Annotated in this window: 57 protein-coding genes and 4 pseudogenes (1 of these 61 only partly in view); 25 read left to right on the forward strand and 36 right to left on the reverse strand. The window is 67.6% G+C overall.

The features are described 5' to 3' along the window. Positions 1-813 precede the first annotated feature (813 nt). The 7 genes and pseudogenes from ASF43_RS09815 to ASF43_RS09825 all read left to right on the forward strand — a co-directional run bounded on the left by ASF43_RS09815 (position 814) and on the right by ASF43_RS09825 (position 3,540). On the forward strand, positions 814-1,104 hold the full coding sequence (locus ASF43_RS09815) for a hypothetical protein (protein WP_056179756.1): 291 nt from the start codon (positions 814-816) through the stop codon (positions 1,102-1,104). A gap of 48 nt (positions 1,105-1,152) precedes the next feature. After that, complete coding sequence (locus ASF43_RS30595) at positions 1,153-1,455, forward strand: hypothetical protein (protein WP_156373250.1); 303 nt, start codon at positions 1,153-1,155, stop codon at positions 1,453-1,455. Between the two features lie 87 nt (positions 1,456-1,542). Next, positions 1,543-2,100 carry a hypothetical protein gene (locus tag ASF43_RS30600; RefSeq protein WP_156373251.1) on the forward strand — a complete coding sequence of 186 codons (558 nt, stop codon included), beginning with the start codon at positions 1,543-1,545 and terminating at the stop codon, positions 2,098-2,100. Positions 2,101-2,158: 58 nt separating this feature from the next. Further along, a complete protein-coding gene (locus tag ASF43_RS30605; RefSeq protein WP_162241794.1) occupies positions 2,159-2,356 on the forward strand; it encodes a hypothetical protein in 198 nt (65 codons plus the stop codon). Then, positions 2,349-2,678: a hypothetical protein gene (locus ASF43_RS30610; RefSeq protein ID WP_156373253.1), complete on the forward strand. Its 330-nt coding sequence runs from the start codon at positions 2,349-2,351 to the stop codon at positions 2,676-2,678. Before ASF43_RS30605 ends, ASF43_RS30610 begins: the two co-directional genes overlap by 8 nt. A 36-nt stretch (positions 2,679-2,714) precedes the next feature. Continuing rightward, a pseudogene (locus ASF43_RS09820) lies at positions 2,715-2,843 on the forward strand (transposase); the annotation flags it as partial. A 52-nt stretch (positions 2,844-2,895) separates the two neighbouring features. Further along, positions 2,896-3,540: a hypothetical protein gene (locus ASF43_RS09825; RefSeq protein WP_056179759.1), complete on the forward strand. Its 645-nt coding sequence runs from the start codon at positions 2,896-2,898 to the stop codon at positions 3,538-3,540. Positions 3,541-3,574: 34 nt separating this feature from the next. Here the strand turns inward: ASF43_RS09825 and ASF43_RS09830 are convergent, their stop codons facing one another. Continuing rightward, positions 3,575-4,183 carry a LysE/ArgO family amino acid transporter gene (locus ASF43_RS09830; RefSeq protein WP_056179761.1) on the reverse strand — a complete coding sequence of 203 codons (609 nt, stop codon included), beginning with the start codon at positions 4,181-4,183 and terminating at the stop codon, positions 3,575-3,577. Positions 4,184-4,267: 84 nt separating this feature from the next. On the opposite strand from ASF43_RS09830, the gene ASF43_RS09835 reads away from it, so the two are divergent. Beyond that, positions 4,268-5,158: a LysR family transcriptional regulator ArgP gene (locus ASF43_RS09835; protein ID WP_056180142.1), complete on the forward strand. Its 891-nt coding sequence runs from the start codon at positions 4,268-4,270 to the stop codon at positions 5,156-5,158. A 101-nt stretch (positions 5,159-5,259) separates the two neighbouring features. Here the strand turns inward: ASF43_RS09835 and ASF43_RS09840 are convergent, their stop codons facing one another. Then, positions 5,260-6,600, reverse strand: a complete 1,341-nt coding sequence (locus ASF43_RS09840) for a pitrilysin family protein (RefSeq protein ID WP_056179764.1) — start codon at positions 6,598-6,600, stop codon at positions 5,260-5,262. 32 nt (positions 6,601-6,632) lie between these two features. Further along, a complete protein-coding gene (locus ASF43_RS09845; RefSeq protein ID WP_056179766.1) occupies positions 6,633-8,048 on the reverse strand; it encodes a pitrilysin family protein in 1,416 nt (471 codons plus the stop codon). Between the two features lie 29 nt (positions 8,049-8,077). Between ASF43_RS09845 and ftsY the strand changes: the two genes are divergently transcribed. Together ftsY and ASF43_RS09855 are read left to right on the forward strand one after the other, a co-directional pair. Further along, complete coding sequence (ftsY, locus tag ASF43_RS09850; RefSeq protein WP_056179769.1) at positions 8,078-9,259, forward strand: signal recognition particle-docking protein FtsY; 1,182 nt, start codon at positions 8,078-8,080, stop codon at positions 9,257-9,259. 204 nt (positions 9,260-9,463) lie between these two features. Further along, a complete protein-coding gene (locus tag ASF43_RS09855) occupies positions 9,464-10,360 on the forward strand; it encodes an amino acid ABC transporter substrate-binding protein (RefSeq protein ID WP_056179771.1) in 897 nt (298 codons plus the stop codon). Positions 10,361-10,432: 72 nt separating this feature from the next. On the opposite strand, the gene ASF43_RS09860 is transcribed toward ASF43_RS09855, so the two are convergent. From ASF43_RS09860 to ASF43_RS09890, 7 genes are all read right to left on the reverse strand, one after another. Then, a complete protein-coding gene (locus tag ASF43_RS09860; RefSeq protein WP_056179774.1) occupies positions 10,433-10,873 on the reverse strand; it encodes a hypothetical protein in 441 nt (146 codons plus the stop codon). Positions 10,874-10,890: 17 nt separating this feature from the next. Next, positions 10,891-12,615 carry a peptidase M20 gene (locus ASF43_RS09865; protein WP_235578203.1) on the reverse strand — a complete coding sequence of 575 codons (1,725 nt, stop codon included), beginning with the start codon at positions 12,613-12,615 and terminating at the stop codon, positions 10,891-10,893. A 278-nt stretch (positions 12,616-12,893) separates the two neighbouring features. Beyond that, positions 12,894-14,237, reverse strand: coding sequence for a sigma-54 dependent transcriptional regulator (locus ASF43_RS09870; protein WP_056179777.1), 1,344 nt, complete (start codon positions 14,235-14,237; stop codon positions 12,894-12,896). Then, complete coding sequence (locus tag ASF43_RS09875; protein ID WP_056179780.1) at positions 14,234-16,087, reverse strand: ATP-binding protein; 1,854 nt, start codon at positions 16,085-16,087, stop codon at positions 14,234-14,236. Before ASF43_RS09875 ends, ASF43_RS09870 begins: the two co-directional genes overlap by 4 nt. Positions 16,088-16,115: 28 nt before the next feature. Further along, a complete protein-coding gene (locus ASF43_RS09880; protein WP_056180148.1) occupies positions 16,116-17,000 on the reverse strand; it encodes a transporter substrate-binding domain-containing protein in 885 nt (294 codons plus the stop codon). Positions 17,001-17,193: 193 nt separating this feature from the next. Next, positions 17,194-17,961, reverse strand: coding sequence for a hypothetical protein (locus ASF43_RS09885; RefSeq protein ID WP_156373254.1), 768 nt, complete (start codon positions 17,959-17,961; stop codon positions 17,194-17,196). A 42-nt stretch (positions 17,962-18,003) separates the two neighbouring features. Further along, positions 18,004-18,888 (reverse strand): transporter substrate-binding domain-containing protein, encoded by an 885-nt coding sequence (locus ASF43_RS09890; protein ID WP_056179784.1) that lies wholly within the window; start codon positions 18,886-18,888, stop codon positions 18,004-18,006. 126 nt (positions 18,889-19,014) lie between these two features. On the opposite strand from ASF43_RS09890, the gene ASF43_RS09895 reads away from it, so the two are divergent. The 4 genes from ASF43_RS09895 to ASF43_RS09910 all read left to right on the forward strand — a co-directional run bounded on the left by ASF43_RS09895 (position 19,015) and on the right by ASF43_RS09910 (position 22,916). After that, positions 19,015-20,226 (forward strand): D-amino acid dehydrogenase, encoded by a 1,212-nt coding sequence (locus ASF43_RS09895; RefSeq protein ID WP_082497755.1) that lies wholly within the window; start codon positions 19,015-19,017, stop codon positions 20,224-20,226. A 65-nt stretch (positions 20,227-20,291) separates the two neighbouring features. Next, positions 20,292-21,290 carry a tripartite tricarboxylate transporter substrate binding protein gene (locus ASF43_RS09900; protein WP_082497756.1) on the forward strand — a complete coding sequence of 333 codons (999 nt, stop codon included), beginning with the start codon at positions 20,292-20,294 and terminating at the stop codon, positions 21,288-21,290. Continuing rightward, positions 21,248-21,997 (forward strand): autoinducer binding domain-containing protein, encoded by a 750-nt coding sequence (locus ASF43_RS09905; protein WP_255358106.1) that lies wholly within the window; start codon positions 21,248-21,250, stop codon positions 21,995-21,997. The genes ASF43_RS09900 and ASF43_RS09905 overlap by 43 nt, the downstream gene beginning before the upstream one ends. A 166-nt stretch (positions 21,998-22,163) precedes the next feature. After that, positions 22,164-22,916, forward strand: a complete 753-nt coding sequence (locus ASF43_RS09910; RefSeq protein ID WP_056179797.1) for a LuxR family transcriptional regulator — start codon at positions 22,164-22,166, stop codon at positions 22,914-22,916. 126 nt (positions 22,917-23,042) lie between these two features. Here the strand turns inward: ASF43_RS09910 and ASF43_RS09915 are convergent, their stop codons facing one another. The 6 genes and pseudogenes from ASF43_RS09915 to ASF43_RS09940 all read right to left on the reverse strand — a co-directional run bounded on the left by ASF43_RS09915 (position 23,043) and on the right by ASF43_RS09940 (position 27,893). Further along, positions 23,043-23,570: a DUF6216 family protein gene (locus ASF43_RS09915; protein ID WP_235578204.1), complete on the reverse strand. Its 528-nt coding sequence runs from the start codon at positions 23,568-23,570 to the stop codon at positions 23,043-23,045. 65 nt (positions 23,571-23,635) lie between these two features. Continuing rightward, a pseudogene (locus ASF43_RS31660) lies at positions 23,636-24,076 on the reverse strand (EamA family transporter); the annotation flags it as partial. 59 nt (positions 24,077-24,135) lie between these two features. Continuing rightward, on the reverse strand, positions 24,136-24,759 hold the full coding sequence (locus ASF43_RS09925; protein ID WP_056179803.1) for a 2OG-Fe(II) oxygenase: 624 nt from the start codon (positions 24,757-24,759) through the stop codon (positions 24,136-24,138). Between the two features lie 74 nt (positions 24,760-24,833). After that, a complete protein-coding gene (locus tag ASF43_RS09930) occupies positions 24,834-25,943 on the reverse strand; it encodes a hypothetical protein (RefSeq protein ID WP_056179806.1) in 1,110 nt (369 codons plus the stop codon). A gap of 2 nt (positions 25,944-25,945) precedes the next feature. Next, a complete protein-coding gene (locus ASF43_RS09935) occupies positions 25,946-27,136 on the reverse strand; it encodes a hypothetical protein (protein WP_056179811.1) in 1,191 nt (396 codons plus the stop codon). Positions 27,137-27,143: 7 nt separating this feature from the next. Continuing rightward, complete coding sequence (locus ASF43_RS09940; RefSeq protein ID WP_056179813.1) at positions 27,144-27,893, reverse strand: SDR family oxidoreductase; 750 nt, start codon at positions 27,891-27,893, stop codon at positions 27,144-27,146. On the opposite strand from ASF43_RS09940, the gene ASF43_RS32225 reads away from it, so the two are divergent. Continuing rightward, positions 27,892-28,692: a GntR family transcriptional regulator gene (locus tag ASF43_RS32225; protein ID WP_162241796.1), complete on the forward strand. Its 801-nt coding sequence runs from the start codon at positions 27,892-27,894 to the stop codon at positions 28,690-28,692. The genes ASF43_RS09940 and ASF43_RS32225 overlap by 2 nt on opposite strands. Before the next feature lie 146 nt (positions 28,693-28,838). On the opposite strand, the pseudogene ASF43_RS32230 reads toward ASF43_RS32225, so the two are convergent. Then, positions 28,839-29,234: pseudogene (locus tag ASF43_RS32230) on the reverse strand (hypothetical protein); the annotation flags it as partial. Here ASF43_RS32230 and ASF43_RS09950 point away from each other — a divergent pair. After that, positions 29,201-29,875 carry an alpha/beta hydrolase gene (locus ASF43_RS09950; protein ID WP_056180151.1) on the forward strand — a complete coding sequence of 225 codons (675 nt, stop codon included), beginning with the start codon at positions 29,201-29,203 and terminating at the stop codon, positions 29,873-29,875. The pseudogene ASF43_RS32230 and the gene ASF43_RS09950 overlap by 34 nt on opposite strands. Here ASF43_RS09950 and selD read toward each other — a convergent pair whose 3' ends face one another. Next, entirely contained in the window at positions 29,876-30,940 is a 1,065-nt protein-coding gene (gene selD, locus ASF43_RS09955; RefSeq protein ID WP_056179820.1) for a selenide, water dikinase SelD, read from the reverse strand. Between the two features lie 224 nt (positions 30,941-31,164). Between selD and rpoH the strand changes: the two genes are divergently transcribed. The 3 genes from rpoH (at position 31,165) to ASF43_RS09970 (ending at position 34,739) form a co-directional block, all read left to right on the forward strand. Next, entirely contained in the window at positions 31,165-32,106 is a 942-nt protein-coding gene (gene rpoH, locus ASF43_RS09960) for an RNA polymerase sigma factor RpoH (protein ID WP_056179824.1), read from the forward strand. A 100-nt stretch (positions 32,107-32,206) separates the two neighbouring features. Next, on the forward strand, positions 32,207-33,196 hold the full coding sequence (locus ASF43_RS09965) for a tripartite tricarboxylate transporter substrate binding protein (RefSeq protein WP_056179827.1): 990 nt from the start codon (positions 32,207-32,209) through the stop codon (positions 33,194-33,196). Between the two features lie 43 nt (positions 33,197-33,239). Further along, entirely contained in the window at positions 33,240-34,739 is a 1,500-nt protein-coding gene (locus ASF43_RS09970; protein WP_056179830.1) for a hypothetical protein, read from the forward strand. A gap of 10 nt (positions 34,740-34,749) precedes the next feature. On the opposite strand, the gene ASF43_RS09975 is transcribed toward ASF43_RS09970, so the two are convergent. From ASF43_RS09975 to ASF43_RS09995, 5 genes are all read right to left on the reverse strand, one after another. Next, a complete protein-coding gene (locus ASF43_RS09975; protein ID WP_156373257.1) occupies positions 34,750-35,340 on the reverse strand; it encodes an SCO family protein in 591 nt (196 codons plus the stop codon). Positions 35,341-35,343: 3 nt separating this feature from the next. Then, the gene (gene cyoE, locus ASF43_RS09980) at positions 35,344-36,252 is read right to left on the reverse strand and encodes a heme o synthase (protein WP_056179833.1); all 909 of its coding nucleotides are present in this window, start codon (positions 36,250-36,252) and stop codon (positions 35,344-35,346) included. Then, positions 36,249-37,409 (reverse strand): heme A synthase, encoded by a 1,161-nt coding sequence (locus ASF43_RS09985; RefSeq protein ID WP_056179835.1) that lies wholly within the window; start codon positions 37,407-37,409, stop codon positions 36,249-36,251. Before ASF43_RS09985 ends, cyoE begins: the two co-directional genes overlap by 4 nt. Positions 37,410-37,495: 86 nt before the next feature. After that, positions 37,496-38,224 carry a hypothetical protein gene (locus ASF43_RS09990; protein ID WP_082497761.1) on the reverse strand — a complete coding sequence of 243 codons (729 nt, stop codon included), beginning with the start codon at positions 38,222-38,224 and terminating at the stop codon, positions 37,496-37,498. Then, the gene (locus tag ASF43_RS09995; RefSeq protein WP_082497762.1) at positions 38,163-38,885 is read right to left on the reverse strand and encodes an SURF1 family protein; all 723 of its coding nucleotides are present in this window, start codon (positions 38,883-38,885) and stop codon (positions 38,163-38,165) included. The genes ASF43_RS09990 and ASF43_RS09995 overlap by 62 nt, the downstream gene beginning before the upstream one ends. Positions 38,886-38,914: 29 nt before the next feature. Between ASF43_RS09995 and ASF43_RS10000 the strand changes: the two genes are divergently transcribed. Then, entirely contained in the window at positions 38,915-39,148 is a 234-nt protein-coding gene (locus ASF43_RS10000; RefSeq protein ID WP_056179844.1) for a twin transmembrane helix small protein, read from the forward strand. 43 nt (positions 39,149-39,191) lie between these two features. Here the strand turns inward: ASF43_RS10000 and ASF43_RS10005 are convergent, their stop codons facing one another. The 8 genes from ASF43_RS10005 to ASF43_RS10035 form a co-directional block, all read right to left on the reverse strand. Then, entirely contained in the window at positions 39,192-40,073 is an 882-nt protein-coding gene (locus ASF43_RS10005) for a cytochrome c oxidase subunit 3 (protein WP_056179845.1), read from the reverse strand. A gap of 38 nt (positions 40,074-40,111) precedes the next feature. Then, a complete protein-coding gene (locus ASF43_RS10010; protein WP_056179848.1) occupies positions 40,112-40,306 on the reverse strand; it encodes a DUF2970 domain-containing protein in 195 nt (64 codons plus the stop codon). Beyond that, positions 40,306-40,908, reverse strand: coding sequence for a cytochrome c oxidase assembly protein (locus tag ASF43_RS10015; protein ID WP_056179851.1), 603 nt, complete (start codon positions 40,906-40,908; stop codon positions 40,306-40,308). Before ASF43_RS10015 ends, ASF43_RS10010 begins: the two co-directional genes overlap by 1 nt. 13 nt (positions 40,909-40,921) lie before the next feature. After that, the gene (locus ASF43_RS31665; RefSeq protein ID WP_369803253.1) at positions 40,922-41,041 is read right to left on the reverse strand and encodes a cytochrome oxidase small assembly protein; all 120 of its coding nucleotides are present in this window, start codon (positions 41,039-41,041) and stop codon (positions 40,922-40,924) included. A 5-nt stretch (positions 41,042-41,046) separates the two neighbouring features. Then, a complete protein-coding gene (gene ctaD / locus ASF43_RS10020) occupies positions 41,047-42,672 on the reverse strand; it encodes a cytochrome c oxidase subunit I (RefSeq protein WP_056179854.1) in 1,626 nt (541 codons plus the stop codon). A gap of 33 nt (positions 42,673-42,705) precedes the next feature. After that, a complete protein-coding gene (gene coxB, locus ASF43_RS10025; protein WP_056179857.1) occupies positions 42,706-43,893 on the reverse strand; it encodes a cytochrome c oxidase subunit II in 1,188 nt (395 codons plus the stop codon). A 36-nt stretch (positions 43,894-43,929) separates the two neighbouring features. Further along, positions 43,930-44,406 (reverse strand): DUF2244 domain-containing protein, encoded by a 477-nt coding sequence (locus tag ASF43_RS10030; RefSeq protein WP_056180159.1) that lies wholly within the window; start codon positions 44,404-44,406, stop codon positions 43,930-43,932. 166 nt (positions 44,407-44,572) lie between these two features. Next, entirely contained in the window at positions 44,573-45,478 is a 906-nt protein-coding gene (locus tag ASF43_RS10035) for a trans-aconitate 2-methyltransferase (RefSeq protein WP_056179859.1), read from the reverse strand. A gap of 26 nt (positions 45,479-45,504) precedes the next feature. Between ASF43_RS10035 and ASF43_RS10040 the strand changes: the two genes are divergently transcribed. Both ASF43_RS10040 and ASF43_RS10045 read left to right on the forward strand, forming a co-directional pair. Then, the gene (locus ASF43_RS10040) at positions 45,505-46,194 is read left to right on the forward strand and encodes a ComF family protein (protein ID WP_056179862.1); all 690 of its coding nucleotides are present in this window, start codon (positions 45,505-45,507) and stop codon (positions 46,192-46,194) included. 15 nt (positions 46,195-46,209) lie between these two features. Further along, positions 46,210-46,680, forward strand: a complete 471-nt coding sequence (locus tag ASF43_RS10045; protein WP_056179864.1) for a tRNA (cytidine(34)-2'-O)-methyltransferase — start codon at positions 46,210-46,212, stop codon at positions 46,678-46,680. On the opposite strand, the gene ASF43_RS10050 is transcribed toward ASF43_RS10045, so the two are convergent. Further along, positions 46,677-47,129, reverse strand: a complete 453-nt coding sequence (locus ASF43_RS10050; protein WP_056179866.1) for a MaoC family dehydratase — start codon at positions 47,127-47,129, stop codon at positions 46,677-46,679. The genes ASF43_RS10045 and ASF43_RS10050 overlap by 4 nt on opposite strands. Before the next feature lie 23 nt (positions 47,130-47,152). After that, positions 47,153-47,773 carry a ParA family protein gene (locus tag ASF43_RS10055; protein WP_056179869.1) on the reverse strand — a complete coding sequence of 207 codons (621 nt, stop codon included), beginning with the start codon at positions 47,771-47,773 and terminating at the stop codon, positions 47,153-47,155. A 47-nt stretch (positions 47,774-47,820) separates the two neighbouring features. Here ASF43_RS10055 and ASF43_RS10060 point away from each other — a divergent pair, with 47 nt between their 5' ends. Further along, complete coding sequence (locus ASF43_RS10060) at positions 47,821-48,444, forward strand: NAD(P)H-dependent oxidoreductase (RefSeq protein ID WP_082497773.1); 624 nt, start codon at positions 47,821-47,823, stop codon at positions 48,442-48,444. A gap of 3 nt (positions 48,445-48,447) precedes the next feature. After that, positions 48,448-50,262 (forward strand): glutathione-regulated potassium-efflux system protein KefC, encoded by a 1,815-nt coding sequence (gene kefC / locus ASF43_RS10065; RefSeq protein WP_056179875.1) that lies wholly within the window; start codon positions 48,448-48,450, stop codon positions 50,260-50,262. Positions 50,263-50,265: 3 nt separating this feature from the next. Here the strand turns inward: kefC and ASF43_RS10070 are convergent. Next, positions 50,266-51,021 (reverse strand): annotated as a pseudogene (locus ASF43_RS10070) (sulfite exporter TauE/SafE family protein). A gap of 180 nt (positions 51,022-51,201) precedes the next feature. Between ASF43_RS10070 and ASF43_RS10075 the strand changes: the two are divergent. After that, positions 51,202-51,783 carry a surface-adhesin E family protein gene (locus ASF43_RS10075; RefSeq protein ID WP_056179879.1) on the forward strand — a complete coding sequence of 194 codons (582 nt, stop codon included), beginning with the start codon at positions 51,202-51,204 and terminating at the stop codon, positions 51,781-51,783. Positions 51,784-51,786: 3 nt separating this feature from the next. Here ASF43_RS10075 and ASF43_RS10080 read toward each other — a convergent pair whose 3' ends face one another. After that, positions 51,787-53,106, reverse strand: a complete 1,320-nt coding sequence (locus ASF43_RS10080; protein ID WP_056179882.1) for an amidohydrolase — start codon at positions 53,104-53,106, stop codon at positions 51,787-51,789. Positions 53,107-53,116: 10 nt separating this feature from the next. After that, positions 53,117-53,718: the end of a 3-oxoadipyl-CoA thiolase gene (gene pcaF, locus ASF43_RS10085; protein WP_056179885.1), read on the reverse strand. 604 nt of this gene lie beyond the right edge of the window; 602 of the gene's 1,206 nt are visible here — the last part of the coding sequence; the start codon falls outside the window, past its right edge; its stop codon occupies positions 53,117-53,119.

Consider the following 53,718-nt stretch of genomic DNA (forward strand, 5'->3'; position numbering starts at 1 on the left):
TTGGCTTGCAGCAAGGCCTGGATCGACATCCGATCAGCTGCTGTGACGTGCGAGTAGTGAGTTCCCATTTGGGCGGCACCTTACAGGTTGCGCCGTGTCGCACTTCAAACTTGAGGCCACCTAGCTGCGAGCCGCAGGCCGTGGCATGCTCGCACCGTCATCTGCCATGCAGGTCGACAGATGTAACGGGCGCCGCTTTCGCCGGAATTTTTAATGACCATGCAAAGCCACAAGAAGAGAAGAAAGGTGATGTCTTTCAAATACTTACGCGCCTGCGCGCCACTTTGTTATGGCGCACGCGCCGTGATGGGGAGCAGTTCGTTGCGCTCCATAACACGTTAGCCATCAGATCCAATGATTGAGCAGACCGAAGCGATGCAAGTCCTGGTTGACGCATGCCCGTCATTTCAGGGGTTGTGGCGTGCTCACACTGACGACTACGGGACTGATCTCCCGTACGTGGCAGCGGGCGAGTTCGCGCGCCATTTGCTCAACCTCTACCAATCGGGAGACTCAGCGGCCCTCGTAGCGGCAGGCGCTGCCATTGACCGCCTACACAATGAAGGCACATCAGCCGCTCAGGAGTTCGCAACCGTTGGTGTGCTCGAAGCTATCCAAAACGTTTGGGGCCACTCCGCGACAAACCCCGATGCGTTTCTTCCTTACCTCGGTCCATCCTCGAGGCACTGGTGGCAAAGCCTCAACAAATTCTGGTCTGGCGAAACAACTCATGTGGGCGCCGATGGCTAACTGGTCAACCAAGGCGGACGCCTTCGGCGCCGCTTGTTTTCAGCGTTATGCAAGAGGATCGCGATGATTGAGCAGTTCATTGCCATGACTCATCGAGTTATTGAAGAGGAGGGCTTCGAGGACTATTTGCCCACGCTGTTGCGGCCTCAACGCAAGGACGTTCGGGTTCTTGACGGCATTCCGGAGGGAGACGACATTGAAAGCCAAGCAAAGGATTGGGCCGAGTGCTCTGTCGATGAAGATGAAGATGAAGATTTCATATTGGCCTTTAAGGCAGACGCCAGCCACTTCAAGGTGGTCGCTCGGGTGAACGGCATCAATTCGGAGACGGTTTGCGATGTCAATATTGCATAACAGGCCGCTGCATCCGACCGCCTGCGGCGCCGGCTGAGCGGCGGCGTTATGCGTCCTGAGATCGAACGTCTGTTGCAGCTCGGTCCGCTGCCTGCTGAATCCGAGGCCTCGATCGAGCACTTGCGTCAGCTTGAGGAAGCGCTCCACTCCGTCGCCAAGCCGGTGTCAGATGAAGAGGCCCGCGCGCTGGTCAAACTCTTTGGGCCGGACAACTGCTTCGGCTTAGCGTGGTCTTTTCTCCATTTGATTGAGTCCGCATCAGGCTGGCCATTGGTGGATTGCTTGGCGAGCTCGGACAACGACTGGGTGGCGTCCCTGAGAGATCGCGCAATTCGTGGAGGAGTGTTGTGATCCTTTGTACTGGATGCGTCGCAACGCATAACCTTTCGCTGCAGCGGACGGCTTCGCCGCCCGCTGAGCTCGCACCTTAGCCATCAGATGCAAACGCTTCCTTTCGCGACCGAGTGGCGCGCTAGCTTCGGCGATGCATTGCCCGCAGGCTTCCTCTGTCGAGCGGCATTGGCAGATCGGTGGCTTCGTGTTCATATCCTTCCAGAATCGAAGCGATATGCGGAGACGGATGCCGAGCGTGTTGAACTTCTCCATCGCCAGAATGTCGCCGCGAGCTACGTCCTAGGCGATGACGCCGATTGTCAATTGCTCGTCACTCGCTTCGGCGAGAACCAAGCGTGGTCATTTGAAGCATTGCCGCTGAGTGGCAGAACGCCGGTGCATGTCTTGTCTGCAGGAGATGAGGGTGACGAGCTTCAGTTCTTCGGTCTGCCAGTTAAGTGGCACAAGGCCGCCTTCAACGATCTTCTCCTTGCCGTCGCAGACGATAGAACTGGACCTGTACTGTTCGCAGATGTTCAACGAAGCCGCATCTATGCTCCCTACGACGGAGGCGCTGACCTGTTTTTCCCCAACCCCGAAGCGGCGAAGTTGGCCCGAGCGCACTTTCAGGGTTGGCTATCGGGCAGGGAGGATGGGCTGTGAAGCTGATGGCTAACTGGTCGTTCGTGTGGGACGGCTTCGCCGCCCCACAACTTCAACGTTGAGCAGCATGAAGACGAGTCCACAGTTCATCGTCTATTTGGTCGGAGTCGCGTTGCTTGGCTTTTTCTACGAGCCTGTTAAATCAGCGCTTGGCGGCCAGTGGTTATTTGTCGGCTGCGTTCTTGCCTACCTCGTCGCACTTCGACTGCTCGGAACACTGATCGCCAAACGGAAGCATGGGCGCGCGCATGAGTGAAGCCGTCTTGTCATTGCTCATTCGGCGGTCGCTCCACCTTGGTGTTGCGGACACCGCGATGCTGAACTGGCACGATGCTCAACCATTTGCTGCAGCGGACGTTGAACTCATGAAAGTGTTCGGCTATCCCGCAGGCGCGCCTCTTGACGACGAGGGTTTGGTCGGATTCACGGAGGTGCCACTCCAGGCAAACGCGCAGACTCGTGTCGATCACTTTTCCCCTTTGCTGCTGAAGAGCCGACTGTCGTCATGGGAAGCTATTTCGACTCACGAGGGGAATATGTCCCAAATGACCTGCCCCCTTCCAGCCGTACCAGCGTAATGGCAGCGAAGTCCGTCAACTTGGAGAATGACGGACATGAGAAAGAGCAGATTTACGGAGGAGCAGATCATCGGTTTCATCAAGCAGGCCGAAGCCGGTGTGCCGATCAAGGATCTATGCCGCAAAGGCGGCTTCAGCGACGCGACCTTCTACAAATGGCGCGCCAATCGTGTTCACGCCTGGCCCCTTCATTGAGCGAACATCGCAAGAGCAACCCATGTCGAACGCGAACCCGACCGCCAACATGGTGCAGCCCTCCTGGCATCGGTGTTGGTCGGCTCTCGGTGCGCAAGGCGACGGCCTTGCGCTCATGCAAAAGCTGCTCGACGCCTATGCGGAGCCCCAGCGCAAGTACCACACGGTCCAGCATCTGTCCGAATGCCTGACGCTGATGGGCCAGCACCTTCACCTGGCGATCGAGCCCGGCGAGGTGGAGATGGCGCTGTGGTTTCACGATGCCATCTACCACGTGCAGGCCCGCGACAACGAGTTGAGGAGTGCCGAGTGGGCCGCGGCGCAATTGCGTGCGGCCGGGGTCGTCGAGCAGCGCATCGCGCACATCACGCAGCACATCCTGGCGACCCGGCACTCGGCCTTGCCGCAAGGCCCCGACCAGATGCTGCTGGTCGACATCGACCTGTCCATCCTGGGCGCGCCACGGCCGCGCTTCGACGCGTACGAGCGGCAGGTCCGCGAGGAATACGCCTGGGTGCCCGAGGCGCTGTTTCGCCGCAAACGGCAGCAGGTCCTCGCCGAGTTCCTGGCGCGCAGCCCCATCTACAACACGCCTGCGCTGCGCGCGGCGCGGGAAGACCAGGCCCGAGACAACCTGGCGCATTCGCTCCAGCAGCTGAAGTTCTGACGGTTCCCAGCAGGCCGGTTGCGTTGCGCCGCCATCACCCCAGAGCCGCCGCCACCAGCCCGGCGGCCAACACCAGCATCGTCACCCCCAAGGCCGCATCCAGCCACTGCCAGGCCCTGGGCCTGGCAAATACCGGCGCCAGCCACCGCGCACCGAACCCCAGCGCCGTGAACCACCCTGCACTGGCGACCGCCGCGCCCGCCACGAACGCGGCGCGGGCCAGCGGGGCATGCTGCGCGCCCACCGTGCCGACCAGCAGGACGGTGTCCAGGTACACATGCGGGTTCAGCAGCGTGAACGCGACCGCCTGCGCCATCACGGCCGCCCGGCCCGGGGGTGCGGACATCGCAGCCTGCAATGTGGACGGGCGCCGGCTGCGCCACAGCGCGCGCAGGCCGTAGCCGGCCAGGAACACGGCACCCACCGCGGCCAGGGCGCGGGCCAGCATCGGCTGCGCGCCGAGCACGCCGGCCAGGCCATAGACGCCGGCGGCCACCAGCACCGCGTCGGCCAGCGCGCACCACAGCACGACCGGCAGCACATGCGCGCGCTGCAGGCCCTGGCGCAGCACGAAGGCGTTTTGGGCGCCGATGGCGACGATCAAGGTGAGGCTGAGCGCGAAGCCCTGGAGAAATGCAGACATGGCGCCAGCATGCCGATCGCCTGGCTGCGCGGCCAGCGCAAACTTCTAAACTCGATGCAGTTCTGCTTCATCGGGAGATTGACCATGCTCGACTACGCCGCCCTGTCTGCGCTGGCCGCCGTGGTGCGCGAGGGCAGCTTCGAGCGCGCGGCGCAGGCGCTGCATGTGACGCCGTCGGCGGTGTCGCAGCGCGTGCGGCTGCTGGAGGAGCGCGTGGGCTGCGCGCTGGTCGTGCGTGGGCAGCCATGCACGGCCACTGAGGTGGGCCAGGGGCTGTGCCGCCACCTGGCCCAGGTGCGGCTCATGGAGCATGACCTGCAGGGCGTGCTGCCCGTGGCGGCAGGGCCGTCGGCCGAGCGCGCGCGGCTGCCCGTGGCCGTGAATGCGGACAGCCTGGCGAGCTGGTTCGCGCCCGCGGTGGCGCAGCATGCCGCACAGGCGCCCGTGCTGCTGGACGTGACCGTGGACGACCAGGACCACACGGCCGAGCGGCTGCGCAGCGGCGCCGTGCTGGCCGCCGTGACGGCGCTGGCCAAGCCGGCGCCGGGCTGCAACAGCCAGGCGCTGGGGGCGCTGCGCTATGTGGCCGCGGCCAGCCCGGCGTTCATGGCACGGTACTTCGCCGATGGCGTGAGTGCGCGCACGCTGGCGCATGCGCCCAGCCTGCTGTTCGACCGCAAGGACCAGCTGCAGGCGCGCTGGGTGCGCCGCCAGTGTCGGCGCGCCGTGGCGCTGCCCTGCCATGTGCTGCCGTCGTCGCAGGGCTTCGTGGAGGCGGGCCTGGCCGGCATGGGCTGGGGCATGCAGCCGCTGCTGCTGGTGCAGCCGCTGCTGGCGAGTGGGCGGTTGGTGGAGCTGGTGCCGGGCGCGGGGCTGGATGTGCCGCTGTATTGGCAGCATGCGCGGGCGGCTTCGTCGTTGCTGGATGGGCTGGGGCGGGCGGTGGTGGCGGCTGCGCGGGGGGCGCTTGCATGACGTCCGCTCAGCTGGTTCAGGCCGCAGCCCCTCACCCCAACCCTCTCCCCAGAGGGGCGAGGGAGTAAGTCAGCCGCTCTCCGGAGCAGCGAGGGAGCCCGTCAACCGCCGCTGGCGCCCACCACCACCGTCACCATGCGCTCGGGCTGCAGCTTGCGGGCGAACGCGGCGCGCACCTGGTCGACGGTGACGGCTTGCACGCGCTGGGTCCAGGTGTCCAGGTAGTCCAGCGGCAGGTTGTTCCAGGCGATGTTGGCCACGTTGTCGAGCAGCTTGCGGTTGCTGTCGATGCGCAGCGCAAAGCCGCCGACCAGGTTGTCCTTGGCGGCCTTGAGCTCGTCGGCGGTGGGGCCTTCGGCGACGAAGCGCGCCAGGGTCTCGCGCGCAACCGAGATGGCCTGCTGCGCCTGGCTGGCCTTGGTCTGCAGGCCGACCGTGAACGCGCCGGCGTGCAGGCCCGGCGCGAAGTAGCTGTAGACGCTGTAGGTCAGGCCGCGCTTTTCGCGCACTTCGTTGGTCAGGCGCGAGACGAAGCCGCCGCCGCCCAGGATGTAGTTGCCCACCGTCAGCGCGAAGAAGTCGGGGTCGTCGCGCTTGTAGCCGGGCTGGCCGATCAGCACCTGGGCCTGGGCGGCCTCGAACGGCACGATGCGCTCGGTGGCCTGCGTGAGCGCGGGCACTTCGGGCACGGTGGGCAGCGGCGCGCAGGCGGTCTGCGGCAGGCGCGCCAGCAGGGTCTGCACCAGCGCGTCGGCCTGCGCGCGCGTGACGGCGCCGACCACGCTGACCTTGGCGCGGCAGGGCAGGATGGCGCCCGTGTACAGCGCGCGCATGTCGGCGACCGAGATGGCCGACAGGGTCTGCTCGGTCATCTCCTGGCCATAGGGGTGGCCGCTGTAGACGGCCTGCGCGAAAGTGCGGCCGGCAATGGTGGCGGGCCGCGTGTTGGCCTCCTTGAGCGATGCGGCGATGCGCTCGCGGTCGCGCTGCCAGACAGGCTCGGCAAAGGCCGGCTCGCCGAGCTGGCGGGCTGCGAACTGCGCGGCCTTGGGCAAGAGGTCGGGGTAGGTCAGCGAGCGCAGCGAGAAGCTCATGCGGTCGCTGCCGGCGCTGGCGCCGAAGGATGCGCCGAGGTCGGCCCAGGCTTCGGAGACGGCGTTCTCGTCCAGGGCTGGATCCGATCCCCTGGCCAAGACACCCTTGCCGCTCTGCCCCGCCGTCACGGCGGCCAGCCCGGCCTGGGCTGCCGGGTCGCGCCGGCTGCCGGCGTCGAAGTCGATCTGCACGTCGACCATGGGGATGGCCGGGCTCTCGACCAGGTAGACCTGGGCGCCGCTGGGCTGCGTCCAGCGCTGCAGGGGGATGGCGGCGGCGGCCAGGCCGCTGGCGCACAGCACGGTGGCGGCGAGCAACACGCGCGCCGAAGGCATCAAGGGATTCATGGCGATGGGGTCTCGTGCGGGGTCGTACGGGTTCAGTGGCGCAGGCCGGCCGGTGCGGCCTTCTTGCGCTGCGGGTCCACGGGCTGCGGGCGCAGCACGCCGACCGTCAACTGGTCGTCGCCGAAGTAGCGCGCGGCCACCGCCTGCACCTGGGCCGCGCTCACGTTGCGCAGGCGCGCGATGAGCTGGTCCGACAGGTCCAGCGGGAAGCCGTCGACCCACTGGCTGCCCAGCTCGCGCGCCTGGTTGAACACCGAGTCGAGCTTGTAGACCTCGCTGGCCACCCACTGCGTCTTCACGCGGTTGAGCTCGGCCTCGCTGACGCCTTCACGCGCGACCTTGGCCACCTGCTCGCGCAGCGCGGCCTCCAGCTGGTCGGTGGTCTTGCCGGGGGCCGGCACGCCATCGAGCATGAACAGCTGCGGGCCGCGACCCATGAGGCCGTTGCTGGCGCCTGCGCTGTCGGCCACGCGGTCGACGCCCTGCGTCAGCGCGCGCTCCAGCCGCGCGCCGGGGTAGCCGTCCAGCACGGCCGACAGCACGGTGAGCGCCAGCGCGTCGTCGCTGTTGTCGAGTTGCTCCAGCTTGGGCACCTTGAAGGCCATCGCCAGGTAGGACTGCTCGGCCGGGGCCTTGAAGTCCATGCGCCGGATGCCGGCCTGGGCCGGCTCGGTGCGCGGCTTGCGCACGGGCACGGGGCGCGCAGCGATGGCACCGTAGGTGCGCTCGGCCAGCCGCCGCACCTGGGCCACGTCCACGTCGCCCGCGATGACGACGGCGGCGTTGGCCGGCACATACCAGCGCTGGTAGAACGCGCGCACGTCCTGCGGCGTCATGGCGTCCAGGTCGCTCATCCAGCCGACGATGGGCCGGCGGTAGGGCGAGGCCACGAAGGTGATGGCGCTCATCGCCTCGTACAACTGCGCGCGCGGCGCGTCGTCGGTGCGCAGGCGGCGCTCTTCCTTCACCACCTCCAGCTCGCGCTTGAACTCGTCGTCGGGCCACTGGTTGTGGGCGAAGCGGTCGGACTCGAGCCGCATCACGTCCTCCAGCTTGTCGGCCGGAATCTGCTGGTAGTAGCCCGTGTAGTCGCGGCCCGTGAACGCGTTCTCGCGCCCACCGAGCGCGGCCACGCGGCGCGAGAACTCGCCGGGCTTCACCTTGGCCGAGCCCTTGAACATCATGTGCTCGACCACATGCGCGACGCCGCTCGTGCCGTCGACCTCGTCCATGCTGCCCACGCGCAGCCAGACCATGTGGGCCACCGTGGGCGCGCGCCGGTCGGGCTTCACGATCAGCGTCATGCCGTTGGCCAGCTGGAACTGCTGGGCCTGGTTCGCAGCCTTGGCAGCGCCCGGGGCATCGGTGGCCAGGGGCTGGGGCGCAGGCTGCGCGTGCAGCCCGGCCACGAGCATGGCCGTGCCACACAAGGAAAGAAGTCGTTTCATAGAATGATCCGATTCTAAGAACGCCCCAAATGTTCAGTTTTTTCAAGAAAAAGCCAACAACTCCCGCTGAAGCCGTGCCCGCGGACACACCGGTCGACATCCCGCTGGCGGATGAACCACCGGCGCCGGCCGAGCGCGGCGGTGCGTTCGGCTGGCTGCGCAAGCCCTTCGGCGGCAAGCCCGAAGTGGACCCGGCGTTCGCCCCCACCGAGCCGTTCGAATGGCGGCCCGAAGACCTGGCCCAGGTCGAGGCCGAGCCTGAGCCCGAGCCGCTGCTTCCCGACCTGGTGATCGCGCCCGAGTCGCCCGCCGTGCGCAAGGGCTGGATGGACCGGCTCAAGCTGGGCCTGCGCAAGACCGGCTCGTCGATCACCACCGTGTTCACGGGCACGAAGATCGACGAGGCGCTGTACGAGCAGCTCGAAGAAGCCCTGCTCATGGCCGACACCGGCGTGAAGGCCACCACCCAGCTGCTGAACGACCTGCGCCGCCGCGTGAAGGAGGCGCGCGCGACCGACCCCGCGGCCGTCAAGGGCCTGCTGGTCGAGGCCATCGCCGACCTGCTGCGCCCGCTGGAGAAGGCCCTGGTCGTCGGCGAACGGCAGCCCACCGTGATCATGGTGACGGGCGTCAACGGCGCCGGCAAGACGACCTCCATCGGCAAGCTCACGCGGCACCTGGCCTCGCACAAGGCCTCGGTGCTGCTGGCCGCGGCCGACACTTTCCGCGCCGCGGCGCGCGAGCAGCTGGCCGTCTGGGCCGACCGCAACTACGTGGAGATCGTGAGCCAGGAAGGCGGCGACCCGGCGGCCGTGGCCTTCGACGCCGTGAACGCGGGCCGCGCGCGGCGCAAGGACGTGGTGCTGGTGGACACCGCGGGCCGGCTCCCCACGCAGCTGCACCTGATGGAAGAGCTCAAGAAGATCCGCCGCGTGGTGGCCAAGGCCGATGCCACGGCCCCGCACGAGGTGCTGCTCGTGATCGACGGCAACACCGGCCAGAACGCGCTGGCCCAGGTCAAGGCCTTCGACGACGCCATCGAGCTCACCGGCCTCATCGTCACCAAGCTGGACGGCACGGCCAAGGGCGGTGTGCTGGCCGCCATCGCGCAGGAGCGGCCGATCCCGGTCTACTTCATCGGCGTGGGCGAGAAGCTGGAGGACCTGGAAACCTTCGACGCGCGCGAGTTCGCGCAGGCGCTGCTGAGCTGAGCACCCCACGGATTTCCGTCCGTTCCAGGCGCATGCGAACGGGAATCCGCCAGCCGCCGCCGGCTGTGCAGGAACGATTCCCCGGTGGCGCACTCCAAGAGCTGCGTGGCATGCAACCTGCTGTTACGTGTGCGTCTGCGGTCGGGATCCCCCCGCGCCGCGGGTGCGGGGTCTTCCCACGAGCTATCCGATAGGAGTTATTGAATGAACAAGCACATCCTCGCCATCGTCTGCGCCGCAGTGGCGGCCGGCAGCGCCTATGCGCAGAGCAACGACACGCTGGCGAAGATCAAGTCGAGTGGTGCCATCAGCCTGGGCGTGCGCGACTCGTCCGGCCTGTCGTACACCCTGGGCAACGGCAAGTACGTGGGCTTTCACACCGAGATGGGCGAACGCATCATCGCGGACCTGGGCAAGGCCGCGGGCAAGGAACTGAAGATCACCTACTCGCCCGTGACCTCGCAGAACCGCATCCCGCTCGTGCAGAACGGCACGGTCGACCTGGAATGCGGCTCCACCACGAACAACTCGGCACGTGCGCGCGACGTGGCCTTCGCCGTCACGACCTACGTGGAGGAAGTGCGCATCCTGACCAAGAGCAACTCGGGCATCCAGGGTGTGAAGGACCTGAACGGCAAGACCGTGGCCGTGACGACCGGCACGACCTCCGTGCAGACGCTGCGCAAGAGCGAGCGCGGCACCGACATCGATTTCAAGACGGTGATGGGCAAGGACCACGCCGACAGCTTCCTGCTGCTCGAATCGGGCCGCGCCGACGCCTTCGTGATGGACGGCTCCATCCTCGCGGCCAATGCCTCGAAGTCGCGCAATGCATCGGACTACAAGATGGTCGGCGAGGTGCTGTCGGTTGAGCCCATCGCCTGCATGCTGCGCAAGGGTGACGACGCCTTCAAGAAGGCCGTGGACGACAGCATCAAGCGCCAGATCGCCGATGGCTCGCTGGCCAAGCTCTACGACAAGTGGTTCATGCAGCCCACGCCGCCGACCAACACCAAGGTCGGCCTGCCGCTGTCCGAGGCCACCAAGGCCGCCTGGGCGAACCCGAACGACAAGCCGATGGAAGAGTACGCGGTCAAGTGATCGCGCAGCGTTGAAAGGCACAAGGCCGTCCCTCGGGACGGCCTTTCTTCTTGCGTGTGCCGCCTGGCGGCTTTACTGCGCCGTCACCTTGTAGCGGATGGCAGCCGGGGCGCCGCCGGCGAGATCGCCCTCCTTCACGCCCCGGAATGCGTTCTCGGCATCGGCACCGGCCTTGGCTGCCGCGGTGACCTGGGCCACCATGGACTGCAGCGCCGTGGCGTCGGCCGCAGTCAGCAGCACCTCATAGCGCGCATCGCTGGCCAGGCTGTTGACCGAATTGCCGCCGTTCAGGCCCCGAAGCTGGTAGGCACCTGCCGGCAGCCCCGCGGTCTTCATCTGCACGATGGCACGGCCCGCGGCATGGACCGCACTGGTCCGGCCATAGGCGCCGTTGCTGTGGCCGCCAGGAGCCTGGAACTCGACCAGCACGCGACCGGTCTGCTGCGCGGCCACCGGCGCGGATGCCAGGCTGAACGCTGCGAGGCACAGCAGGGAAGCAATGGTTTTCTTCATGGAATGGACTCCTTCGATTACTTGACTTCGGCCGTGCGCTTGCCGATGGCTGGCGCGGCAGGTGCCACCACGGTGCCGTCGGCGGCGGTGAAGCCGGACGCGATCAGCGCGGCGCTCATGACACGCTGCATGCGCAGCACTTCCTTGGCCGATTCGCCAGGGATGCCCCATTCCCAGAACGCGTGGCCGCCGCCGCCGGTGGCAGACGTGCCGATGTTCAGGTTGATGGTGGGCACGCCGATGGCGGCCGGCACGTTGTCGTTCAGGCTGCTCGCGGCGGTGGACACCTCCTTGAGCTGGTCGACGCCGACGGTTTCGGCGGACTGCCAGGCGGCCTGGATCGACACGTCGGACAGGTCGGTGCGCTCATGCGGTGGGCGGTCGCCGAACCAGGTCAGCTGCAGCTGGACGGCCTGCGCCGAGTTGTCGGCCACGCTGAAGCGCGCGTTCTCCTCGGTCACGCCGGCCTGGAACAGGGGCTCGATGCGCGCGCGGATCTCGTTGAGCGGCGCGATGCGCGGCGAGCGCATGTCGACCTGGATGGTGCAGCTGGGCACGACGTTGCTGCCGGCCACGGGGTCTTCGCAGCTGGCCACGCCCACGGTGTAGGTGGTCTTCAGGGCCGTCTTGTCGGTGTCCCAGGGCGTCTTGATGTCCGCGATCTTGGCGATCGACGCTGCAGCCGCTTCCACCGCGTTCGGCGTGTTGGGGCCAGGGGCCGTGGGCGCCGTGTACTTCATCTCGAAGCGGTAGCTGCCGATGAAGTTGATGGTGCCGCTGCCGCCGTCGATGCCGAAGTTCGTCACGAAATTCAGCGGGTTGGTGCCCGTGCCCAGGTTCTGGTCGTAGCCGTAGAGCTGCTTCATGCCGGCCAGGTTGCCCTTGCCCTCTTCGCCCGCCGTGCCGCAGAACCACATGTCGTAGACCGGCTTGACGTTGTACTTCTTCATGGCCTTGGCGATGTTCAGCACGCCCGAGACGTTGCCCATGGCGTCGCCATAGCCGGGCACGTAGATGCGCACGGCGCCGCCGGCCATGGCGGCCTCGGCGTTGGCGTAGTACTGGCGTGCCTTGATGTAGTTGGCGTCCTGCACCACGCGGCCGGTGCCGTCGAACGCCAGCTCGTCGGCAATGGCGGCAAGTTGGGCCGGTGTCTCCACGATCGGCTGGGCGATGGGCTGCAGCTTGACCGGCTCGTACAGGTAGGTCAGCTTCTCGGGGTTCACCGTGTCGATGTGGCCCTCGACCAGCACCTTGGGATATTGGCCGCGGTAGGACTGGGCGCCCGGCGAGCTGGAGTACGTGCCCTTGATCTCGGCGCAGATGTTGTAGACGGGCAGGCCATCGACCAGTTGCACGTCCGACCCGGCCAGCGTGCCGTCGTCGCGCGTCTTGATCTCGCTGGGCAGGAAGCCCCATTCCTGGACCATGCGGCGCTTGATCTCGAGCGCGCGGTTGTATTCCTCACGCGACGGCGATGCGATGCGCACCAGCTCCATGTGCTGGTTGAACCGTGCCTGCGTGTCCGTGGGCGTCTTCCACTCCGCCACGATGGCCTGGATGGTGGCGTCGGTGGCCAGCTTCTGCGCAGCGGACTGCACGGCCGGCGAGATGGTGGGCACGTTGGGGTTGGTCTGGGGCGGTGGCGCCACTGGCGTGTCGTCGTCGCTGCTGCCGCCGCAACCTGCGATGACAAGGGCCACCGAACAAGCGACCGCACTCAAGTTGAATCTGTTCGTCATGAAGACCTTCCGGATGAAGTCCGTGATGCATGGGAAATGCCGGCACGGGCCACATGTGCGCGCCCTGCCGGCAACTGAAGTCGTTCGCGTGACTGCGCGATGACAGAGGCACTCAGCAATGCATGTGCCACACGCAGGTCGCTTACAACTCAAGCGAAAAAGTCATGCAATTCAAGGCCCTTGGGTCAACGCACGTGTTGCATTCGCCAAAGCGTGCCTTTCGCCACAAACGGAAATCCGTTCGCGCCGCAACGGCTTCCCGTCGCGGCCCGCGCGGGTCACGACAGCCCGTGCTTGCGGATCTTGTCGGCCAGCGTGGTTTTGGGGATGCGCAGAGCGCGCGCGCTGTGGGCCACGTTGCCCTGGTTGCGGCTGAGCTCGGCGGCGATCAGGTCGCGCTCGTAGCCGTCGACCAGCTCGGTCAGCGAGGCCTGCGGCGCGTCGGGCGCCTGCGCCTGCGGCTCCACCGGGCCGAGCACGCTGTTGGCGATGCCCAGCACCATGCAGTCGCAGACGTTGCGCAGCTCGCGCACGTTGCCCGGCCAGTCGTGCGCCATGAGCCGCTGCATCTGCTCCTTGCTTACGCCGGGGTGCGGCCGGCTGTAGCGGCTGGCGCCCAGCAGCATGAAGTGCTCGGTCAGGAGCGGGATGTCCTCGCGCCGCTCGCGCAGCGCGGGCAGCTCGATGGCCACCACGTTGAGCCGGTAGTACAGGTCGGGCCGGAAGCTGCCCTCCTTGGCGCGCTGCAGCAGGTTGTCCTTGGTGGCGGCGACCACGCGCACGTCGACCAGCGTGCCTTCGTTGGAGCCCAGGCGCTCGATGCGCCGCTCCTGCAGCACGCGCAGCAGCTTGATCTGCATGCCCGAGGGCATGGACTCGACCTCGTCCAGGAACAGCGTGCCCTGGTGCGCATGCTCGATCTTGCCGATGCGCTTCTTCTGCGCGCCCGTGAACGCGCCGGACTCGTGGCCGAAGAGTTCGCTGTCCAGCAGCGCGTCCGGCATGCCGCCGCAGTTCAGCGCCACGAAGGGCGCGGCGCGGCGCGTGGAATGCGTGTGCAGCGCCTGGGCCACGACCTCCTTGCCGGTGCCGGTCTCGCCATGCACGAGCACGTCGATGGGTGAGTCGGCGATCTCGGCCACGAGCTTGCGCACGCGCTGCATCTGGGGTGAGTTGCCGATGAGCTTGCTCTCCAGCCCCGCGCGGCTGGCTAGCGACTTGCGCAGCGCCACCACCTCCAGCGTGAGCGCGCGTTTCTCCAGCGCACGGCGCACGACCTCGACCAGCACCTCGGGCGAGAACGGCTTGGGGATGAAGTCGTAGGCGCCGCTGCGCATGGCCTCCACTGCGAGCACCACGTCGCCGTGGCCGGTGATCATGATCACGGGCAGGTCGGCATCGAGCTGGTGGCAGTAGCGGATCAGCGCCAGGCCGTCCGCGCCCGGCAGCCGCATGTCGGTGACGACCACGCCGGCGAAGCCGGGCTGCACGCGCGCCATGGCCTGCTCGGCCGAGTCCACGGCGCTGACGGCCACGCCGGCCAGCTGCAGGGCCTGCACGCAACCGAGCTGCACATGGGGATCGTCTTCGACGATGAGGACGGAGATCTGGAGATCGTTCATGCGGGGGTGCGCTCCGGGGCTTCGGCCGGCAGCGCCAGCCGGAAGCTGGTGCCGCCTCCGACGCGGTCTGCGGCCTGGATGTCGCCGCCGAACCCGCGCACGATGTCGCGCGAGATGACGAGCCCCAGGCCCAGGCCGGCGCCGGGCGCCTTGGTGGTGAAGAAAGGTTCGAACAGTTGCGCGCGCGCTGCCGTGGACAGGCCGCTGCCGTTGTCCTCGACGCAGATCCAGGTCCAGCGCGGGCCGCCCTCGTCCTTGAAGAAGGAGCCGGCGCGCAGCGTGAGGCAGGGCGCCGGCGTGGACACCATGGCGTCCAGCGCGTTGCCGATCAGGTTGATGAGCACCTGCTCGAGCCGGTTCGCGTCGCACCAGGCCCAGACCTCCGCCGGCGCGCAGCCGTTGACCACCTGCACCTTCTGCTGGCGCACGCGCAGGCCATACAGGAACAGCGCGTTGCTGAAAGTCTGGCCGACGTCGACCGCCGCGTGCGTGGCCTCGGACTTGCGCGCGAAGGCCTTGAGCGGCTGGATGATCTTGCCCATCTGGTCGGTCAGCCGCGCGATGATCGTGAGGTTGCCGGCCAGCGGGTCCATCTGGCCGCGGCGCAGGAACTCCTCGGCATTGCCCGACAGCGTGCGCAGCGCGCCCAGCGGCTGCGTGAGCTCGTGCGTAATGCCGGCGGCCAGCTGGCCGATCACGGCCATCTTGGCGGCCTGCACGAGTTCGCTCTGCGTGGCGCGCAAGGTCTGCTCGGCCTGCTCGCGCTCGCCGACCTCGCGCATGAGGCGCAGGTTCGCGGCGGTCAGGTCCTGCGTGCGCGCGCGCACCTTGGATTCGAGCTCGGCGTTGGCGGCCTCCAGCAGCCGCCGCGATTCGGCGCGCTGGCGCTGGATGCGCCGGCCCTGCGCCAGGAACAGCGCCAGCAGCACCAGGAAGGACGCCGCCACGGCAGACATGGTGGCGCCCAGCAGCGCGCCGGAGCGCACGTCCTTCAGGTCCAGGAACAGCATCACGCGCCAGTCCATGCCGTCCAGCGGGCGCGTGAGGATCAGCTGGTTGCCGATGCGCTGGCTGTCTTCCTGCGCGAGCTCGGGCACCAGCGGGAACTGCGGGATCTGCATGTCGTTGTACAGGCGGGTCAGCTGCAGGTCCACGCGCCGGTCCACCGAGAGCGGCGCCAGCGAGGTGTAGCGCCATTCGCTGCGCGAGGAGTCGATCACGATGCGGTTGGCATCGGCCAGCAGGGCCGGCGCGCCCACCATCTCCCAGGTCTGGGCGATCGGGTCCAGGCTGATCTTGATGGCCGCCACGCCGACCACGTTGGCGCCGTCGCGGATCGGGTGCGAGACGAAGTAGCCCGGGATGCTGCCGTCCACGCCGATCGCGAAATGCCGGCCCACGCGGCCGGACAGCGCCTCCAGGAAGTAGGGCCGGAACGACACGTCGTTGCCCAGCAGGCTGTCGTCCGGGTGGCTCTCGTTGCTGGACGCCACGACCACGCCGCGGTCGTTCAGCGTGAAGGCCGCCAGGCTGCCCACGTGCGCGTTCAGCCGGCGCAGGTAGAAGTTCGCCGCGGCCACGCGCGCCGGGCTGTCGGGCTCGCGCAGCAGCGACAGGATCTCGCGGTTGAGCTGGATCGTGGCCGGCACGTGCTCGGAGCGCTTGATCATGCCCTCCACGGCCGAGGCGAACAGGTCCAGCCGGTGGTTGGCGTCGGCCTGCAAGGCGGCCTGGCCGCGGCGTTCGCCCTCGTCGTAGGCGTAGACCGCGCAGCCCAGCACCAGCGCCAGCGCGGCCAGGGTGGCCAGCACGCGGCGGTACAGGCGAAGGCGCGGTGTGCGGTCGGCCATCACGCGCGCGCTGCGGGCGGCATGCGCATCAGTCCACGGGCCGGTCGTTCGGCGCGCGGTACAGCTCGCGCAGCGCCTCGGAGGCCGGCCAGTTCAGGTTCAGCCCGCGCGGCGGGATGGGCCGCTCGAACCATTTGCTGTAGATGCGCAGTGCCTCGCCGGAGCGCATGATCTCGCGCAGCGCGTCGTCCACGATGCGTTTGAACTGCCGGTCGCCGCTGCGCATCATGCAGCCGTAGACCTCGGAGGACATGGGCGTGCCGACCACCACCCAGCGCTCGGGCTCCTGCGCCTTGGCGCGCTCGCCGTACAGCAGGGCGTCGTCCATCATGAAAGCGTCGACGCGGCCGCTTTCGAGCAGCGCGAACGACTCGCCGTGGTCCTTGGCGACCACGATGGTGAACTTGCGGTCGATGCCCTCGTTGAAGGTGCGCAACAGGCGTTCGGACGTGGTGGCCCCGGTCACCGCCACGCGCTTGCCGCGCAGGTCGGGGAAGTCGTGGATGCCGGCGTCGCGCGCGGCCATCAGCCGCGTGCCGATCTTGAAGATGGAGACCGAGAACGCGACCTGGCGCGCCCGCTCGGCGTTGTGCGTGGTCGAGGCGCATTCGATGTCGACGGCGCCGTTCTGCACCAGGGCCAGCCGGTTCTGCGGCGTGACGGGCACGAGCTTGATGGTCAGCGCCGGCAGCTGCAGGTCGCGCTTGACCGCGTCGAGCACGCGCAGCATGAGCTCGTGCGAATAGCCGACCACCTGGCGCCGGCTGTCGTAGTAGGAGAACGGCACCGAGGACTCGCGGTGGCCCAGGTTGATGGTGCCGGTGTCGGCGATGCGCTTGAGCGTGTCGATGGGCTGGGCGCCGGCCGCAGCGGCCCAGCAGAGCAAGGTGGTGGCGATCAGGGAACGCAGCATGGCAAGGCGCCGCAACGAGGAAACGGCCGGTGCAAAGGCGCTGGTGACAGCACGCACCGTGCCAGCCGCCCGCTGCGCCATGGCCGGTGGCCGCGCCTGTGGCGGCGCGGCCCGCGCACGGCTGCGTGGCGCGTGCGGGAGACGGTTTTCCGCGCCGCGGCGCCTGGGCCAGCCGGAAATCCGTGTCACGCCGTCACGGCCGGGCCGCCGCTGCGGCATCGGGCTGCGTGTCGCAGCTGCCCGTGAACAGCAGCTTGCCGTTGTCGCGCACCAGGCGCACGGTGCGCTTGCCGCGGTCCAGGCGCCACTGGGCGCCGGCGCCGAAGACGACTTCGTGGTTCACCAGGAAGCCCGAGCTGAGCCACTGCCCGTTGACGGCGACCGCGTTCTCGGAAGGGCTGTAGCGCACCTGCACGCGGCGCGCGGGCTTGCCGGAGTCGGGCCGCATGTCGCAGTACAGGCTGGCACTGTCGGCCGGGCCGCCGTTGCGCACCAGCTCCTGCGCGATATGCGCGGCGCGGCCCGGGGCGGCGCTGGCTGCGCACGTGAAGTCGGCCACGAAGGCCGTGCCGTCCATCACGTGCACGTCGCCGAACGTGAGCTGCGTCACGTCGAGCCGGCCGCTGCGGCGCGGCGGCTGCACGAAGGGGGTGTTCTCTTCCAGACGGCCCGAGGGCATGAAGGACGACAGGATGGCGATGCGCCGCGGCGTGCGGCAGTCCACCACGTAGTTGGCATAGCCCACCATGGGGCTGGGCTTGCGCGCGTGGACCAGGAAGTAGGTGCCGGCCACGTGGTCGCGACCCACCACGTCCAGCGAGATCGCGTCCACGCCCACGAGCATCTCGTCGATGCGCTGCACGAGGTGGAAGGGTTGCTGGGGCGTGGCCGGCTGGGCGATGGCCACGCCCGGCAAACCGGTGCAAAGAAAAGGGATGGAGCAGAGGAAACGGGGGAGCATGGGTATTGCGCCGCACGCCGCCCCCGGGTTGCAGGGGGCGCGCTACATGGCCGGCTTGTCGCTGAACGCCGTGAGATTGTCGCGCAGCTGCTGGCTCATGGGCAGATTCAGGTTGATGCCCTTGGGCGGGATGGGCGAGACGAACCACTTGGTGTAGAGCCGCTCGAACGCGCCGGACTTCATCGCGTCGGTGATCACGCCGTCCACCAGCGCCTTGAAGGCCGGGTCGTTCTTGCGCAGCATGCAGGCATAGGGCTCGACCTGCAGCGCATCGGCCACGACCTCCAGGCTGGCCGGGTCCTTGGAGTTGGCCATCAGGCCGAACAGCAGGATGTCGTCCATGGCGAACGCGACGGCGCGGTCGCTCTGCACCAGCAGCAGCGAGTCGTCATGGTCCTTGCCGAGCACCAGGTTCATGGCCAGGTTGTTGTCCTGGCTGTACTTGCGGATGACCTGGGCGTTGGTCGTGCCGGTGGTGCTGGCCACGGGCTTGCCGGCCAGGTCGGCGTAGTTCTTGATGTTGGAGGACTTCTTCACGAGCAGCCGCGTGCCGGTGTAGAAGTGGTTGATGGCGAAGTCCACGTCCTTGCCGCGCGCGGTGTTGTTGGTGGTGGAGCCGCACTCCAGGTCGATGGTGCCGTTCTGCAGCAGCGGAATGCGGTTCTGCGAGGTCACGGCCATGGTGCCGACCTCCAGGCCGGGCTTGCCCACCTTCTTCTTGACGGCCTCGACGATGGCGTCGGTCAGGTCCACCGCGAAACCCACCGCCTTGGTCGAGCCGGCCAGGTAGCTGAACGGCACGGACGATTCCCGGTAGGCCACGGTGATCTTGTTGCTGTCGGCGACTTTCTTCAGCGTGTCGGCCTGGGCGGCGGACAACAGCGCGCAGCCGAGCGCCAGGGTGGTCAGGCGGGCGAGAGGGTGCATGGGAGCCTTTCGTAGGGATGGGGCAGGATCAGTGTAGGCACGGGTCCGCGCTTTCCATGCAAGGGATATGCCGGAGGCCATGGCATGCGGCTTGCACGTAGGCTGCGCAGCGAACGGGGGTCCAGCATGGAGGTGTGTGTGATGGGTGCGGGCATCGTCGGGCTGGCGAGCGCCTATGCGTTGCGCCAGGCCGGCCATGCGGTCACCGTGGTCGACCGCGGGCCGGCCGGCAACGGCGCCAGCGGCGGCAATGGCGCGCAACTGAGCTACTCGTACGTGCAGCCGCTGGCCGACCCCAGCATCTGGCGCCAGCTGCCCCAGCTGCTCATGTCGACCGATTCGCCGCTCAAGCTGCGCCCGCGGCTGGACCCGGCCCAGTGGCGCTGGGGCCTGGCCTTCCTGGCGGCCTGCAACGCGAGCACCTCGCGCGCCAGCACGGCGGCCCTGCTCGACCTGGCCGCACGCAGCCGCGAGGCGTTCGACGCCATGCTGCTGCGCGAGCGGCTGGACTGCGATTTCTCGGCCACGGGCAAGCTCGTGCTCTACCCGACGGCAGAAGCCTTCGCCGCTGCGCGCCGCCAGCTGGCGCTGCAGCGCGCCCTTGGCAGCGCGGTGCAACACGCCGTGTCGGCTGCCGAGTGCGTGGCGATCGAGCCGGCGCTGGCGCACTACCAGGGCCGGATCGCCGGCGCGATCCACACGCCCAGCGAATGCGCGGCCGATTGCCGCAAGACCTGCGACGGCCTGCACCAGGTGCTGCGCGCGCAGGGCGTGCGTTTCGAGCTCGGCACCGAGGTGCGCGGCTTCGTGCAGCGCGCGGACGCCGTCGTGGCGCTGGTGACCGCGCGCGGCGACCTGCCGGCCGACGCCTTCGTGCTGGCCTTGGGCCCCCAGACGCCGCGCCTGGCGCGCCAGCTGGGGCTGCGGCTGCCGATCTACCCGCTCAAGGGCTACAGCGTGACGCTGCCCGTGGGCCAGGCCGCCGCGCCGCGCGTGAGCGTGACCGACAGCGCGCGCAAGACGGTGTTCGCGCGGCTCGGCGACCGGCTGCGCGTGGCCGGCATGGCCGAGCTGGTGGGCGAGGACCTGCGCATCGCACCCGAGCGCATCGCGACGCTGCTGGCCTCCACCGAGGCCTTGTTCCCAGGCTGCGCCGCCGTGCCGGACCCGCGGCCCTGGGCCGGGCTGCGGCCGGCCACGCCGACCGGCCTGCCCATCGTCGGGCGCCAGCCGGGCGGGCCGTCCAACCTGTGGGTCAACAGCGGCCATGGGGCGCTGGGCTTCACGCTGGCCTTCGGCACGGCGGTGCAGTTGTGCGAGGACCTCGGCAAAGGGTAAGACCCCAGCCGCCGGGCGCGGGCGGCACGTAAGCTGGGCCTCCCCAAAGAAGGAGACCTGCCGCCATGCCGATGACCCGTTCGATGTTCGCTGGCGCCCCACGGCGCCAACTGTTGCTGGCCACTGGCCTGGCGCTGGCCACCGGCCTGGCCCCGGCGCTGGCGCAGACCGCGCCCTGGCCCAGCAAGCCCGTGCGCATCGTCGTCACCTTCCCGCCCGGCGGCGCACCGGACACGCTGGCGCGCGTGCTGGCCGACAAGTGGAGCGCGCTGGGGCAGCCGGTCACGGTGGACAACAAGCCGGGCGCAGGCGGCAACATTGGCGCCGACATCGTGGCCAAGAGCGCGCCCGACGGCGCCACGCTCGTGCTGGGCACGGTGGGCACGCACGCCATCAACCCGGCGCTGTACGCCAAGATGCCCTACGACAACCTCAAGGACTTCACGCCGATCAGCTTCCTGGCCTCCACGCCCAACCTGCTGGTGCTGAACAAGGACGTGCCGGCCAACAACGTGAAGGAGCTGGTCGCGCTGGCCAAGAAGACGCCGCTGGCCTTCGGCTCGTCGGGCAGCGGCACCTCGATCCACCTGTCGGGCGAGCTGTTCAACACGCTGGCCGACGTGAAGATGCAGCACATCCCCTACAAGGGCCGGGCCCAGGCGATCCCCGACCTGATGGGCGGGCGCATCGCGATGATCTTCGACAACATGCCCTCGGCGCTGCCGCTCGTGAAGTCGGGCGAGCTCAAGGCGCTGGGCGTGACGAGCGCGCAGCGTTCGCCGGCCGCCCCCGACATCCCGACCCTGGCCGAGGCGGGCCTGCCCGGCTTCGAGGCGACCTCGTGGTTCGCGCTGCTGGGCCCGGCCGGCCTGCCGCGCGAGGTGCAGCAGCGCATCAACCAGGAAGTGGCGCGCGTGCTGGCCCTGCCCGATGTGAAGGAGAAGCTGGCCACCTTGGGCCTGGAGCCCAACCCCGGCACGCCGGAGGCGCTGATGGCGCTGATGCAGAAGGAGACGGACAAGTGGGCCAAGGTGGTCAAGGCGTCGGGGGCGAAGCTGGACTAGAGCCAGGTCGAGCAAGGCGAATCTCGGCCATTCAGGCGGCCCAACGGCCGTCGCGAATTTTTGAACTGATCGATGACGCGGCGCGTCAAATGGGCTTCGATCACTGCGCCGTCGTCATGTGTGACGCGTGGCCGGTGACCCGATCGAAGCCCCGGCAATTCAGCAGCCAACCCCTACCGTGGCAATTGCGGTATGCGCAGGCAGGCTATATCCACATCGACCCGACCGTTCGGCACGGCCTGCGCAGTGAAGCCCCTGTCGTCTGGTCCGACAAGCTGTTTGCGCAGGTGCTGCAACTACGCCGCGAGGCACAGGAAGCCGGCCTGCGCCATGGCTGGACGCAATCCAGCCTGGACTTCGTCGGTGTCGGCAGCATCGTGAGCCTGACGCGGTCGGCCGACCCTCTGACCGCGAGCGAGCTCCAGCACAAACGCGCGAGCCTGCGCTTCGTGGTCGAAGTGGCGCACATGGCGCTCGGCACCACGCAACCCCAGCCCACGACCAGGCCGCCCATCGCGCTGACGGACCGAGAGAAAGACGTACTGCGCTGGACGGCCGACGGCAAAACAGCCGACGACATCGCCGCAAGGTTCAAGGTCTCGGCCAACACGATCAACTTTCACCTGAAAAATTGCGCCGCCAAGTTGCAGACGAGCAACAAGACATCCATGGTCGTGCGCGCCCTGCTCCTGCATCTGCTCGACTGACCCTCTGCACGCCACAGCCGTGCCGGCCTGTTGTTTCTGGTAGTTCCGCCGCGGTCATGGCCGCGGTGCAATACCTGCTCACCAACCGCGTCGCCGGTCGGATCTCCGCTCACTCGAACCATCTCGCGCCGCTGAATCCAGCCCGGGTGCGCTCTTCCCCGATTCCATGGACCCCGCGCTCACGCAAATCAGCGCCAGCAATGTGCACGCGCCCCGCACCCAACTTGCCATCGAGACCCTGGCCGCAGCTGCGGCAGAACTCGGTTTCGATGGCTTTGCGGCCGTGGCCTGGATCCCCTGCCCCGCATCGAAGCCCATACCCTGCGTGATGAGCAATCTGCATGACGATTGGCTCGCACGCTACAGCGGCGAACGCGACGCCGCCACCGATCCTGCGGTGATCTGGTGCAAGACCCACGGCGCGCCGTTGGTGTGGTCTGAGGAAATTTCAAGCCACCGCCCGATGCTCAAGCACGGGCATCCATTGCAAGGGCCAAGCCATGGATGGTCCGTGGCCGTGCGGGACGCACTGGGCGTGCCTGGCATGTTCAGCCTTGTGCGAGCGAGCAGGCCGGTTGGCGCGGATGAACTGGCCAACAAGCAGCTGGCCATGCAGGTGCTGGCCCTCCGCGGCCACCGCATGCTGCTGAGCGACTGGCGCGCGCGTTGGAACACCACGGCCGGTGAGGCACTGACCAGTCGCGAAGTGGAAGTGCTGCGCTGGGCCGCGGACGGCAAGACGGCCCTGGACACGGCGGCGATCCTGGAGATCGGGCTGTCCACCGTGCGGTTCCACATCAGCAACGCCGTGCGCAAGCTCAAGACCGACAACATCGCCGCTGCCGTGTTTCGGGCTTTGGTGCTGGGGTTGCTGCATGGGCTGCCAAACTTGCCCGCGGAAGCGGACGGCAAGCCGTGACCCTAAGCCACGCGCGGCGCCAGGCGACGTCATGGCTTCGCGACGGACACGATCAGGGAGCGACGGCCTCGCCCGTGACTGCACTTGCGGCCTGCGCAGCACGTGCCTCGCTTCACAACTAGCGGACTACTGGCGCTGACTGGCGGCGTCCTGCGCCATCGCCTTGTGCAGTTCCCTGGCTGCGGCCGCACCGCGTGCCCACAACAAGAGTCCCGCGCCCCACACCACCAGCGGAATGCAAAGCAGACCGGCCACCACTTGCTGACCGACCAGCACGGCCTTCAGTTGTGCCTGGCTACGATCCGCTTGCAACAGATCGCAAAGAACCTTGATGTCGTACGCCGGATAGCCGGTGCGCTGCACCACTGCCGCGCGGTCCTCGCAAGTCGCCGACGACAGCTGGTGGGTTCGCCCATGGGTGTGCCACCAGTCGGATTGCCGCGCCGTTTGCCCGTCCAACGCATACCAGGTGTCCGTCGCGATCACCCGCAGCAGCGGTGGCTGCAGCACCAGCATGTTGACAACATGCACGGCACCCAGCCCGAGCAGCATGCCCGCCAGAATCGCAGCGCCGATCCAACGCGCGCGCGGCCTGCCCCGCAGTGCCGGCCCGCGCAAGTCGACATGGCGCCCGGCGCGGCCCACCAGGTCCATGTCCAGATCGTGCCGCGTCGCCCATTGCACGATGCGCTCGGCCGCAGCTCGGGTAGGGCCACCGCCACGAAACCGGCGATCGACGCCACCCAGAAGAGGGCGGGCGGCCTGTCTTTGGTGAGGATGGTGCCGAAGATGGCGGTGGACAGGGGCAACGCAGCGAGAACCACCCCCCCATGACCCACCGGTACATGTTTCATGCCGACTGCGGTGAGGATGGGAAAACCGTAGACCACACCGAGCGACATGAGCAACAGGCGCTTGACCTGGGAGGCATTGGGCAGGGCCGAACGCATCCAGATCAGCACAGGGACGGCTGCCAGCCCGGCCAGCATCGACCGGAACAGGCCAATCTGAATGGCGCTGAGATGGCTCGCCAGCAACTTGGCGCACGGCAGGGTAAGTGCGAAGGCCGCGACGGAAATGACGCCGAGGACGTATGCCTCCAGTTCGACCGAGGAGGCTGTTCGCTGAGACGAATGTGTCACGTAGCTCGTTTGGGTCATGGCTTGCTTCTTCAAGAGGTGGTATCGACAGGCATCTGCACTCCAGCGCGGGGAAGGGCTCAGATCTGCTTGTGGTCGGTGTTTGCCCGGGACAGCGGCGACTTGCTGAGGAAGAACACCAGGGAGGTGCGGTTGCCGCCTCGAACGGTGCGCACACCGTGCGGGATCTCGCAACGATTGACCAGGAAGTCCGCGTAACCGGTGCGGACCTCTTCTTCTTTTCCGTTGAACTCGACGAAGAACTCGCCGCCTTCGAAGTCCTCGCCGAACTGGAGTACACAGGAGTACCGGTAGTCGAGGTTGCTGTAGGTGTCGATATGCTTGCCGATGAAACTGCCGTTGCGCAGGACATTGACTTGGCAGCGTCGGATGTAGAAGTCGCCCCCCATCATGGCCGATAGCAGCGCGCGGCAACGTCCCGAGTTGAGGCGGTCGACCACATCCTTACCCAGAGGGGCGTTGCGGTAGACCGGTGTCTGTTCTTTCTTGTCCTCCATGAAGCGCCCCACATCGAGGTTATTCTGTTCGCCGACATCGCCCACCCGGATCAGTTCCTTGGGCACCTTTTCGCAGGCTCGATGCAGAAACTGCAGGTCTTCCGAACTGAAGAGCTGGCGTCCGTCGACAAGGGCAAACGCCTTGTTCTCGATGTCGTTCTTGGCGCTAAGGAAAATGTCTTTCATGGTGTGTGACAGTCAAGTTGAAACAGTGGAGGAGAAACGGAATGGCGTGGAATCACCGCGGCAGAGGTGGTCCCTTAGCACGCGCAAGCTCGCGAGAAAGCCCCACACCTCGCAGCTCGGTCCGAAACGGCCCGGCTCCCCCTCGCAGGTGCGCCGTAGATCGGCGATGGTGTGATACGGAGCCAGAGGAAGCCGATGGTGGTAGTCGTGGTTGGGCAGATCCTGCGGATAGACGTAGAGCCTGACCGGGAGATCGAACACCACCAGCGAGAGCCACCAGTGCAACCAGCCCGCAAAGCCGCCCCGAGGCAGCGGTCGGCCCTGGAACCTCCCCAGGTGAGCCTTCCATAAGCGACCGGGGTGCCAGCATCGTTCAGCCTTGGAGAGAACCACAGGTGTTCGGTGATGAGCTGCAACCACAGGGAATGCCTCAACAGCACCAAAACGGGCAGCCAGAACAGGATCAGCAGGCGATCCAACCAGTCGAACTGCGCCGCCAGCGCGGTGGTCCCCACCAGAAACGCCACGCGGTACGCCTTCTCAGGCCATGCAGGCTGCACCACACTGGCGAGCCAGGCGTCCCTCAACTGGTGCCACACGAAGGCGGGCGCAAACGGGCGGAACCAAACCCGCCACCAGAAGGAACGCTCAGCCATTCCTGGCCGCAATCCGTTCTCTTCAATGAACAGCTGGTCGGGATCGTCCGGGGAACACAGGACTCGCATGTGGTGGTGGGTGCTGACGTGGCTGTTGCTATAGGCGTCCCATCCTTGATACAGGAAAGGTGTGCTGAAAGCCGCAGTAGCGGCACGGCGCGCCCAGCGCCGGTCGGGCATGGCGGCGCCATGGGTCATGTAGTGGAACGACGCTTGAAGAGTGCGTCCGCGATTGACCACGACCAACCAGCAAAACACCACGCCGGCCACCGCCAGCGCCAATGATCCGCTCGCCAATGCCCGATCACCTATCCAGAGTGCCGCCACGATGAGTTGCCAGCTGCCAACCAGGTGCCACAGCGTTCGGGAGGCGGAGAGCGGGCGCATCGCCTGGTCCAGCTCATGCGCCGCCAGCAACCGGCCCTTGCCGGTGACCCAGGTCCAGAACACCTGCCAGGGCAGCTGGTCATACTCCTGACGGACGTTGTATCGCAGCCCGTGGGCCGTGTAGAGCACTGCCGCGGTCATGTTCAATACACCCGCTTGAGATAGAGCACGGGGATGCGCTGATACAGCCAGTAGAAGGGCATCATGCGGTTGTGATCGCCCCCGACGACCAGTGCATTGCGGTAGGTAGCGTGAAAAAGCTGGCCCATGGCCGCGTATTCGGCGCACTGGCGTAGCAACACATCGGCCAACTGGTCGCGGGTTCTCCCCACATGCCAGGCGTGGTAGAGCGGCATGCGCGTGTCCAGAATGCTGGAGAGGTCGACACGGGTCGGCATCAAGGCCGCGAAGTCGTCCCCGCGCAGCGACTGGTAGGCCGACCCGACCAATGCATTCCAGGCGGCCTCACCACCCGCCAGCTCGGCAATGAACACCGAGGCGGCCGGGCGCCCGAGGGCACGCAGAATGCGTTCCTGGCTGCGCGCGAGCTTCTGTCGGAAGGATTCGCGGGTCTCCTTCACACGTCCGACGGTGGCATCGTCAAGACCTTCGAAATCACCCGCCGCGATCACGATCCGGGACCGAATGCCGTGACGGGACAGTAGATCCTGCAGATGCGGCAGCACGCCCACCACACGCCCAGCCACCAGGCCCACGCCATCGCGCAGCTCGTCGAAGGTGTAGCGGAATCCACCCGTCACCGTTTCGTAGCCATAGTCTGGACACACCGGGGATATCAGCGTGATCTGCTCGCCGGCAAGGCCCTTGAGCAGCAATTCCGCCACGACTGCGATGTAATCGTCGTCCGGAAGGTAGAAGGACAGGTCATTGAGCAGACGCTCGAAATCGCGCACCAAGCTGAGCGGCATGCCGCGAAGCGACGGGTAGCGCACTAGCAGCTTAGGAGTGATCGAGGTGTCGCCACGGACACTGCAGGTCAGCAGGGTTAGCAGGGAAGGTCGGGCGAAATTGATGTAAGGCTTGTCGAACAGCACCTGCGGCTTGCCCTGGGCTTCGGCGAATTGCCAGTCGAAGTCGCCTTCGAAATGGGTTTTGATCGAACGATAGAACGACAGGTATTTGGGCTGCCCCGCTGGTGCCGTGCCGCCATGGCGGCGAAACAGATCGACGATGCGAGGCATGGCGGCCTGCAAGCCGAGGTGCTCAACCAGCACGCTGGGCGGCTCGAAGCCGAATGCAATGGGCGCCAGGACCGACTTGCTGATCAGTCTGTCCGTCAGCTTGCCATGGCGCGCAAAAGTGCTCAGCGTCATGGCGAACTCAGCGAAACGACATGGCCTGACCGGCAGGCACTAGCTCAATGGCATTGACGTTGGCATGCGTGGGTTGTTCCAGCGCCCAGCAGATCGCCTCGGCAACGTCGTCAGCCCCAAGGGTGGGCACCGCGTTCCCAGCCGGAGCCGTTGCAGGGCCAGAAACGCCAGTGCGCACCGATTGGAATTCCGTCTCCACGCGTCCTGGCGCCACGTTGGTCACCCGGACGCCTTGGGACGCCAACTCAGGCCTCAGACTGGCACCGAAATGCGCCACGAAGGCTTTGGTGGCGGCATAGACATGGCCGCTGACATACGGGTGGTGCGCACCGATGGACGTCACGTTTACGATGTGTCCACGGGCGCTGGCCTTGAGCGATGGCAGCAGGACCGAAGTGTTGTGGAGCACACCCATGCAGTTGGTCATGACCATGGTGCGCATGGCGCTTTCCGCAAGCGTGTCGAAGTTATCGGTGCCCAGCATCAGCCCTGCGTTGTTGATCAGGGTGTCCACCGGTGTGAAAGCCGGTGGCAGGTCTTGGTAGACCTGCTGAACCTGATCAATGTCCTGCACGTCACAGGCTGCCACGTGTAGGGCGCCCTCCGGCAATCCTTCCAGCAGCCTTTTCAGTCTTTCCAGGCGGCGGCCCAGCGCCACCACCCGGTGACCCCGAGCCACCAGTTTGGCCACACAGGCCCGTCCGATTCCGGACGTAGCGCCGGTCACCCAGACAATGCGCGATGCGCTTACCGACATGTTTTTTTCTTCCTCAGATAGCAGATTCCGTGCGACTGCGACTGCATCAACCGCCATACCTGGGCCGACGAATCTCAGTGCGGGCCGGATAATAGGAGCGCAGCAGGCGCACGAACTGAACAGTGACGAGATCCGTTTCCGAACTGTTGTGGCGCCCGAGCAGAACAGTTGGCAGAGGGAAAGTGTGATCAGCATCGACAAGGACAGCCGCGATGCGTTGTCCGATCAGATATGCGATGGGCTGCTCAAGCTCATCGGTTCGCGGCTTCAGGCGCGCGACCAATTGCCGTCCGTGCGTCAGCTGGCCTTGCAGTCTGGCGTGAGTGTCTGGACGGTCAACGAGGCCTACCATCGGCTGGTTGCACGAGGGGTGATCACGTCTCGGCCGGGGCTAGGTTACTTCGTCGCTCCAACGACATCGGTGCAGCGCGAATCCAATGTCGCGGGAACCCCGTACCCCAAGGTGCGACCGGTCAACTCGGTCAGTTTCGTGCGCAACTCTATGGACCCGGCAACCCACGCTGTGCCAGTGGGCACCGGCTTTTTCCCCAGGGCATGGATGGAACACGCGATCCCCAGTGCGGTGATGGGCAAGGTGCTCAAAGACCCCGTGATGTCAATGCCCGCTCCTGCACAGGGTCTGCTGGAACTGCGAAAGCAGCTCAGCACCAAGCTGGCACAGGCGGGCAGCGTAGGGTTGCCCACGGCGTCGAAGGTCAGCGTGTTGGTGATGTTCAGCTTGCCCGTGCCGGCGTCGGCCACCACCGTCTGCGGCACGTACTTGTTGGCCGCGTTGTAGCTGGTGGTGGAAAGCACCGTGTTGCTGGCGCTGGTCTTCTGGCTGACCGAGGTCTGCAGGTAGAAGGCCGGGAAGCCGGCGGCCGTGTAGGCGGTGTAGCCGTAGGTGGTGACGGGTTGCACGCCGGCGGCGTCTGCCGGGCTGGTGATCGCCAGGGGCAGGCCCTGGGCGGTGTAGGTGTAGCTGGTGACCTTGGCGCGCGCATCGGTGGACGTGGCGACCTTGTTGAAGGCGTTCTCGTAGGTGAAGCTTTGCGTCAGCGTGGCCAGACCGCAGCCGGGTTTGGCCACCTGGCGGATGGTCTTAACGTTGTGCGTGCAGCGCTGCTGGGCGGCGCAGGGCGCGTCGTCGTAGTCGTATTCGACCGAGTTGCCCTCGGGCAGCACCGTCTTAGTCAGGCGCGTCTGGCCGTCGTAGGTATTGGTCAGGCGAGGTCGAACCGAACGAGGCGGAGTGAAGCTAGATTGAAGCGAAGGCCTAACATCGGTGCTTTTTGCACCAGGCCACCATGACCGCCCTGCTCGACACCATCCAGATCGAATCCGCCCCCTCGCCCACCGCCGCCGTCATCTGGCTGCACGGCCTGGGCGCCAGCGGCGACGACTTCGCCGCCATCGTGCCCGAGCTGGACCTGACGGGCTGCCAGCCGATCCGCTTCGTGTTCCCGCATGCGCCGGTGATGCCGGTCACCATCAACAACGGCTATGCGATGCCGGCCTGGTACGACATCTTCGCGCCCGACCTGGTGCGGCGCGAGGATGCGACCGGCATCGCCGCGTCGGCCCGGGCCATCACCGCGCTGATCGACGCCCAGGTGGCGCAGGGCATCGCGCCGGCCAACATCGTGCTGGCCGGCTTCTCGCAGGGCTGCGCGATGACGCTGCACACGGGGCTGCGCCATCCGCAGCGGCTGGCCGGGCTGATGGCGCTGTCGGGCTACCTGCCGCTGGCCGGCACGCTGGCGACCGAACGGCACCCGGCGAACTTCGCCACGCCGATCTTCATGGCGCACGGCACGGCCGACCCGGTGGTCGTGCTGGCGCGCGCCGAGGCCTCCTGCCAGGCGCTGCTGGCGCTGAACTACCCCGTCCAGTGGCATACCTACCCGATGCCGCACAGCGTGCATCCGCAGGAGATCGCGGACATCTCGCGCTTCCTGCAGCAGGTGCTGCCGGCGGCCTGATCAGGCGCGGACGGTCAGGCGCGGGCCGGCTGCCCAGGGCTGGACTTCGCCGATGTCGGCGGCTGCGTCGAAGCCCTGGGCGCGGAACAGCGCCAGCACCTCGGCCACGGCCTCGGGCGCGCAGGCCACCAGCAGGCCGCCGCTGGTCTGCGGGTCGCTGAGCAGGGCCTGCTCGGCTGGCGGCAGGTCGCTGGCCACCTCGGCGCCGTAGCCCTGCCAGTTGCGGCCGGACGCACCGGTCACGCAGCCCTGGGCGATCCAGTCGCGCACACCGGGCAGCACAGGCACCCGCGACCAGTCCAGCGCCACCTGGCAGCCGGCGCCGCGCGCCATCTCCAGGGCGTGGCCGGCCAGGCCGAAGCCGGTCACGTCGGTGAGCGCATGCACACCGGGCAGGGCCGCCAGGGCCGGGCCGGGGGTGTTGAGCCGGGTGGTGGTGGCGATCATCCGGGCGTAGCCGGCGGCGTCGAGCTGTTCCTTCTTGAACGCGGCTGACAGCACGCCCACGCCCAGCGGCTTGCCCAGCACCAGGCGGTCGCCGGGCCGGGCGTCGGCGTTGCGCCGCACGCGGTCCGGGTGCACCAGGCCCAGCGCGACCAGGCCGTAGATGGGTTCGACCGAGTCGATGGTGTGGCCGCCGGCGATCGGGATGCCGGCCGCCTGGCAGACCGACTGCCCGCCCTCCAGGATGCGGCCGATGGTGGCCGTGGACAACACGTTCACCGGCATGCCGACGATGGCCAGCGCCAGGATGGGCGTGCCGCCCATGGCGTAGACGTCGGAGATGGCGTTGGTGGCGGCGATGCGGCCGAAGTCGTACGGGTCGTCGACGATGGGCATGAAGAAGTCGGTCGTCGCGATCAACGCCTGCTGGTCGTTGAGGCGGTAGACGGCCGCGTCGTCGGCCGTCTCGATGCCGACCAGCAGCTGCGGCGGCACGGGCAGGCCGCCCTGGCGCTGCAGGATTTCGGTCAGCACGCCCGGCGCGATCTTGCAGCCGCAGCCACCGCCGTGCGACAGGGAGGTGAGGCGCGGCTCGGCAGCGGGCTTCTCATAGACGTTCATGGTGGGGCGCAGGCGGGTGGATCGGGCTTGCATTTTGGGCCAGTGCCACGATGTGCTTGTCAGGGAAACCTTTTGCCCGCTTCGTACTCGAATTCCTGGTCAGATCGGTGCAGTTCCTGCCGCATATTCCGGGTAAACCCTGGGGTCTTTGTGGTGACTGCGCCGGTCTTAGCACTCTCCTATCGAGAGTGCTAGTATGACGCCTCAGAAGGAAGGAATCTGGTATGACTATTCAAACTGGAACCATGTCCACCGCACTCGCCGCAACGAATCCGTGGTCCCTGGTTCCCTCGCTGGGCAACCTGGACGCGTACATCTCGGCGGCCAACCGCATGCCCATGCTCACGCTTGAACAGGAGCAGGAGTACGCGCGCAAGCTGCGCGATGACAACGACGTCGAGTCCGCCGGGAAGCTGGTGCTGTCGCACCTGCGGCTGGTCGTCTCCGTCGCGCGCCAATACCTGGGTTACGGCCTGCCGCATGGCGACCTGATCCAGGAAGGCAACGTGGGCCTGATGAAGGCCGTCAAGCGTTTCGACCCCGACCAGGGCGTGCGTCTGGTCAGCTACGCCCTGCACTGGATCAAGGCGGAGATGCATGAGTACATCTTGAAGAACTGGCGCATGGTCAAGGTGGCGACCACCAAGGCGCAGCGCAAGCTGTTTTTCAACCTGCGCTCGATGAAGCAGGGCTTCAAGTCCGATGCCGCCGCGGCCGATGGCGCGACGCACCGCGACACGCTCAGCAAGGGCGAGATCGACTCCATGGCCGAGCAGCTCAATGTGAAGCGCGAGGACGTGATCGAGATGGAAGCGCGCCTGTCGGGCGGCGACGTGATGCTGGACCCGGGCCCGTCCGACGACGGGGAGGACAGCTACGGCCCGATCGCCTACCTGGCCGACGCCAAGCAGGAACCGACCGCGCTGCTCGAAGCGCGCCAGCGCGACAGCCTGGCCAGCGATGGCATCAGCACGGCCCTGGCCGAGCTGGACCCGCGCAGCCGGCGCATCGTGGAAGAGCGCTGGCTGAAGGTGAACGACGACGGCTCGGGCGGCATGACGCTGCACGAACTGGCGGCGGACTACGGCGTCAGCGCCGAACGCATCCGCCAGATCGAGTCGGCCGCCATGAAGAAGATGAAAAAGGCGCTGGCATACTACGCCTGACGCTCCGGCCCTCTTCTTCCTCCTGACCACGCCAGCGCCCGACAGCGCTGGCGTTGTCACGTGTGGGGCCGCTTCCCTCCATTCGACCGAAAGCGACCCCATGCCCCAGTTCCTGCCGCGCCGCGTCTGCCTGGCGGCCACCTTGGCCACCGCCGCACTGCTGTCCCTGCCCGCGGCCCTGGCCCAGGCGCCCAGCTGGCCCACCAGGCCCGTCAGGATCCTCGTTGGCTTCCCGGGCGGCTCCTCACCCGACCTGGTGGCCAGGGCCCTGGCCGAGCCGCTGTCCCAGGCGCTCGGCCAGCCCGTGGTCGTGGAGACCAAGCTCGGCGCGGGCGGCAACATCGCCGCCGACCAGGTGGCCAAGAGCACGGACGGACACACCCTCGGCGTGATGATCAACGGCAACCTGACCATTGCCAAGCTGCTCAACCCCAAGACGCCTTACGACCCGGCCCGCGACCTCGTGCCGGTGAGCCTGGTCGGCACGGCGCCGCTGGTGCTGGCCGCGCGTGCGGACCTGCCGGGCAATTCCATCGCCGAATTCTTCGCGGCGGCGCGCGCAGGCGGCGACCAGTGGAACTACGGCACGCCGGGCGTCGGCACGGTGGGCCACATCGGCATGGAGCTGCTCAAGGCCCGCAGCGGCATTGCGCCCGTGCATGTGCCGTACCCGGGCAACCCGCAGGTGATCACGGCGATGGTGGGCGGCCAGCTGAACCTGTCGCTGCTGCCACCCGCGCTGGCCATGGCCCAGGTGCGTGCCGGAAAGCTCAAGGCCATCGGCGTGACCTCGGCCGGACGCAGCCCGCTGGTGCCTGAGCTGCCCAGCCTGGCCGAGGGCGGCATTCCAGGTTTCCAGCTGGAGATCTGGACCGCGGTCGCGGCGCCGGCATCCATGCCTGCGGCCACCGTGGCGCGTCTGTCGGCACTGGTCAGCGAGATCGTGCGCACGCCAGACATGCGCGCGCGCCTGTTCCAGCAAGGCTGGCAGGTGGCCGGCACCTCGTCGGAAGGCCTGGCCAACCGCATGAAGTCCGATACTGCGTTGCTCGGCGGCGTGATCCTGATGCAGGGCATCAAGGCCGACTGAACAACCGGCCCGCTCGGCCGAGCCCCCAGCAACAGGAGCACCGATGCCGCGTACCAAGCGCCCTGCCAAGAGCACCCGCCACAAGCTGCTGAAGGCTGCGGCCTGGGGCCTGCCCATCCTGGCGCTGGCCGGCATGGGCGCCGCCTGGCTGGCCTACCGCAGCCTGGACCGCATGCCGGGCGAATTGCTGCGCCATGCGGAGCAGCGCCTGTATGGCCACACCAAGCTCGAGACCGTGGGCCTGCCGCTGATCGCGATGCTGCGCGCGCGGGTCGAGCGCGAGGTACCGCCGGGCCTGCCGGCGCTGGGCAAGGGCGTGCAGGTGCGCCCGCTGCCGCCCGTGCGTTACAAGGACGGCAACCCGCTGGAAAGCGAGCTGCTGGACGTGCCCTCGGTGGCCCCGACCGTGCAGGTGTCCACGTTCGAGGAACTGCAAAAGGCCATGCAGGCGGCGCGCCCTGGCGATGTCGTCGAGCTGCAGCCCGGCCGCTACGCGATGCGCGGCCGGCTGTCCACCGCCAACGCGGGCCGCGCCGACAACCCGATCACCGTGCGCGCCGCAATGCCGGGCACGGCCGAGATCCTGTCCACGACGGTGGAGGGCTTCTTCGTCAACCAGCCGTACTGGATCTTCGAGAACCTGACGATCCGCGGCGTGTGCGACAACGACGGCAATTGCGAGCACGCCTTCCACGTGGTCGGCGCGGCCAAGGGCACCGTCATCCGCAACAACCGCATCAGCGACTTCAATGCGCACCTGAAGGTCAACGGCGACGGCGGCCGCTTCCCGGACGACGGCCTGCTGCAGTTCAACACGCTGGACAACAGCCGCCCGCGCCGCACGGGCCAGCCCGTGACCCCGTTCGACCTGGTGGCCGCGTCGCGCTGGGTGGTTGCCGACAATCTGGTCGCCAACTTCGTCAAGGCCGGCAGCAACGGCATCTCGTACGGTGTCTTCATGAAAGGCGGTGGCAGCCAGGGCCGCATCGAGCGCAACCTGGTGATCTGCAGCCTGACCGATATCTCCGCGCGGGGCGACCGCCCGGGCACGGGCGCGCGCGTCGGCATCTCGCTGGGCGGCGGCACGACCGGCGGGCCCTACTGCCGCACGCCGCAGTGCATGACCGAGCACTACCAGGGCATCGTCGCCAACAACGTGGTGGCCCACTGCAACGACGCGGGCATCGACGTGAACCGCTCCGAGCAGAGCGTGGTGGCGCACAACACGCTGATCAACACGGGCTGGATCGACGTGCGCAACAGCCCGGCCTCGGCCGTCGTCTACGGCAACTGGCTCGAGGGCCGCGTGCGCACGCGCGGCGGCGGCTGGGTCGAGGACGCCGGCAATGAGACGCGCGCCCTGGCCGGCTTCACGGCGGCGCCCGATGCGCTGGCGCTGGGCTGGACGAGCCAGCCACCCACCATCGCGCCAGCGCGTGCGGTGACCAGGGATTTCTGCGGGCGCCCGCGCGGTGCCGCATCGCCGCCTGGCGCCATCGGCACCGAAGGCGTGCCCTGCGCGCAGGGCGCGCGCGCACGCTGAACGCGCGGCCTCAGCCGGCCTGCTTGAGCAGCTGGCGCACGTCCGCCGTCAGCGCCTCGGCACCGGAGCCGTAGCGCGCGTACAGCCGCAGCCGGCCCTGCGTGTCGTAGACGTAGCTACCGGCCGAATGGTCCATGGTGTAGCTGGTCGGGGTCTTGCCTTCGACCTTCTTGTAGTAGACCTTGAAGTCCTTGGCCAGCGCGGCCAGGCCCTCGGGCGAGGTGCGCAGCGCCAGGAAGCTGGGGTCGAAATTGGCCATGTAGGCCTTGAGCACCTCGGGCGTATCGCGCTCCGGGTCGACCGTGACGAACAGGCCCTGCAGCTTGTCGCCGTCCGCGCCCAGCGCTTCCTTGACCTGGGCCAGCTCGGCCATCGAGGTCGGGCAGACGTCCGGGCATTGCGCAAAGCCGAAGAAGACGACGACCACTTTGCCCTTGAAGTCCTTCAGACTGCGCGCCTGGCCGTTGTGGTCGGTCAGCTGGAAGTCCTTGGCGTAGTCGGCCCCGGTGATGTCGACGGCGGCGAAGCTGGGCTTGGTGTCGGTACAGGCCGCCAGCCAGGCGCCAGCGCCCAGGAGCAGCAGGGTGCGTCGTTGCAGCATGGTCTAGAAGAGGTAGTGGTCCACGAGCAGCGCGGCGAACAGCGCGCTCAGGTGGACCAGGGAGAACCGGAAGGTCTTGCGCGCCAGCGCGTCGGAGTACGACCGCCACAGCGCGAAGGCGTAGCCGCAAAAGCCCAGGCTCAGCACCATGGCCGCAACCAGGTAGAGCCATGAGCTCATGCCGTAGACGAAGGGCAGCAAGCAGGCCGCGAACAGGATCAGCGTGTAGAGCAACACCTGCAGCCGCGTGAATTCGTTGCCATGGGTGACGGGCAGCATCGGCAGGCCGGACTTGCGGTAGTCCTCCACGCGGTACAGCGCCAGCGCCCAGAAATGCGGCGGCGTCCACAGGAAGATGATCAGGAACAGAATCAACGCCTCGGGCCCGACGTCGCCCGTCATGGCCGCCCAGCCCAGCACCGGTGGCATGGCACCGGAGGCACCGCCGATCACGATGTTCTGCGGCGTCAGCGGCTTGAGGATCACGGTGTAGACCACGGCATAGCCGACAAAGGTGGCGAAAGTCAGCCACATCGTCAGCGTGTTGACCGTGAAGTACAGCAGCGCGGAGCCGACGGCACACAGCACCACGGAGAACAGCAGTGTCTGGCCGTCGCCGAGTTCGTTCTTGGCCGTGGGGCGCCAGGCCGTGCGCTTCATGCGCGCGTCGATGCCCTTCTCGACCAGGCAATTGAACGCAGCGGCGGCCCCGGCCACGAGCCAGATGCCCAGGCTGGCCAGCGCCATGCGTTGCAGCTCGGCCCCGTTGGGCAGGCCCGGCACCGCCAGCACCATGCCGATCACCGCACAGAACACGATGAGCTGCACGACCCGCGGCTTGGTCAACGAATAGAACTGGCGCAGTTTCGACATCGAGGGCGATGCAAGGGGGGTGGAATCGACGGCGCTCATCGGAAAGCCCTGGCCGCTGGCAAGGCGCGCGGCGCAGCCTGCGAGGTGGAAGCGCGCGTGGCGCAGAGCAGCCAGGTCAGCACCACGACCAGGCCCGCTGCGCCACCGGTGTGGGACACGGCGGCGGCCAGCGGCCAGTCGAGCACGACGTTGGACAGGCCGGTGCCGAACTGCCAGGCTGCCAACGCCGCGAGCCAGCGCGCGGGCCGGTGCAGGCCGGGCACGCGCCACAGCCGCCAAGCCAGCAGCGCCAGCGCGGCCAGCACCGCGTAGGCCGCGAGGCGGTGGGTGTAATGGATGGCGGTCAGGGCGGAGAACTGGATGTGGCTGCCGTCGGACAGGCGGCCCAGCGGGCGCCAGATCTGGAACGCCTGCGAGAAGTCCATGTCCGGCCACCAGCTGCGCTGGCACATCGGGAAATCGGTGCAGGCCAGCACGGCGTAATTGGTGCTGACCCAGCCGCCCAGTGCGATCTGCAGCAGCGTGAGCGCAGCCGTCGCCGCCATCAGGTTGCGCACGCCGGACGGCAGCTCGGTGACGATCAGCGTGCCCCCCGCCCGGCCGTCGCGCACGACCTGGGCACACAGCAGAGCGAGCAGCCCCAGGCCACCGAGCAGGTGCAGCACGACGATCACAGGGAAGAGCTTCAGGGTCACGGTCCAGGCGCCGAAGGCACCTTGCAGGCAGACCCAGGCCAATGTCAGCGTCGGCCACCACGGGTTGTTGGCCGCGTCCCGCGGGCCGCGCCGCCGCGCCGCCCAGGCGACGGCGGTCATGGTCAGGATCAGCACGCCGACGGCGGTGGCCAGGTAGCGGTGGACCATCTCGATCCAGGCCTTGGTGTGGGTCACGGGGCCGGTCGGCATCGCGGTCTGGGCCGCAGAGATTTCGGCGCGCGCGCCGATCGGGCTCGCATTGCCGTAGCAGCCCGGCCAGTCAGGGCAGCCCAGGCCGGAATCGGTCAGGCGCGTGAAGGCGCCGAACAGCACGAGATCGAAGGTCAGGAACAGCGTCAGCGCGGTCAAGGCCTGGCGGCGGCGCTGCGGCGAGGCCTGGCGATTGCGCAGCCAGACCCAGGCCAGCGGGCCGAGCGCGATCACCACACCCAGCAGCATCATGCGGGCGATGGGCGTCCAGTCGTAGGAGGCGATGTCCATGTCAGTGCGGCCCGGCCACCCGAAGGCATTGGCGCGCCCCCTCGGGGCGCAGCGATACGCGAAGCGATGAGCGTGAGGGCTTCATGTCAACGCCCTGCGTTGTCCCACGAGGCCGAAGCGCGCAGCAGGCGGTCGATGTCGCGCTTGGCCTTGGCCGCACCGGCAGCATCCAGGTGCGCAGGCAGACGCATCATCCAGTTGCCCATGGGATCGACGACATACAAATGGTCGGGCAACGCCTGACCTGCTGCCGGGGCCAGCCACTGCGCCAGTTGCGCCTCGTCCACGCGCAGCACGGTCGCATCCTTGAGGGCCGGGCGCAATGCCGCGGCCACCGGTGCCTGGCCGGTGACCAGCCAGACCCAGTCCACGCGGTCCTTCTCCTTGCCCAGGGTCTCGCGCAGCTGGCGCTGCAGGTACAGGTTGCGCTCGCATGCAGCGTTGCACGTGGCGTCGCCCACGCTGACCAGCAGCCACTGGCCCTTGAGCGTGCGCAAGTTGGCCGGCTTGCCCTGCAGGTCGACGGCGGCCAGGTCCGGCAAGGGCCGTTGCGGCTGGACCAGCTCGCCAAACACGCGGCGCCCCTCGGGCCGGACCACGTAGTAGGTGAAGTAGGACGCCACCACCGGCGCGGCGCAGACCAGCACCACGAGCAGCATCTTGAAGCGGCCGGAGCGGGTGCGGCGCGTGGACGCGTCCACGGCCTCGGCCGGGGTGGGCAGCGAGTGCACGGTCAGGCCCAGCGGCTGGTCGCTACTGGCCACGGAGGGCGCGCCGCGCAGCGGATGGGCGTCGGACAAATTGGAACCAGACATAAAGACCCGTGAGCAGGGCAGCGAGCCCGAACCACTGAAACGCATAGCCGTAGTGCTTGTCGACCCCGGTGTTCGGGGCCGGCCAGTCGCGCAGCAGGCCGGCGGCATCGTCGCCCGTCTGCTGGACCGACAGCGGCTGCAGCGGCAGGCCCGTCTCGTCGGCAAATGCGCGGAGTTCCAGATTTTGCCGGATCAGGCCCTTGTCCTCGCCTGCGAACTCGTAAAGCCTTGAAGGCGGTGGGACGACCCGGCCCTCGATCTCGACGATGCCCGGCGGCGTGGCCACGGGCTGCAGTGCATTGCGTTCGACGAAGTTGCGCTGGATCCAGCCGCGCTGCACGAGCACGACCGCGGCGCTGTGTTCCAGCGCCAGCGGCGTCACGACGAAAAAGCCGGGCTGGCCTCGCATCTGACGGTTGTCCAGGTACACCGTACGTTCGTTGATCCACAGGCCGCGCAGGCGCACGGTGCGGTGCAGCAGCGCCGCAGTGTCCGTGGCCGTGAGCAGGTCGCGCGCACCCAGCGCGGGCAGCCGGCCCTGCGCATCGATGGCCGCCTGCAGGGCTTCCTTTTCCGCCGCGCGCGACAGCTGCCAGCGGCCCAGCGACACCGTCAGTGCAATGCCCAGCAGGGCGGCCACGGTCACCAGCCAGAAGCGCACGCCGAAGGTGCGCGCAGGATAATTCGACGATGAACTACTTCGCACCGCTCGCCTTCGTGGCCATCATCGGCAGCCTGGGCGCTGCCCTGTATTTCATGTTGCGCGGCGGCAGCACGACCGACGCGGACGGCAAGCCCAGGCCCAACCACATGGTGCGCGCGCTGGCGCTGCGCGTCGCGCTGTCCATCCTGCTGTTCGTGTGCATCCTGATCGGCTGGAAGCTGGGATACCTGCACCCCACCGGCATTCCGGCCGGAAAGTAAAAAGGCCGCTGCGCGGCCTTTGTGGAGCGGGAGCGCGGGAGACTCAAAGCCAGTACACCAGCACGTAAAGGCCCAGCCAGACCACGTCCACGAAGTGCCAGTACCAGGCCGCGCCCTCGAAGCCGAAGTGGCGCTCCTTCGTGAAGTGGCCCTTCATGAGCCGCAGCGTGATGAACAGCAGCATCAGCATGCCGACGAACACGTGGAAGCCGTGGAAGCCGGTCAGCATGAAGAAGGTGGAGCCGTAGGGGCCCGAGCTCATCTTCAGGTTCAGGTCGCGGTAGGCATGCACGTATTCATAGCCCTGCACGAACAGGAAGACGATGCCCAGGACCACGGTGGCCCACATCCAGGTGATGGTCTTGGCACGGTTGCCATGCTGCAGCGCGTGGTGGGCGATCGTGAGCGTAACGCCGGAGGTCAGCAGCAGCGCGGTGTTGATGGTCGGCAGCCAGAACGGCGTCATGGCCTGGAAGGGCTCGACGATGTTGGCCGGCGAGCCCGTCACGCCCGCAGCCATGCTCGGCCAGACCGCCTTGAAATCAGGCCACAGCAGTGCGTTGTCCAGGCTGCCCAGCGTGGGCACCGAATGCGCGCGCATCCACCACAGGGCCGTGAAGAACGCGCCGAAGAACATCACCTCCGAGAAGATGAACCAGCTCATGCTCCAGCGGTAGGACAGGTCGATCTTGCGGCTGTACATGCCGCCCTCGCTTTCGGCCACGGCGTCGCGGAACCACTGGTACAGCACGACCCACCAGAACAGCATGCCGAAGGCCAGCGACCATTTGCCCCAGTCGTGGCCGTTGATCCACTGGCCGGCGCCCAGGATCACGAAGAACAGGCCGATCGCAGCCATGACCGGATGGCGCGAGGGCCCGGGGACGAAGTAGTACGGCGTGGTTCCGTGGGTCGTTGAACTCATTTCAGCTCCTGCTTTCTTTCACTCTTTTTGTCCGGGCGTTACGCCACCACCCAGTTGACCAATGCGATCAGCGCCAATACCAGCACCACAACGGCGAGCAGGCCCGCCACCACCAGGTGCATGGGCGTGATGCGTGCCATGTCCTCATCCCAGCCGCTGCGCTTGCGCACGCCGAAGAACGACCAGGCGACCGCCACCAGGGTGCGCCAGAACGAAGGCTGCGGCGCGGCCATCACGAGCGGTGCTCCTGCACGCTGGCACCGGCGCTCGGCGCCTGCGGCGCTGGCGGCGTTTTGCCGCCGACTTCGAAGAAGGTGTACGACAAGGTGATCGTCGTCACATCCTTGGACAGCTTGGGGTCGATGATGAAGGCCACCGGCCATTCCTTCTTCTCGCCCGCGTCCAGCGTGTACTGCGTGAAACAGAAGCATTCGAGCTTGTTGAAATGCGCGGCGGCCTGGCGCGGCGCATAGCTCGGGATGGCCTGTGCTGCCATGCGCCGGTTCTGCACGTTCTGGAACTCATACATGACCGTCGCCATCTCGCCAGGATGCACCTGCATCGATCGCATGGCCGGCTTGAACTCCCAGGGACCGCGCGAATTCGCGTCGAACTCGACCGTGATCGTGCGGCTTCGGTCCACCTGCGTGTTGGCGGGCGTCGCATTGGACGACAAGCCCGGCACCTGACGCTCGCTCAGCGACAGGATGTTGATGCCCGTCATCTCGCAGATGGCGTTGTAGATCGGCACCAGTGCGTAGCCGAACGCGAACATGCCGGCCGTCACCACGGCCAGCTTGCCCACCATCCGGATGTTCGCGCGCTGGATGCTCATGCAGTTGCCGGGCCTAGTGGCTGGCCAGCAGCGTCATCTTGACCATGAAGCCGACGAAAAAGGCCAGTGCCACCGACAGCAGGATCAGGCCCATGCGCAGGTTCTGCTTCTTCTTCTCGGGCGTCATGGCCATGTCGATCAGCCCACCACGCGCGTGGCGGTGGCGTCCAGCTTGGGCGGGTTCTCGAAGGTGTGGAAGGGCGCCGGCGACGGCACTTCCCATTCCAGGCCCTCGGCCGCTTCCCAGGGCTTTTGCGGCGCCTTCTCGCCCTTGCCCAGCATGCAGGGCAGCACGATGAACAGGAAGAAGTAGACCTGGGCGATGCCGAAGAAGAACGCGCCCACGGTGGCCACCGCGTTGAAGTCCGCGAACTGCATCGGGTAGTCGGCATAGCGGCGCGGCATGCCGGCCAGGCCCAGGAAGTGCATCGGGAAGAAGGTCACGTTGAACGCGATCAGCGACCACCAGAAGTGCACCTTGCCGCGCGTTTCGTTGTACATGACGCCCGTCCACTTGGGCAGCCAGTAGTAGACGCCGGCAAACATGGCGTACAGCGAGCCGGCCACCAGCACGTAGTGGAAGTGGGCCACCACGTAGTAGGTGTCCTGCAGCTGGATGTCGATCGGCGCCATGGCCAGGATCAGGCCGGTGAAGCCACCCATGGTGAACACGAAGATGAAGCCGACCGCGAACAGCATGGGCGTCTCGAAGGTCATCGAGCCCTGCCACATCGTTGCGATCCAGTTGAAGATCTTCACGGCCGTGGGCACGGCAATCAGCATGGTGGCGTACATGAAGAACAGCTGGCCGGTGACGGGCATGCCGGTCGTGAACATGTGGTGCGCCCAGACGATGAACGACAGGATCGCGATCGACGAGGTGGCATACACCATGGAGGCGTAGCCGAACAGCTTCTTGCGCGCGAAGGCCGGCACGATCTGGCTCACGATGCCGAAGGCCGGCAAGATCATGATGTAGACCTCGGGGTGTCCGAAGAACCAGAAGATGTGCTGGTACATCACCGGGTCGCCGCCGCCGGCGGGGTTGAAGAAGCTGGTGCCGAAGTGGCGATCCGTCAGCGTCATGGTGATGGCGCCGGCCAGCACGGGCATCACGGCGATCAGCAGGTAGGCCGTGATGAGCCAGGTCCAGCAGAACATCGGCATCTTCATCAGCGTCATGCCAGGCGCGCGCATGTTGAGGATGGTGACGATGATGTTGATCGAGCCCATGATGGACGAGGCGCCCAGGATGTGCATGGCGAAGATGCCGGCGTCCATCGAAGGGCCCATCTGCAGCGTGAGCGGGGCATAGAGCGTCCAACCGGCCGCCGGTGCGCCGCCAGGCATGAAGAACGAGCCGACCAGCATCAGCGCGGCCGGGATCATCAGCCAGAAGCTGAAGTTGTTCATGCGCGCGAACGCCATGTCGGAGGCGCCGATCTGCAGCGGGATCATCCAGTTCGCGAAGCCCACGAAGCCCGGCATGATGGCGCCGAACACCATGATCAGCCCGTGCATGGTGGTCAGCGAGTTGAACAGCTCGGGGTTGACCAGCTGCAGGCCGGGCTGGAACAGCTCGGCGCGGATCAACAGGGCCAGCACGCCGCCCACCATCAGCATGGTGAACGAGAACAGCAGGTACAGCGTGCCGATGTCCTTGTGGTTGGTGGCATACACCCACCGCCGCCAGCCCGTGGGGGCGTGGTGGTCATGGTGATCGTCGTGGGCGTGGTCGTCGTGGGGGTGGAGAACTGCACTCATCTTGCTTGCCTTGTGATGACGTTGGGCCGCCGCTTACTTGCCGCGCTGGGCCAGCACTTCGGCCGGTTGCACGAGTTGCCCGGTCTTGTTGGACCAGTTGTTCTTGGTATAGCTGGCGACCGCAGCCAGGTCGGTGTCACTGAGTTGCTTCCAGGACGGCATCGCGCCGTTGTTGGCACCATTCAACAGGATGGCGATCTGCTTGGTGTGGTCGGTGTCGAGCACGATGGCAGAGCCGTCCAGCGGCTTGATCGGGCCGGCACCCTTGCCGTTGGCCTGGTGGCAGGCGGCGCAGTTGGCGGCATAGACGCGCTCGCCGCGCTTGGTGATGTCCTCCAGCGTCCAGACCTTGGTCGGGTCGTCGAGCTTGGCGGCCATCTTCTTGCGCTCCGCATCGACCCAGGCCGTGTAGTCCTCGGCGGAAACGACCTTCACGTGGATGGGCATGTAGGCGTGTTCCTTGCCGCACAGCTCGGCGCACTGGCCGTAGTAGCTGCCGATCTTCTCGGCGCGGAACCAGGTGTCGCGCACGAAGCCGGGGATCGCGTCCTGCTTGATGCCGAACGCCGGCACCATGAAGGCATGAATCACGTCGTTGGCCGTCGTGATGATGCGGACCTTCTTGTTGACGGGCACGACCAGCGCATTGTCGACCTTGAGCAAGTAGTCATCGACGGCCTGGTCCTTGGCGGGGCCACCGGCGTTGGACATGGCGCGGTGCGAACTGTCCAGCGTGGACACGAAGCCGATGCCCTCGCCTTCGCCCTTGATGTAGTCGTAGCCCCACTTCCACTGCATGCCCGTGGCCTTGATGGTCAGGTCGGCGTTGCTGGTGTCCTTCATCGCGACGACCACCTTGGTGGCTGGCAGGGCCATCAGGATCACGATGACGAAGGGAACGATGGTCCAGATGATTTCCACCGTGACCGACTCATGGAAGTTCGCCGCCTTGTAGCCCTGCGACTTGCGGTGCTTCCAGATGGAATAGAACATCACGCCGAACACCGCCACGAAGATCACGGTGCAGACGATCAGCATAAACCAGTGCAGCCACTGCTGCTCTTCGGCGATCTTGGTGACAGCGGGGCCGAGGTTGAGCTGGCGCACGGCCGGGCCACCCGGCAGATCGTTGACCGCATGGGCGGCCGTGGCAGCCCACGCACCGGTTGCGACAACTGCGCGGGACAGCAGGGAAGTCAGCTTGTTCCAGATCATTTTCATCGTCTTTACTTCTTCAACCTCAATGAACCACCCTGCTCAGGCCCCACGCAGCGCCATCCTGATCTCGCGCGCCAGCGCCGGCCGCAGATCGGGCCGCACATAGCGGCCCACCTCGACGCTGCGGCCCTGGCCCGAAACCTCGATCAGCGAATGATCGCTGGTCTTGGGCTCGATGCGGACCCACTCCCTGCGGAACTCGGCCCGCTCCAGACGGCCCGCGTTCTCGAGCTCGACGACCAGACGACCGTCCTGCAACGAGATGCGCTCGCCATCGGTCGCGTGGCGGGAATACACCAGGAAGGCAATTCCGACGACCAGCACTTCCAACCACGCGAACGGCAGGATCAACTTGGCACCCTGCAACCAGAAAAACGTCCCGATGCCCAGAGACACCACGCAGATCGACGCGTACAACCAGCCCAGTTGGGCCGGCGTGACGGAACAGTTGCGCTTCAGGAACCAGTGGATGTTCTGGCCTGACACAGTGGCGAAGCGATAAACCAGATTCGTCACGGACAACGGCTCAAGAAAAGCGGCAAGCTTCGACGGGCCGAGGCCCGCGAAACCACCTGATCAATGCATGGGGGAAGACCCGGGTGTTTCAGAAACCCTTCATTGTAGCCCGGGATTCCGTGCGATTTGCCCAGCAAAGCCGGGGCGAAAAGGGCTGCGCGCGCCCTCATCCGCCGGGTGTCCCGCCCTGCTGCAGCATGCTGCGCATGTCCTGCAGCGAGACCGCGGATTCGGCCGCCATGCGCGGGCGCGGCGCGGGCTTGAAGGCATGTCCGTACACGATCTCGAAAGTCAGGGTGAGCCGCCCCTGCTCGTCCGCGTCGGCCAGTTCGCGCGCCAGCTCGGCTTCCAGCCGCTGGCGCCAGTGCCGGCCGCGCAATCCGGCGAAGCGCTGCGGATGCAGGTTGCGGCCCAGCTCGCGCAGGTCCTGCAGCAGCCGGTCGGGCGACGCATAGGTCAGGCGGATGCGCTCCATGTCCATGATGGGTTCGGCGAAGCCGGCGTGCACCAGCATGTCGCCCCAATCGTGCATGTCGGTGAAGGCGTGGCCCGGCGGTGGCCAGCCCATCGCGGCGTAGACACGGCGCAGCTCCTGCAGAGTGTCCGGCCCCAGGCACGAGAACATCAAAAAGCCGTCCACAGCGAGAGAACGGCTCCAGTCGCCGATCAGCGCCTGCGGGTCGGCCATCTGGTGCAGCAGCATGTTGGACCAGGCCATGTCGATGCCGCCGGCCGGCGGCGGGCCGGCATGCTGGAGCGCGGCACTCCAGCGCTTGGGGTTCCACCAGGCGTCGGTCTGCGCCGCGATGGCCTGTTCGGCCAGGGCTGGCGACGACTCGACGATGTAGCAGGCGGCCTGCGGGTAGCGCTTGCGCAGCGCGGCATGCGCCTGCATGCCACCACGCAGTGGCGACCAGTCGGCCCAGGACGTGGGCTGGCGCGTGATCCACTGCAGCCGCTCCATCATGCGGCGCGCCACCTCCTCGTGCAGCCAGGGCGCAGTCTGCGTGGCCTGCTGCGCCCAGCGGGCGGCGGCAACGGGGTCGATGGTGGGGGGGCGCTGGCTGCTCATGGGGCGCTGGCGAGTATATTGACCCGATGCTCGCGCGCCTGCTTGCAGCCCTGCCCAGCCAGTGCGCGGTCTGCCGCCGCTGGCAGGGCCAGCCGCTGTGCGAGGGCTGCGTCCAGCGCTTCGCGCAACCGGAACCACGCTGCAACACCTGCGCGCTACCCATCACGGGCGGCGCCGCGCAATGCGGCGAATGCCTGCGCCACCCGCCGCCCCTGGACGCCTGCATCTGCGCCGTGGCGTATGCCTACCCGTGGTCCGACTGCATCGCGCGCTACAAATTCCGGCAACAGCCGGGCTGGGCCGCGGCATTGGCCGAGCTGCTGCGCCACGCGCCCTGGGTCGAGCCCGCGCTGGAATGCGCCGATCTCGTGCTGCCGATGCCGCTGTCGCCGCAGCGCCTGCGTGAGCGCGGCTTCAACCAGGCCCTGGAGATCGCGCGCCGGCTCGCACCTGCAAAAACCGATGCGCGGCTGCTGCTGCGCATCCGCGACACAACACCGCAGCTGTCGCTCAGTGCCGCCGAACGGGCGCGCAACGTGCGAGGGGCGTTCGCACTCGAGCCGCTGCGGGCGCACCGGCTGCGCGGTCTCGATGTCGTGCTGGTCGACGACGTGATGACCAGCGGAGCCTCGTTGTTCGCGGCCGCGCGAACCCTGCGCGAGGGCGGGGCCGCACGCGTGACGGCGGTGGTGCTGGCCCGCACGGCCAAAACCTGAGCCGACAATCGCGCGATGTTCCACATCGTCCTCGTCGCGCCCGAAATCCCGCCCAACACGGGCAATGTCATCCGCCTGGCCGCCAACACCGGCTGCACGCTGCACCTGGTCGAGCCACTGGGTTTTTCGATGGACGACAAGCACATGCGCCGCGCCGGGCTGGACTACCACGAGTACGCCGAATTGCGCCGCCATGCCGATTGGGCCAGCCTCGTCGCCACCGAGCAGCCCAGCCCGCAGCGCATGTTCGCCATGACCACACGCGGCTCGCGCCCTGCGCATGAGGTGGCCTTTGCACCTGGCGACTGGCTGGTGTTCGGCTCGGAAACCAGCGGACTGCCGCCCGCATTGCGCGACGGCTTCCCGCTCGAGCAGCGCCTGCGGCTGCCCATGCGCGCCGGCCAGCGCAGCCTGAATCTGTCGAACGCCGTGGCCGTGACGGTCTTCGAAGCCTGGCGCCAGTGCGGCTTCGCCGGCGCCGGCTAAAAGCGCCGCACCAGCGACTCGGCTACGCAGGCCGGCTTGGCCTGGCCTTCGATCTCCACCGTCACTTCCCAGGTCTGCTGCACACCGTCGCCCGCCACGGGCTCGCTGGACAGCAGTTTCAAATGCCCGCGCAGCCGGCTGCCCACCGGCACCGGGTTGATGAAACGCACCTTGTTCAGCCCGTAGTTCACACCCATGCGCGTCTGCTCCACCTTCACCGCGCTGGCGAAGAACAGCGGGAGCAGCGACAGCGTGAGGTAGCCGTGCGCGATCGGCGCTCCGAAGGGCCCGGCCTTGGCGCGCTCTGGGTCGACATGGATCCACTGGTGGTCGCCCGTGGCCTCGGCGAACAGGTTCACCTGCTGCTGCGTGATGGTGGTCCACTCGCTGACCGCGATGTCCTGGCCCACCAGGGCCGTCAACTCGCCCAGGGTCTGGAAAGTCCTCATGTGTCTCGTCTCTTTCTTCGGTTTCAGGGGTTGTCCAGCCAATGGCACAGGGCGCGCCATTGCTCCAGATCTTTCTCGACGCGTGCAGGCGCCACGTCGAACAGCGTCAGCCCGCGTGCGGCCAGGTGCACGTAGTTCTGCGTGTTGCGCAGCTCGCCCAGCACCGGCAAGCTCAGGCTGGAGATGTAGTCGCGCAGCTTGTCGGCAGCCAGCGTGCGCGCATCCACGCGCATGCCGACCAGGCCGATGCGGAGCTTGTCGGCATGGCGGCGCTCGGCCAGCTTGTCCAGGAAATCGCGCGTGGCGAAGATGTCGAACACGCTGGGCTGCAGCGGCACGACCACCTGGTCGGCCAGCTTCATGAGCTCGTTGAACCGCTTGCCATGCAGGCCGCCCGGCGTGTCGATCACCACATGCGTCGTGCCCCTGGGCGGCCGTGCGATCTGGTCGGTGCCGATCTCCCAGGTGCGGATAGGCCGCGCCGCGGCGGGCCGCAGGCCCAGCCACAGCGCCGAGGACTGCTGGCGGTCTGCATCGCCCAGCATCACGGCATGGCCTTGCGATGCGAAGTAACCCGCGATGTTGGTGGCCAGCGTCGACTTTCCGACACCGCCCTTGGGATTGGCAACGACCACGACCGGCATGCATGCTCCTCTCGCCACTGGCGCTGGCTTTGCGCTATGTTAGCGAGATGCCCGCAGCTCAGAATTTCGACAACAGGCCCGGCATCTACCTGATCGCAGCCCACCCCGCATGGCGGCAGTCGCGTGTGAACCAGCGCCTGCTGGCCGGCGCGCGCGCCCTGGCGCGGCCGGGGCTGGACATCCAGGACCTGTACGCCAGCTATCCCGACTACAGCATCGACGTGCAGGCCGAGCAGGCCCGCGCCGAGGCGGCCCGCCTCATCGTGCTGATGCACCCGATCCAGTGGTATTCCATGCCCGCGCTGCAGAAGCTTTGGCTGGACGAGGTGCTGACCTACGGCTGGGCCTACGGCGCGGCATCGGCCGAAGCCGGCTCGCGCGAACAGGCGCCGGCCGGCACGCCAGGCACCGCGCTGCGCGGCAAGGCGCTGTGGCTGGTGGCCACCACGGGTGGGGCGGAAGACTCCTACAGCACCGGCAGCTACAACCGCCACCCCTTCGAAGCCTTCCTGCCGCCCTACCGGCAGACCGCCGCGCTGTGCGGCATGGACTTCTTGCCGCCGCTGGTGCTGCACGGCGCACACAGCGCCGGCGTGAAGGAGGTGGACGCCCATGTGCAGCGCTTCTGTGACCTGCTGCAGCGCTACCCCGAGTGGACCGGAGCGGCCTGACCCATGGACCACGCACCCACCTGGCTGGTCAACAGCTTCATCTATCTGTCGGCCGCCGTCGTCGTGGTGCCGCTGTCGCGCGCGCTCGGCCTGGGCGCCATCATCGGCTACCTGGTGGCCGGCATGGCCATCGGCCCCTGGGGTCTTGCCTTGGTGCCCAACGTGCAGGACGTGCTGCACTTTGCCGAATTCGGCGTGGTGCTGATGCTGTTCCTGGTCGGCCTGGAGCTGGAGCCCAAGCGGCTGTGGAGCCTGCGCCGGCCCATTTTCGGCGGCGGTTCGGCCCAGGTGCTGGCCTGCGCGCTGGCCATCTTCGGCGTGGCGCTGGCCTGCGGCGTGGGCTGGCGCATCGCGCTGGTGGCGGCGCTGGGCCTGTCGCTGTCGTCCACGGCGATCGCGCTGCAGGTGCTGGCCGAGCGCAACCTCATGGGCACACGCAGCGGCCAGGCCGGCTTTTCCATCCTGCTGTTCCAGGACGTGGCCGCCATCCCCATCCTGGCGCTGCTGCCCGTGTTGGGCGTGGCCACGGCCGATGTCGACAGCACCCACCCGGCGCTGGAGGCGGCCAAGACCGTGGCCGTGATCGCCGGCATCGTGCTGGGCGGCCGGCTGCTGGTGCGCCCGCTGCTGCGCTGGATCGCGCGCAGCCGCACGCCCGAGATCTTCACCGCCACCGCCCTGCTGCTGGTGGTGGGCATCGCGTTCCTCATGCACCAGGTCGGCCTGTCGATGGCGCTGGGCGCCTTCCTGGCCGGCGTGCTGCTGGCCGAGAGCGAATACCGCCGCGAGCTGGAGACCGACATCGAGCCCTTCAAGGGCCTGCTGCTGGGCCTGTTCTTCATCGCGGTCGGCATGAGCATCGACTTCGGCGTGCTGATCAAGTCCCCCGGCACCATGGCGCTGATCGTCCTGGGCTTCCTCACGCTCAAGCTGGTCGTGATCTACGCGCTGGCGACCGCCATGCGCATGCCGATCCAGGAGCGGCCGGTGTTCACGCTGCTGCTGGCGCAGGGCGGCGAGTTCGCATTCGTGGTGTTCCAGGCTGGCACCAGCGCGCGCGTGCTGCCGGCCGACATGGCCTCGCTGCTGACGGGCGCCGTGGCCTTGTCGATGCTGCTGAGCCCGCTGCTGCTGGTGTTGGTGGACCGCTACCTGCTGCCGCGCTTCAACCGCGGCACGGCCGCCCAACCGGCCACCATCTCCGAGCCGCAGGAGGCGCCGGTCATCATCGCGGGCTTTGGCCGCTACGGGCAGATCGTGGGCCGCGCGCTGTTCGCCCAGGGCCTGCAGTGCACGGTGCTGGAGCATGACGCCGACCTGATCGAGGCCATCCGCCCGCTGGGCTTTCGCGTGTTCTACGGCGACGCCACGCGGCTGGATGTGCTGCGCGTGGCCGGCGCCGCGCACGCGCGCGTGCTGGTGGTGGCGGTGGACGACAAGGAGCAGAACCTGCGGGTGGTCGACCTGGCGCGCGAGCATTTCCCGCACCTGCAGATCGTGGCCCGCGCGCGCGACGTGCCGCACTGGAACGCCCTGCGCGAACGCGGCGTGCATCGCGTGGAGCGCGAGCTGTTCGAGTCCAGCCTGCGCAGTGCGCGCAGCGTGCTGGAGGTGCTGGGCCTGCCGCCGCACGAGGCGCGTCATGAGCTCATGCGCTTTCGGCGCCACAACCTCGCGCTGTTCGAGCGCATGCACCCGCACTTCAAGGACCGGGCGACCGCCCTGGCGCTGGCGCGCCAGGGCCGGCAAGAGCTGGAGCAACAACTGGCACGCGAGCGCGAGGAACGCAACGATCAACGCTCGCGCTGGGGCGATTGAGCCTCAGCGCAGCCCGTCCCACAGCAGCTTGCAGCCTGTCAGCAGCATGCCGATGTTGATGAGGCGGTAGAACAGCACCGGCGAGATGCGCCGTGCAATCCGCACGCCGGCCCACACGCCCAGCGGCGCGAACGGCAGCAGCAGCATCGAGGTGGCCAGGTTGCGCGCATCGAACAGCCCCAGCCAGGCCTAAGGCACCCACTTGGCCAGGTTGATGCAGAAGAAGAACACCGCCAGCGTGGCAGCGAACTGTATCGGTGGCAGCTTGAGCGGAATCACATAGGCATTGAGCGGCGGCCCGCCCGTGTGCGAGACGAAGCTCGTGAAGCCCGACAGCGTGGCCAGCACGCCGCCGGCCCAGCGCGGTGGCGGCGGGCTGTCGGCACGCGGCGCAAGCAACCAGCGCTGCGCGAGAAAAGCCAGTGTGAACACGCCCACCAGCGTGGCCACCGTGCGGGTGTCCAGCACGCGGAACAGCAGCGTGCCGACCAGCGTGCCCAGCAGGCCGAACGGGATCAGCAGCTTGAGCAGCGGCTTGTCCACCTCGCGCCGGTAGGCTGCCACGCTCACGATGTCGATCAGCAGCATGGCCGGCATCAGCAGCGCGGCGGACTGCGGCACCGGCGTGACCAGCGCCATGAGCGGCACGGCCAGCGCGCCCAGGCCGGCGCCGAAGCCGCTCTTGGACAGACCCATCAGCAGCACGGCGGGAATGGCCGTGGCGTAGAAGGGCCAGCCGGTGATGAGGTTCCAGTCCATGGGCAAGTTCTGGCGGATAGCTGCGTGGAGAGGTTGCAGGCAGGCGCTCAGGACGTCGCATCGCGCAGGCCTGCTGTCGAAGGCGCGGCAGTGTAGGCCACGGCCCGTCGCACCTTGGCGCGACTGTGGCGATGGCAGCGCGCTCAAGCTGGCGCCGCAGGCGCCGATAACCCGAAGACGATGCGCACCCTGTTGATCCCTTGCCTGGCCGGCCTCTCGCTGGCTGCCGCCTGCCAAGGCGCCGCCGCGGCCGAATGGACCCTGCTGCCCCACCCCGCCTCCAGCGGCTACACGCTCTACACCGACCCGGCAGCCGGCCAGCCCAGGCACAACAAGTACGTGGGCTATGTGTTGGGCAATGCCATGCAGGCCTGGTTTGTGACGGACTACGCCACGCCGCACCGCTGGACGATCTTCCAGGTGCTGTCGAGCAAGGAGCTGCTGGAGTTCGACTGCAAGCGCGGCAGCGTGCGCATGCTGGTGCGGCGCTATTACGACAGCCCGATGGCGCAGGGCCGCATCGTCGCCAGCGAGCCCGAAGCCACGGGCTTCACACGCGTGGTGCCGGGCGACCCGGAGGAGACGATGTTCCAGTCGGCCTGCGCGCGCATGCAGGCGCTGCACCATCCGCCGACCGCCCCGCCGCCCGCCGCCACGCCGGTTGCGCAGGCGCCCGTGATGGCCCCGCTGGATGTGCCGGCGGCGCAGGGTGTGGTCGTGCAGCCGGTCGAGATGCCGGCCGCCGCCCCCGCACAGCCCTGAGCGCTACTTCAGCGCCAGCGCGGTCAGCACCGCCACGCTCATGGCCTGCACGCCGGTCTTGATGGAGGGCTCGGGCGCAGGCGCGAAGAACGGCGAATGGTTGAAGGCCAACGGCTTGCCGCCCGGCTTCATCGCAGCCGCCACGTCCTCGGGCGCGGACACGCCGACGAAGAACATCATGCCGGGCACGCCCGCGTTCAGGAACTCAGAGAAGTCCTCGCTGGCCGTGATCGGCGGGACCTGCACCACCTGCGCACCGCCCATCACGGCCTGGATGGCGGCCGTGGTGCGGTTCACCACCGCAGCGTCGTTGACGATGGCTGCGCCGCCCGGCACCAGCGCCACATCGGGCTCCGGCGCGCCGCCCATCATGGCCGCGGCCTGCGCCGTGCGGCGGATGCCGGCCAGCAGCTTCTCGCGCACCTCGGGCTTGTAGGAGCGGATAGTGCCGCGCAGCACCACCTGGTCCGGAATGATGTTGCCCACCGTGCCGCCCTGGATCGCGCCGACCGTCACCACGCCGAACTCGGCCGGGTCCTTCTCGCGGCTGACCACGGTCTGCACGTCGGTGATGAAGCGCGCGGCGATCGTGATGGGGTCGATGGTCTTGTCGGGCGCCGAGCCGTGGCCGCCGCGGCCCTTGAAGGTGATCTCCAGCCCGTCCGAGTTCGAACTCGTCGGCCCGGCGCGCACGCCGACGAAGCCATAGGGCGAAGGAGAAGTGTGCAGCGCGAAGGCCTGGTCGGGCTTGCCGAACCGCTTGAACAGGCCGTCGTCCAGCATGGACTTGGCACCGGTCACGGTCTCCTCGGCCGGCTGGGCGACGAACATCAGCGTGCCCTTCCACTGGTCCTTCAGCGCCAGCAGCGTGCGCGCCGTGCCGACCCAGCTGGCCATGTGGATGTCATGCCCGCAGCTGTGCGCGACGAAGGTCTCGCGGCCCGCGTACTGGGTCTTGGCCTTGCTTGCATAGGGTAGGCCGGTCTTCTCTTCCATGGGCAGCGCGTCGAGCTCGGTGCGCACCATCACGGTGGGGCCGGCGCCGTTCTTGTAGATCGCCACGATGCCGGTCTTGCCGATCTTCTCGGTCACCTCGAAGCCCAGCTTGCGCATCTCCTCGGCCAGCCTGGCGGCCGTGCGCACTTCCTGGTAGGCCATCTCCGGGTTGGCGTGCAGATCCTTGTACAAGGCGTCCAGCGACGCATACATGCCATTGACGAGCGGCGGCACCTGGGCGTGCAGCGCGGGCGCCTGGGCCGAGGCGCTGGCGGCGATGGCCAGCAGTGCGGCCGCCACGAGAAGGCGGATGGATGTGTGTGTCATGGTGAGGTCCTCAGACGCGTTCGAGCACCACGGCGATGCCCTGCCCCACGCCGATGCACATGGTGCACAGCGCGTAGCGGCCACCGCCATTGTGCAGCTGGTTCACGGCCGTGGTGGCCAGCCGCGCGCCGCTGGCGCCCAGCGGATGGCCCAGCGCGATGGCGCCGCCGTTGGGGTTCACGCGCGGGTCGTCGTCCGCAAGGCCCAGCGCGCGCAGCACCGCGAGGCCTTGCGCGGCGAAGGCTTCGTTGAGTTCGATCACGTCGAGCTGGTCCAGCGTGAGGCCGGTCAGCGCCAGCACCTTCTGCGTGGCCGGCGCCGGGCCGATGCCCATCACGCGCGGCGCCACGCCGGCCGTCGCCATGCCGACCACGCGCGCCTTGGGCGTGAGCCCGTGGGCGGCGGCGGTTTTCTCGTCGGCCAGCAGCAGCGCGCAGGCGCCGTCGTTCACGCCGCTGGCGTTGCCGGCCGTCACGCTGCCGTCCGGCCGCACCACGCCCTTGAGCTTGGAAAGCGTCTCCAGGCTGGTCTCGCGCGGGTGCTCGTCCTTGTTCACCACGACGGCATCGCCTTTCTTCTGCGGAATCATCACGGGCGTGAGCTCGGCGTCGA

The sequence above is a fragment of the Pseudorhodoferax sp. Leaf267 genome, assembly GCF_001422405.1.
GTDB lineage: Bacteria > Pseudomonadota > Gammaproteobacteria > Burkholderiales > Burkholderiaceae_C > Pseudorhodoferax.

Excerpts from the sequence above, each read along its gene's own strand:
- ASF43_RS09815 (WP_056179756.1), top strand. The coding sequence starts at position 814 with ATGATTGAGCAGTTCATTGCCATGACTCATCGAGTTATTGAAGAGGAG.
- ASF43_RS30595 (WP_156373250.1), top strand. The coding sequence starts at position 1,153 with ATGCGTCCTGAGATCGAACGTCTGTTGCAGCTCGGTCCGCTGCCTGCT.
- ASF43_RS30600 (WP_156373251.1), top strand. The coding sequence starts at position 1,543 with ATGCAAACGCTTCCTTTCGCGACCGAGTGGCGCGCTAGCTTCGGCGAT.
- ASF43_RS30610 (WP_156373253.1), top strand. The coding sequence starts at position 2,349 with ATGAGTGAAGCCGTCTTGTCATTGCTCATTCGGCGGTCGCTCCACCTT.
- ASF43_RS09825 (WP_056179759.1), top strand. The coding sequence starts at position 2,896 with ATGTCGAACGCGAACCCGACCGCCAACATGGTGCAGCCCTCCTGGCAT.
- ASF43_RS09830 (WP_056179761.1), bottom strand. The coding sequence starts at position 4,183 with ATGTCTGCATTTCTCCAGGGCTTCGCGCTCAGCCTCACCTTGATCGTC.
- ASF43_RS09835 (WP_056180142.1), top strand. The coding sequence starts at position 4,268 with ATGCTCGACTACGCCGCCCTGTCTGCGCTGGCCGCCGTGGTGCGCGAG.
- ASF43_RS09840 (WP_056179764.1), bottom strand. The coding sequence starts at position 6,600 with ATGAATCCCTTGATGCCTTCGGCGCGCGTGTTGCTCGCCGCCACCGTG.
- ASF43_RS09845 (WP_056179766.1), bottom strand. The coding sequence starts at position 8,048 with ATGAAACGACTTCTTTCCTTGTGTGGCACGGCCATGCTCGTGGCCGGG.
- ftsY (WP_056179769.1), top strand. The coding sequence starts at position 8,078 with ATGTTCAGTTTTTTCAAGAAAAAGCCAACAACTCCCGCTGAAGCCGTG.
- ASF43_RS09855 (WP_056179771.1), top strand. The coding sequence starts at position 9,464 with ATGAACAAGCACATCCTCGCCATCGTCTGCGCCGCAGTGGCGGCCGGC.
- ASF43_RS09860 (WP_056179774.1), bottom strand. The coding sequence starts at position 10,873 with ATGAAGAAAACCATTGCTTCCCTGCTGTGCCTCGCAGCGTTCAGCCTG.
- ASF43_RS09865 (WP_235578203.1), bottom strand. The coding sequence starts at position 12,615 with ATGACGAACAGATTCAACTTGAGTGCGGTCGCTTGTTCGGTGGCCCTT.
- ASF43_RS09870 (WP_056179777.1), bottom strand. The coding sequence starts at position 14,237 with ATGAACGATCTCCAGATCTCCGTCCTCATCGTCGAAGACGATCCCCAT.
- ASF43_RS09875 (WP_056179780.1), bottom strand. The coding sequence starts at position 16,087 with ATGGCCGACCGCACACCGCGCCTTCGCCTGTACCGCCGCGTGCTGGCC.
- ASF43_RS09880 (WP_056180148.1), bottom strand. The coding sequence starts at position 17,000 with ATGCTGCGTTCCCTGATCGCCACCACCTTGCTCTGCTGGGCCGCTGCG.
- ASF43_RS09885 (WP_156373254.1), bottom strand. The coding sequence starts at position 17,961 with ATGCTCCCCCGTTTCCTCTGCTCCATCCCTTTTCTTTGCACCGGTTTG.
- ASF43_RS09890 (WP_056179784.1), bottom strand. The coding sequence starts at position 18,888 with ATGCACCCTCTCGCCCGCCTGACCACCCTGGCGCTCGGCTGCGCGCTG.
- ASF43_RS09895 (WP_082497755.1), top strand. The coding sequence starts at position 19,015 with ATGGAGGTGTGTGTGATGGGTGCGGGCATCGTCGGGCTGGCGAGCGCC.
- ASF43_RS09900 (WP_082497756.1), top strand. The coding sequence starts at position 20,292 with ATGCCGATGACCCGTTCGATGTTCGCTGGCGCCCCACGGCGCCAACTG.
- ASF43_RS09910 (WP_056179797.1), top strand. The coding sequence starts at position 22,164 with ATGGACCCCGCGCTCACGCAAATCAGCGCCAGCAATGTGCACGCGCCC.
- ASF43_RS09915 (WP_235578204.1), bottom strand. The coding sequence starts at position 23,570 with ATGGACCTGGTGGGCCGCGCCGGGCGCCATGTCGACTTGCGCGGGCCG.
- ASF43_RS09925 (WP_056179803.1), bottom strand. The coding sequence starts at position 24,759 with ATGAAAGACATTTTCCTTAGCGCCAAGAACGACATCGAGAACAAGGCG.
- ASF43_RS09930 (WP_056179806.1), bottom strand. The coding sequence starts at position 25,943 with ATGACCGCGGCAGTGCTCTACACGGCCCACGGGCTGCGATACAACGTC.
- ASF43_RS09935 (WP_056179811.1), bottom strand. The coding sequence starts at position 27,136 with ATGACGCTGAGCACTTTTGCGCGCCATGGCAAGCTGACGGACAGACTG.
- ASF43_RS32225 (WP_162241796.1), top strand. The coding sequence starts at position 27,892 with ATGTTTTTTTCTTCCTCAGATAGCAGATTCCGTGCGACTGCGACTGCA.
- ASF43_RS09940 (WP_056179813.1), bottom strand. The coding sequence starts at position 27,893 with ATGTCGGTAAGCGCATCGCGCATTGTCTGGGTGACCGGCGCTACGTCC.
- ASF43_RS09950 (WP_056180151.1), top strand. The coding sequence starts at position 29,201 with ATGACCGCCCTGCTCGACACCATCCAGATCGAATCCGCCCCCTCGCCC.
- selD (WP_056179820.1), bottom strand. The coding sequence starts at position 30,940 with ATGAACGTCTATGAGAAGCCCGCTGCCGAGCCGCGCCTCACCTCCCTG.
- rpoH (WP_056179824.1), top strand. The coding sequence starts at position 31,165 with ATGACTATTCAAACTGGAACCATGTCCACCGCACTCGCCGCAACGAAT.
- ASF43_RS09965 (WP_056179827.1), top strand. The coding sequence starts at position 32,207 with ATGCCCCAGTTCCTGCCGCGCCGCGTCTGCCTGGCGGCCACCTTGGCC.
- ASF43_RS09970 (WP_056179830.1), top strand. The coding sequence starts at position 33,240 with ATGCCGCGTACCAAGCGCCCTGCCAAGAGCACCCGCCACAAGCTGCTG.
- ASF43_RS09975 (WP_156373257.1), bottom strand. The coding sequence starts at position 35,340 with ATGCTGCAACGACGCACCCTGCTGCTCCTGGGCGCTGGCGCCTGGCTG.
- cyoE (WP_056179833.1), bottom strand. The coding sequence starts at position 36,252 with ATGAGCGCCGTCGATTCCACCCCCCTTGCATCGCCCTCGATGTCGAAA.
- ASF43_RS09985 (WP_056179835.1), bottom strand. The coding sequence starts at position 37,409 with ATGGACATCGCCTCCTACGACTGGACGCCCATCGCCCGCATGATGCTG.
- ASF43_RS09990 (WP_082497761.1), bottom strand. The coding sequence starts at position 38,224 with ATGTCTGGTTCCAATTTGTCCGACGCCCATCCGCTGCGCGGCGCGCCC.
- ASF43_RS10000 (WP_056179844.1), top strand. The coding sequence starts at position 38,915 with ATGAACTACTTCGCACCGCTCGCCTTCGTGGCCATCATCGGCAGCCTG.
- ASF43_RS10005 (WP_056179845.1), bottom strand. The coding sequence starts at position 40,073 with ATGAGTTCAACGACCCACGGAACCACGCCGTACTACTTCGTCCCCGGG.
- ASF43_RS10010 (WP_056179848.1), bottom strand. The coding sequence starts at position 40,306 with ATGGCCGCGCCGCAGCCTTCGTTCTGGCGCACCCTGGTGGCGGTCGCC.
- ASF43_RS10015 (WP_056179851.1), bottom strand. The coding sequence starts at position 40,908 with ATGAGCATCCAGCGCGCGAACATCCGGATGGTGGGCAAGCTGGCCGTG.
- ASF43_RS31665 (WP_369803253.1), bottom strand. The coding sequence starts at position 41,041 with ATGGCCATGACGCCCGAGAAGAAGAAGCAGAACCTGCGCATGGGCCTG.
- ctaD (WP_056179854.1), bottom strand. The coding sequence starts at position 42,672 with ATGAGTGCAGTTCTCCACCCCCACGACGACCACGCCCACGACGATCAC.
- coxB (WP_056179857.1), bottom strand. The coding sequence starts at position 43,893 with ATGAAAATGATCTGGAACAAGCTGACTTCCCTGCTGTCCCGCGCAGTT.
- ASF43_RS10035 (WP_056179859.1), bottom strand. The coding sequence starts at position 45,478 with ATGAGCAGCCAGCGCCCCCCCACCATCGACCCCGTTGCCGCCGCCCGC.
- ASF43_RS10040 (WP_056179862.1), top strand. The coding sequence starts at position 45,505 with ATGCTCGCGCGCCTGCTTGCAGCCCTGCCCAGCCAGTGCGCGGTCTGC.
- ASF43_RS10045 (WP_056179864.1), top strand. The coding sequence starts at position 46,210 with ATGTTCCACATCGTCCTCGTCGCGCCCGAAATCCCGCCCAACACGGGC.
- ASF43_RS10050 (WP_056179866.1), bottom strand. The coding sequence starts at position 47,129 with ATGAGGACTTTCCAGACCCTGGGCGAGTTGACGGCCCTGGTGGGCCAG.
- ASF43_RS10055 (WP_056179869.1), bottom strand. The coding sequence starts at position 47,773 with ATGCCGGTCGTGGTCGTTGCCAATCCCAAGGGCGGTGTCGGAAAGTCG.
- ASF43_RS10060 (WP_082497773.1), top strand. The coding sequence starts at position 47,821 with ATGCCCGCAGCTCAGAATTTCGACAACAGGCCCGGCATCTACCTGATC.
- kefC (WP_056179875.1), top strand. The coding sequence starts at position 48,448 with ATGGACCACGCACCCACCTGGCTGGTCAACAGCTTCATCTATCTGTCG.
- ASF43_RS10075 (WP_056179879.1), top strand. The coding sequence starts at position 51,202 with ATGCGCACCCTGTTGATCCCTTGCCTGGCCGGCCTCTCGCTGGCTGCC.
- ASF43_RS10080 (WP_056179882.1), bottom strand. The coding sequence starts at position 53,106 with ATGACACACACATCCATCCGCCTTCTCGTGGCGGCCGCACTGCTGGCC.